The following is a 57671-nucleotide window of genomic DNA, read 5'->3' as shown; positions in this document are numbered from 1 at the left end:
ACGCCGAACCTGCCGGCAGCACCAGGGCACTCGCCGCGAGGCCGACCGCAGCGCCGCGGCGCCAACGAACGCCCCGTCCTGGACCCCCACGCCGGGAGTCGTCTTCAGCGGGTCCGCCGGGGAGGTCGGAATCGTCGTTGCCCGCCATGTCGTCCTCCTCAGTGGGGTTCTCGACCGGACCGACGTATTCCTCGGATTCGGCCAGATCCGCCAGGTCCTCGGTGTCCGCTTCCGGAACATCGGGAAGATCCAGTGGGCGGATCATCGTCTCGTCATCGCCGGCCAGTGGGCGAATCACCGTGTCGTCATCGCTGAGCAGCGTTTCGTCGCTGCTCGCGGCCGTGGTCACCACGGGCAAAGCGCTGGTGGATGCCTCGGTGCCATGTGAGGAACGCTTGGTCCCGCGTTCTGCCTCACGAGAGGCCCTACGAGAACCGGGCGCGGCCGGAGCGGCCGCCCGACGACCGCGTTCGCGAGGCTTACGCCTGAAGAAGATCAGTGCCGCGATCAACAACACCAGGGCACCGACGAACCACCACACTGCGGATCCGAATTTGGCTGCAGGCGTGGCGGCAGGGTTGTCCCACGTCATCGACATCTCGGTAGGAGCGGCATGCTGGCCGTCCGTGGCCAAGAGCATGGTCCATTCGCCGTCCGCTGGAGGCGTCCAGGAGTTCTGGTCATCTGCGTCCCCCGAGGACCAGGACGCGGTCCATTCACCCGACTGTTGGGCATCCGCAACCCACAGATCCGATCCGGCCGGGTTCGGTGCGGTGGATGAACCTGGGACCTGCTGCACCGAGAAGGACCCGTTGTCCTCGTCCACACCGCTGAACACGGTCCGGCTGGCGTCGCCGACCCAGGCGTCCACGTCCTCGGCACGGCCCACCACGGCACGGAACTTGCCATCAGCATGAACGGTGAGAGATGCCCCGTCACCGGCGAACTCCCTCACCGGCTGCGTGATCAGGGTCAGTGGGGCTTCGGTGTCCAGGTTCTTGGACTCGACGCTCAGGGTCGCGGGAGGGGCCCAGAAGGAGAGCCGCCCTACCCCGATGACGGCGGACACCACACCGAGCACGAGCAAGATGATGGGGACGGTACGGCGCACTGGTCTGGTTCCTCGAATTCCTCAATAACGGACACACTTCGGCTTCCAGTGTATCGACCCGACCCTGGGATGAGGCTTGGAACGGGCCACCGAATGTTTCCGAGGTGATCGGACACACCCTCAACCGTCTCCGAGCGGCTAGCCTGGTCCCGTGCCCACGAGCGATTCCCCTGGAAGCACCCCGTCCTCTGAGCCGACGGGGCCCGAGGCGACGCGCCGTGACGAGTCGGCGGCGGCGGGCCCCCCCGTGCCCAACGCCGAAGCACAGTCCGGCCCCGACATCGCCGGGGACGGCGCTGCCGGGGACGGTACCCAGCCGAACGGCGGCGCTGAGGGCGTCACGACGTCGGGCACGGGATCGCACGAACGGCAGCGTTGGTACCAGCGGCTGCTCGGCGGCCCCGAACGGAGCAACCCACGGCTTGGGCCGGCGACGGAGGCCTCTACGGGCCAGGTCCGGCTGAGGCCAGTCGCCTTCGGATTCTCCATGGGGCTCGGGCTCGCCTTCGTGGTCCTGCTGTGGATCCTGCTGGCCTCCTTGGACCAGCTGCTGATGTGGATCGCGCTGGCCCTGTTCATCGCCCTCGGCCTGGACCCGGTGGTGCGTTTCTTCGAACGCCGGGGATGGCCGCGGATCGGTGGCGTGCTTGTGGTGCTCGGGGGGTTCGTTGCCGTGGCCGGGACCGTCTTGGCCCTCCTCATCCCGCAGCTCGTCACGCAGATCACGCAGTTGGTCAATCACGCTCCTGAGATCATCGACTCCGTCGTGGCCAATTCCACCGTCCAGAGCATCGATGAGCACCTGGGGATCCTGGACGAACTCGAGACCCGCGTCGACGACGCCCTGAACAGCCCGGACGTCCTCGGTGGCATCTTCAACGGTGTCGTCACCGCAGGAACGGTGGTGGGGCAGGTCGCTTTCGGCGCCCTCATCGTGTTCGTTCTCGCCATGTACATCCTGGTCTCGCTGCCCGGCCTGAAGACCTTCGCGTACTCCATCGTTCCCGCCTCGCGACGAGCTCGGACCAGTCAGCTGACGGAACAGATCACCGCCGGGGTGGGCAACTACGTCATAGGCCAGGCCACCGTTGCGATCTGCAACGCGGTCTTCGCCTTCATCCTCATGAGCATCGTGGGTGTTCCCTACCGTGCGCTGCTCAGTATCGGCGTGGCGATGCTGGCCTTCGTCCCCCTGGTGGGAGGGGTGTGCGCAGGAATCCTGGTGCTGCTCGTGGCCCTGTTCGATCCGGGGTGGCAGGCAGCCCTGACCTACGCGATCTTCTACTTCAGCTATCTCCAGGTCGAGGCGTACCTGATCTCGCCGAAGATCATGAGCCGAGCAGTCAAGGTGCCCGGCGCGGTGGCCGTGATCGCGGTGGTGGCAGGCGGGAGCCTGCTCGGGATCCTTGGAGCACTCATGGCCATTCCTGTGGCCGCCGCCGTTCTGCTCCTGGTCAAGGAGATCTGGGTCAAGCGACAGGATGCCCGTTGACGCTCACGCCTTCGCGACCAGTCCCGTGACCTCTGCCGGTAGGGTCGGCGCATCGTCACCGAGCACCGCGTCCACGATCTCCTGGTGGACCCGCTGCACGTACTTCTCCCCCACCCACAGGTGTTTCGCGCCCGCCACAGGCACCAACTCCGCGCTGGGGACATGCCGACCGAAGACCTCGTGGGCCTCGGCAGGCCTCAGGTAATCATCGAACTCCGGAACCAGGATCTTCAACGGCAGCCCCGTGCCCTCCCAACGGTCCAAGTCCTCCATGGTGGCACGGTGGAGCGGCGGCGACAACAGGATCGCCCCGTTGATCCGTCCCAGATTGGGCCGCACCGAACCGTACCTCAGGACCAGTTCCGTTCCGAAGCTCCACCCCACCAACCAGACATCGGGCAGCCCCCGTTCTTCCACGAAGTCAAGGGCAGCGGCCACATCGAAGCGCTCGCCCTCGCCCTCGTCGAACTCGCCTTGAGACGTCCCGCGCGGCGACGTCGTTCCTCGGGTGTTGAAACGCAGCACGGCCAGGTCCGCCAAGGCGGGCAAACGGTACGCGGCCTTGCGATACACGTGAGAGTCCATGAAGCCGCCGTGGGTGGGCAAGGGGTGCAGAAGCACCAGGGTCGCCTTGGGCGCGGACTCCGCCGGTAGGGCCAATTCCCCCACCAGCTCCAGACCGTCCTGGGTGTGCAGCACCACATCCTCCCGCTGGGCGGGCAGCACGCTGTCCGGTCGCAGACGGACTGGTTCGCGGTGAAAACGATAAAGAAGACGTTCGGAGGTCACCAGCCCATCGTATGCGGCTTCCTCGGAGTCCTCAGCGTCGGGGGGCGTGGTGATCCCAACACCGTTGGTGCCAATGCCGGCGGTCGGCTTCCGCATCACGATCGGAGCGCGGTCCGTCCGCGCGCCAGGCCACCAGATGGCTCACCCCTGGGGAGATGATCTGGTCGCACCCCGGACAGCGATAGGACTTCAGGGCACCGTAGGAGGCAATGCCTCGCACGTGCCACGCCCCGTCCGAGAAATGCTGCACCGTAGCCAGGCCGTGGTGTCGCCAACCACCGTCACCGCCGAAGTCGAGGCTCCATCCGCCGGGACCTTCGACCTCGTTCGAGGACGAGCGCTGTCCCCGCGAACGCGAGGACTTGCTTGGACGTGAGGAACGACGCGGACGATTGGAACGTGGCACCCCACTATTGTGCGCCGCCGGAACCCTGGATGGACACACCGGCACCACACGATCGGCCGAGTGCCGGCCCGAGGCGCCGAACCCCTTAGAATGATTCGGTGCGTTTGGTGATCGCGAAGTGTTCTGTGGACTACGAGGGCCGTCTGCGCGCCCATCTCCCCCTGGCCAAGCGGCTGTTGATGGTCAAGGCGGACGGCTCCGTTCTGATCCATTCCGACGGCGGCAGTTACAAGCCCTTGAACTGGATGAGCCCACCCGCTCACCTGCACATCGAGGAGCCCGACGAGGACGACCGCGCTGCAGGGGTGTCCGAGGTGTGGCAGGTACAGGCCGCCAAGAACGACGACCACCTCACCATCCGCATCACCGAGCGGATCTCGGACACCGCCCATGAACTCGGTATGGATCCAGGTCTGGTCAAGGACGGCGTCGAGGCCGATTTGCAGCGGCTGCTCGCCGAACAGATCGAACTGCTCGGAATCGGCACCACGCTGGTTCGACGCGAGTACATGACCGCGATCGGACCGGTGGACATCCTGGCCCGGGACGCGGAGGGAATGGGCGTGGCCGTCGAGCTCAAACGCCGCGGCGATATCGACGGTGTGGAGCAGCTGACGCGCTACCTGGATCTGCTGAATCGCGATCCCCTGCTTGCTCCGGTCCGCGGAGTCTTCGCTGCGCAGCAGATCAAGCCGCAGGCTCGCACGCTGGCCTTGGACCGAGGCATCGAGTGCCTGGTTCTGGATTACGATGCCATGCGCGGTGTCGACGACGCCGAGTACAGGCTCTTCTGAGCATTGAACAACTTCAGCGAGGGCCCCGGAACCGTGAACGGTTCCGGGGCCCTCGCCGTACTGAAGTGAAGATGTGAGCGGCTACTGCCTCCAGGTACCGACACCGGCAACCGGTCCGGCCTCGATCCAGGCGGAGAGCCCGGTGTAGGCCGCGTAGCTGAGACCCAACCGAACCCGACCGACATCGGTGTCGAGATCCACGATCATGTCGCGGTCGTCGTCAGCGGAGTCCTCCTCGGATTCCGTGATGTCCCGACCGACGATCTCCAGGCTGGTCCTCGTCATCGTGAGTGCCGGCAGCGGGGACAGCGACCACAGTTTCAGGAACTCCAGGCTGTGGTCGTTGTACTTGCAGATGCCGGAGCGCCAGCTGGTGGACTCCCCCCGCTGCAACTCGCACTCGAACGTGCCGAGCATGGAGCGCAGCTGATGCCTGCGCATCAGGAACGCCCCCGTCAGTCCGGCTGCGATGGCCACCACCGCAGCAACGAGACCGACGAGGACGTACCAATGCACGGGCGTATCGGTTCCGTCAGGCCTGCGCCAGTTCGGCGTCGTCGGCCACGATGGTCACCCGATCGGAATCGACGGAGAGGAAACCCCCGTCTGCCTTGATGTGAACGCGCGGGCCCTCGAGGGGCTCGATCTCCACACGACCGGCCGCCAGCAGCGAGAGCACCGGGGTGTGACCCGGCAGCACGCCGATGTCGCCTCCCACGGTGAACGCGTTGACGCGACGAGCCTGACCGGCCCACACGTGGTGGTCGGCGGCAACGACCTCGACGTCGAGCTGAGACATGATCAGGATTCCTTCTGGATCTTGTCCCAGGCGCGCAGCACGTCGTTGATGTCACCGACGTTGAAGAACGCCTGCTCGGCAACGTGGTCCAAGTCGCCGTTGCAGATGGCGTTGAAGCCCTCCACGGTGTCCTTGATCGGCACGGTGGAACCCTCGACACCAGTGAACTGGATGGCCGTGTAGGTGTTCTGCGACAGGAACTGCTGGATGCGGCGTGCGCGGGAGACGACGATCTTGTCCTCTTCCGAGAGCTCGTCCACACCGAGGATCGCGATGATGTCCTGCAGTTCCTTGTTCTTCTGCAGGATCTGCTTCACGCGCACAGCGGTGTCGTAGTGCTCCTGGCCCACGTACTGCGGGTCGAGGATGCGCGATGTCGAGGTCAGCGGATCCACTGCCGGGTACAGACCACGCGAGGCGATCTCACGGGAGAGCTCCGTCGTTGCGTCCAAGTGGGCGAACGTGGTGGCCGGCGCCGGGTCGGTGTAGTCGTCAGCAGGAACGTAGATGGCCTGCATCGACGTGATGGAGTGCCCCTTGGTGGACGTGATGCGCTCCTGGAGGAGACCCATCTCGTCTGCCAGGTTGGGCTGGTAACCCACGGCGGAGGGCATACGGCCCAGCAGCGTGGACACCTCGGAACCGGCCTGCGTGAAGCGGAAGATGTTGTCGATGAACAACAGCACGTCCTGCTTCTCGACATCGCGGAAGTACTCCGCCATGGTCAGACCGGACAGGGCCACGCGCAGACGCGTTCCCGGCGGCTCATCCATCTGACCGAACACCAAGGCGGTGTCCTTGAGCACGTTGGCCTCGTCCATCTCGACCCAGAGGTCGTTACCCTCACGGGTACGCTCGCCGACACCGGCGAACACGGAGGTACCGCCGAAGTTGCGGGCCACACGCGTGATCATCTCCTGGATGAGCACGGTCTTGCCCACGCCTGCGCCGCCGAACAGGCCGATCTTGCCGCCCTTGATGTAGGGGGTCAACAGGTCGATCACCTTGATGCCGGTCTCCAGCATCTCGGTGGAGCCCTCGAGCTCGGAGAAGTGCGGGGGCTTGCGGTGGATGGGCCAGCGCTCCTGGACGCCGACTTCCTCGATCGGCACGTCGAGGGAATCGCCGAGCACGTTGAAGATGTGCCCCTTGACTTCCTTGCCGACCGGAACGGAGATCGGTGCACCGGAGTCCTGCACCACGGCGCCGCGGACGAGTCCGTCGGTGGTCTGCAGGGAGATAGCGCGCACCAGGTTGTCGCCGAGGTGCTGGCTGGTCTCGAAGGTGATGGTGCGCTTGGCACCGTTGAGCGTGACCTCGGTGGTCAGCGCGTTGTAGATAGCCGGAATCGCGTCCGCCGGGAACTCGACGTCGACGACCGGGCCGATGACGCGGGCGATGCGGCCGGTGGCACCCGGCGTCGCGGTCGTCCCCGCTTCGGTAACTTGAGCAGTCATCTCTCTCACTTCACTTAGGGGTTTGGCTGCGTGTGCTTCTTGGTCCCGAACCTGGTTCGGGCTGCGCCGCTACACGCGAAACGCTTGTTCAGACGAATGACGGTCAGAGCGAATCCGCGCCGGCCACGATCTCCGTCAGTTCCTGCGTGATCTCCGCCTGGCGGGCGTTGTTGCGCAGTCGCGTGTACTTCTCGATCAGGTCGGAGGCGTTGTCTCCGGCGGTCTTCATGGCGCGCTGGCGTGCTGCCAGCTCGGAGGCCGCGGACTGCAGCAGAGCCGCGAAGACGCGCGAGTCGATGTAGCGGGGAAGCAGTGCGTCTAGCACCTCTTCCGCCTCGGGCTCGTACTCGTAGAGCGGCAGCACCTCGCTGGTAGTCTCGGTGACCTTCTCCTCGACGACCTCCAGGGGCAGCAGGCGAACCACGGCGGGTTCCTGCAGCACCATGGACTTGAACTGCGTGTACACGAGGTGGATCTCGTCAACGCCGCCTGCCGCGGTCTCGGTGTTGAAGGCCTCGAGGACCTTGGCACCGATCTCCTTGGCGGTCTCGAACACCGGCTCATCAGTGGAACCGGTCCACACCTGCTTGAAGCTGCGCTCGCGGAACTCGAAGTATGCCTCCGCCTTGCGGCCGTAGAGGTAGACGTCGACCTGCTTGCCCGCCTCGGTGAGCCTGGTGATGAGCTCTTCCGCTTCCTTCAACACGTTGGCGGAGTACGAACCCGCCAAACCACGGTCTGAGGTGCAGATGACCACAGCGGAGCGAGTCACGGACTCCGGCTCACGAGTGAGCGGGTGATCGACCTCGGACTGAGAAGCGACGGCGGAAACGGCGCGAGTGATGGCCTTCGCGTAGGGCAACGACGCGGCCACACGGCCACGCGCCTTACCGATACGCGAGGTAGCGATCAGCTCCATCGCCTTGAAGATCTTCTTCATCGACGACGTCGATGCGATCTTCTGGCGGTAAACCCGGATCTGGGCTCCCATGGATGTCCTTTCCTCCTCGGAGGGGGCGGATCCTGGTGGACCCGCCCCATGTTCCGAGGGTCAGCGCTTCTGCGTGACGATCTGTTCCTGGGCAACGTCCTCGTCGCCGAGGGCGTTGAACTCCTCGTGGCCCGCGGCCACCAGGTGGTCATCGCCCTTGCCGAAGAAGCCGGCCTTGACCTCTTCCACGGTGGACTCGAGGGCTGCCACGGTGTCGTCCTCCAGCTTGCCCGTCTGGGCAATGGTGGTCAGCACCGAGGTGCGGCGACGCAGCGCGTCAATGAACTCGCCCTCGAAGCGCAGCACGTCCTCCACCGGGACCTCGTCCAGGTGGCCCTTGGTACCGGCCCAGATGGAGACAACCTGCTCCTCGACCGCGTAGGGCTTGTACTGGCCCTGCTTCAGCAACTCCATCAGTCGGGAACCACGGGTCAGCTGCTGCTTGGAAGCGGCATCCAGGTCGGAGGCGAACATGGCGAAGGCCTGCATGTCGCGGTACTGCGCCAGGTCGATCTTCAAGGTACCGGCAACCTTCTTCATGGCCTTGACCTGAGCGGCGCCGCCCACGCGGGACACGGAAACACCCACGTCCACAGCGGGACGCTGGTTGGCGTTGAAGAGGTCCGACTGCAGGAAGATCTGGCCGTCGGTGATGGAGATGACGTTCGTGGGAATGAACGCGGAGACGTCATTGGCCTTGGTCTCGATGATCGGCAGACCGGTCATGGAGCCGGCACCGAGCTCGTCGGAGAGCTTTGCACAACGCTCCAGCAGGCGGGAGTGCAGGTAGAAGACGTCACCCGGGTAGGCCTCGCGTCCCGGCGGGCGGCGCAGCAGCAGGGACACGGAGCGGTAGGCCTCGGCCTGCTTCGACAGGTCATCGAAGATGATGAGGACGTGCTTGCCGCCGTACATCCAGTGCTGGCCGATGGCCGAGCCCGCGTAGGGGGCAAGGTACTTGAAGCCGGCAGCATCGGAGGCCGGGGAGGCCACGATGGTGGTGTACTCCATGGCGCCGTGCTCCTCCAGGGTCTCCTTCACGGAGGCGATGGTGGAGGCCTTCTGGCCCACGGCCACGTAGATGCAGCGCACCTGCTTGGTGACGTCACCCGTGGCCCAGTTGTCGCGCTGGTTCAGAATGGCGTCGATCGCGATGGCGGTCTTGCCGGTCTGGCGGTCACCGATGATCAGCTGGCGCTGACCGCGACCGATCGGGATCATGGCGTCGATGGCCTTCAGGCCCGTCTGCAGGGGCTCGCCGACGGACTGGCGCTGCGTCACCGTGGGTGCCTGCAGTTCCAGGTTGCGGCGGCCCTCGGCGACGATCTCGCCCTGGTCGTCGATGGGGTTACCCAGCGGGTCCACGACTCGGCCGAGGAAGTTGTCACCGACCGGCACCGAGAGAACCTCGCCGGTGCGGTGCACCTCCTGTCCCTCTTCGATCCCTTCGAAGTCACCGAGGACGATGACACCGATTTCGCGGCGGTCCAGGTTCTGAGCCAGGCCCAGGGTGCCGTCCTCGAAACGGACCAGTTCGTTCGCCATGACAGAGGGCAGGCCCTCGACGTGAGCGATGCCGTCGGCAGCGGTGACCACGTGGCCGACCTCCACGCGCTGGGCAGAATCCGGGGTGTAGGACTCGGCGAAGGCGTTGAGGGCGCTGCGGACGTCGTCTGCATTGATGGTCAGATCGGCCATCTGCGTCTCCTAAGCTCTAAAGTTCGTAATTCAGTCTGTGTATGTGTCGCTTGTGTGCCCGAGGCTGCGTCAGCCGGCCATGCGGCGGCGCAGTTCGGCAAGGCGGGTGGCTGCCGTGGCATCCACGACCTCGTCCCCGACCTCCACGCGAAGACCGCCCACGAGGGTACGGTCGATGACCACGTTGAGGCGAAGCTCTCGGCCGTAGAGGGCGTTGAGTCCGGCCAGCAGCCGGTCAGCCTGCTCCTGGGTCAGCGGACGGGTTGCGCTGACGGTGGCGATCCACCGGCGCTGGCGACGCGCTGCCACTTGTGCGAATCGCTCCACCAGGTCGGTGGGGCGGAGGCCACGAGGGTCCGTGACGGCCCGCGTGATCAACGAGCGAGCGGCCTCGGTAGCGTTGGGGACCAGCGTGGTCGCCAACTCTGCCTTGGCCTGGGCCGTCGCGGAGCGATCCTCGAAGGCCCACAACAGGTCGTGGTCCGCCTTGACCAGGTCCACGAACCCGAGCAGCTGTGCCTGCAGCGCGTCGAGGCCGTCGGCCCCGTCCCGCTCTGCCACCGCTACGGCCGCGAGGGCCGCGAGGTGCTCCAGCGTGTCGCCGAGATCGCGTTCGTTGCTCCAGCGGGAAGCGACCAGCGCGTTCACCACGTTGAGCGTGGCTGCGCCGACCTTGGATCCGATCAGTTGCGTGACGAGACCCTGCTTGGCCTCGGCATCGCGGGAAGGATCGGTCAGGGCGCGACGCAGGCTGGCGTTCGCGTCCAGGAGGCCGAGCACATCGAACAGTTCCTGGGAGAGGGACAGATCTGCCCCGCTCAGGACCTCTTCGAGGCGTGACTCGGCCGCGGCCTGTGACTCACTCGTCGTTGCTGCCATTACTTCGCTGCACCTGCCTGCTGGGCCTCGAGGTCGACCAAGAAACGGTCGACGACGCGGGCGGAGCGAGCGTCGTCATCGAGGGCCTCGCCCACGATCTTGGACGCCAGGTCCGTGGCCAGGGATCCGACCTCGGAGCGCAGCGAGGCCTGTGCGGCGACGCGTTCTGCTGCGATGGCGGTCTGTGCCTGTTCGGTCATGCGTGCGGCCTCGGAGGAAGCCTTGGCCTTGGCTTCCGCCAGGATCTCGGCTCCTTCGGAGCGAGCCTCCTCACGGATGCGACCGGCCTCGGTGCGCGCGTCGTTGAGTTGCTGCTTGTAGGCGTCGCGTGCTGCGTTGGCCTCGGCCTGTGCGGCCTCTGCCTTTTCGATGCCACCTTCGATGGCGGCGGTGCGCTCGGCGAAGGTCTTCTCGAACATCGGCACGGCGACCTTAGCGACGATGAACAGCAGGATCAGGAAGCCGACGAGGGTGACGAGCACCTCCCACCAGTTCGGCATCAGGGGGTTTGCGCCCTCAGCTGCCAAGATGACTGCGTTGTCCATGTTTCACCCGTCTTTCTGTATCTGCGTTGGGACTGAATCACGTGGGCCGGCTTGTACTACTCGAACCGGCCTGAGTGAGGATCAGGACCAGACGAAGGCGAACACCAGGCCGAGGATGGCGAGGGCTTCGGTGAAGGCCAGACCCAGGAAGGCCAGCGGCTGCAGGACGCGCTGTGCCTCGGGCTGGCGGGCAACACCCTGGATGAAGGCCGCGAAGACGAGACCCACGCCGATGCCGCCGCCGATGGCGGAGAGGCCGTAACCGATGGCGTTGAGGGAGCCGGAGATTTCCATTGTTTTCCTTTCACGATGTCCCCGGGGCTTCTTCCCGGTGGACAGGGCGGGTGAATGACCCCCGTCGTGGTGAACAGGGGAGGTTCTTGGGTGGACCAGTTGGTCCGGGTCAGTGGGCCTCGCCGATGGAGCCCTGGATGTACACGGCCGTCAGCAGCGCGAACACGTAGGCCTGCAGCACCTGGATGAAGATCTCGAACAGGTACATGGCCAGACCGCCGATGAAGATCAGCGAACCGATCGGGTAGCCCCACCATTCACCCAGCTGGGTGAACATGAAGCTCATGGCGGTAGCGGTCAGCGCGACGATCATGTGCCCGGAGAGCATCGTTGCGAAGAGTCGGAGGGAGTGGGTCATGGGACGCACGATCAGGTTCGAGAGGAACTCGATCGGGATCACCACGATATAGAGGACCGGCGGGACGCCGGAGGGCATCAGCAGCACCTTGAAGTACTTGAAGCCGTGGGTCTTGAAGCCCAGGTACAGCCAGTACAGGTAGACGATGCCGGCCAGTGCATAGGCGGTACCGACATGGGAGGTGACGGGAACCTGGAAGAAGGGCAGTGAACCCATCAGGTTGCCGAGCAGAATGAAGAGGAACAGCGAGGTCAGCAGCGGAGTGAACTTACGGAAGTCCTTCTCGCCCAGCATGTCCTTGCTGATGTTGCGGCCGAAGCCGTAAGCCATCTCACCGGCGAACTGGAACTTGCCCGGCACCAATTTGCGCTTACGCGCGGTGGCGACCAGGAACCAGGCCACCACGACGACGATGAGCAGTACCAGGAGCATCTGCTTGCCGAAGCCGGTGCCGTATTCTGCATTCCAGGGGAGGATCTCGGGGAGGTGGAGGTCCTCCAGGGTGGGAGGCGTGAATTCGTCGCCTGAAGCGACGCTCGGTTGCGCAAGCGCGATCAACGCTTTTCCTCTCTGCTGTCAGTTGCTGACACACGCAGGGGGATAACCCGCACCTGCGCGGTGAACTTAGCTTCGGTCATGAATCCTTCACCGTCTTCGCGTGGTCCCGTTCTTGGGCTGCCACGTGCATCCTGGCCAGGAGGGCCCCGACCACGACACCGAGGCCGATCCCGACGTACAGGACCCAGCTCTGGTGCACCATCAGACCCACGACAAAGCCTACCAAACCGAGGAAGATCACTCCGGCAATGATGTAGTTCAGGTACATCTTCCCGGGCGTGAGTTCTTGCGACATCCAGGCCGGTTGATTCTCTGCCATGTTCAGGCCTCCTTGGTTCTGGCGTGGGCTGCACCGGTGGCGCTGCCCTGCTGGGGTGCGTCATCGAAGAGTTGCAGTCTGAGACTGGAGAAGAGGTAGACCTCCACGAGCTGCCAGACCAACACGCAGGTCACTGCGGAGACGGTGATCCAGAGTCGGGAGAACCAGGCGGGGTCACGTGGAATGAGCAGCAGGGCGCCGAACCCGATCACCTTCACGATGTAGGTGACCATGAAGGAACTCATGATGGCCTTGGGTGCCTTGTGGCCAACGTAGGCGGCCACGACCAGGGAGATGCCGAAGAACAGCACCACCACGAGCATGGCGGCCAGGGAGGAGACGAACCCGGAGGTTCCGCTCGTCAGCGCTCCGATCACGCTGACCACCAGGCCGGCACCGAGGGTCACCAGACCCGATCTCATCGCGATTCCGAGCCACGGGTTGTCCTGGGAAGACGTTGCCTCGACCGGCACCTCAGCGCGACGCCGCGCTGTTGCCTGTCGATGACCCATGTGTCCTCCAACCGCACCAGATGGTTGCGGCTCTGTCTAGCTAAGGGGTGATGGTGCGCCAGAAGACGGCGCATCGCAAATCATTCTACCTTGCGTCGAACTCGTGACGAAACCGAGGAAAGTGACGTGCGCGTCACAAACTCGTTTCTGTTCGCATCCGGATCAGAGCCGTCCCCTACGTTGCTCCGCCATCCGACGGGCCTTGGCAGCCGATCGAATCGAGAATCGCTTCCGGATCCAGGGGCTGGCGGTCACCAGCGCCGCCGCCACGAGGGCTACGGCCATGACGGGCAACGAGATCGTGGCAGGGATCCAGTTCAGCGAGACGGTACCGAAGGCCACGATGGCCGACCACACGTAGAGCAACAGCACGGCGCCCCTGTGCGTGTAGCCGCCGTCCACGAGCTTGTGGTGTAGGTGCCCACGGTCGGCGGTGAACGGAGAGGTCCCGCGTGCTGTGCGCCTGATGACGGCCGCGACCATGTCGATCACCGGGATCAGGATGACCGCGAGGGGCAGGAGGATGGGCATGTAGGCGGGGACGTTGCGGAAGCGGAATCCGTCCAGTGCCTGGACGTCGGTGGTGACGCTGATGGCGGCCACGGCCATGACGAGGCCGATCATCTGGGCCCCGGTCTCCCCCATGAAGATCTTGGCCGGGTTGAAGTTGTGGACAAGGAAGCCAAGCGATGCCCCGAGCAGCAGAACCATCAACAAGGCGGCCAGGTTCGAGTGATCGTACTGGTTCACGTCCTTGGCCAGCAGGTAGCAGTAGAGGAAGAAGGCGCTGGCACCGATGGCGGCGATGCCGGCAGCGAGGCCGTCCAGTCCGTCCACGAAGTTGATGGCATTCATCATGGCCACCATGACCAGCACAGCGACGGCGATCTGCCAGAACGGGTTCTGCAACATGAACCAGCCAACGGGAAGGACTTCGATTCGCACACCGGAGAAGGCAAGTAACAGGGCCGTGCCGAACTGGCCGACCATCTTGATGGACCAGTGAAGGTCGAATAGGTCGTCGGCCACGCCGATCACGAGCACCACGAGGAGCGCCAGAACCAGGCCGAGGACGATATCCGGCCGGGTGAAGATCCCGGAGAGAAAGGGTGCTTGGGATGCCATCGCCAGTCCCACGAGCACCGCCGCGATCATGGCCACTCCCCCGAGCTTGGGGATGTGTTCGTGGTGCATGTCCCGGCTGCGCAGCGGGATGTCCGCCATGGTGCGCATTCCCACTGCACGCACCAACGGCGTCACGCAGGCGGAGACCGCGAACGACACCGCAAGCATGAGCAGGTAGACCCTCATGCGGCGGGGTCCCGGTCGATTCCCACGATGTCCGGGTCCAGTTCCTGCAGCGTGTCCAGGGGCAGGGCGCCTTGCCGCACCACCCGCGGGGGCTCGACGGTGTAGTCCACGATGGTGGAGGGGGTAGGGGTCACGCCCTCCAACGGCCGGGCACCGTCCTCGAGGTAGACCTCCACGGAGTCGGCCAGTTGCGCTCTCGCGTCGGCCGCGGTGGGGCCCGTGGGGACGCCGGTACGGTTGGCGCTGGACACGGCCAGCGGCCCCACGGCGGAGAGCAGGTCCAACGCCACCTCGTCGTCCGGCATCCGCAGACCCACCGTTCCGTGGGTTTCGCCGAGGTCCCAGGTCAGGGACGGCTGCGCGGGGAGAATCAGCGTCAACGCACCAGGCCACAATTTCTGCGCCAGGATCCTGGCACCTTCCGGGACGTCGGTTGCGAGACCGTCGAGTGCCGACAGTCGCGGGATCAGGACCGGTGGCGGCATCTGACGGTTCCGGCCCTTGGCGGCCAGCAGTGTGGCGACGGCCTGAGGGGAGAATGCGTCCGCACCGATCCCGTAGACGGTATCGGTGGGGATGACGATGCATCCGCGTGCGGCCAGGGCCTCCTGGGCCGCAGCGATGCCTTCGGCACGGGCTGCCGGATCCGAGCAATCGTAGAGGGCACTCACGAAGGCTATTCTCCCACGTCGGCTGCGGCTGCGGTGCGAACCGCGGTGGTGAAGCGATCTCGCCCGGTGAGGTCCTGATGCACGACGACGTCACTCCACTGCGCGGTCCCCGTCGCCTGCCGCATGGCTTCGCCCTGCGTCTCATCATGTTCCATGACGAGGGTGCCGCCCGGCTTGAGCAGGAGTGCGGCCTGGCGGATCAGCGCGGCCGGGAGGTCCATGCCGTCCGCCCCTCCGCCATAGAGGGCCTCGACCGGATCGTGGTTCCCCACCTCGGGATCCGCATGGTGCCTGGTTCCCGGGATGTAGGGCGGATTGGAGATCAGCACGTCCACGTTTGTCTGCAGCCCCTCCCCCACTTCTCCTGGATTGCCCACCACCCGCGCGTCGCCGTGGAGGAGCTCCACTCCGGTCGCCTCCAGGTTGCGTGCGGCCCAGATCAGGGCGTTGTCCGAGAGTTCCACGGCAACGACCTCGGCCTGAGGCAGCTCAGTTGCCACGGCAGCGGCGATGGCGCCCGACCCCGTACACAGATCCACTACCAGGGGGCGTTCCACTCCCGCACCCAGGACGGCCCGTGCGGCGTCGATCGCTGCGCCGGCCACGAGTTCCGTCTCCGGGCGAGGAACGAACACCCCTGGCCCCACCTGCAGTTCCAGCTGCCGGAAGGGCGCACTCCCGGTCAGATGCTGCAGAGGCACGCGCTGTGCCCTGGCTGCCACGAGTTCCGCGTAGCCCGCGGGGACGTCCTCCCCCATCAACGCCATCACGGCCAGCCTGCCGCGGTCCACGTCCAGAAGGTGGGCTGCAAGGACCTCGGCATCGTTACGAGCGGACTCGATGTGGGCCGCACGCAGTGCGGCGGTGGCGGCACGCAGTGCCGCCCGCAGATCGGCCGCTTCCCCCAACGAGGCGGGGATACCGACGGGAGCGGGCAACGCGTCGTCGAACATCGGCGCGCCTGTGGCGGCGGATCCCGAGGGTTCAGGCAAGCCGACGAAATGGCCGCTCATGCTTGGTCCTCCAGTGTGGCCAGGCGGTGCGCCTCGTCGGCGGCGACGCAGGAGTCGATCACGGGCTGCAGGTCGCCGTCCAGGACGTGGTCCAGGTTGTAGGCCTTGTACCCGGTGCGGTGGTCGGCGATGCGGTTCTCCGGATAGTTGTAGGTGCGGATCCGCTCCGAGCGGTCCATGGTGCGCACCTGGGAGTGCCTGGCATCGGCGTTCTCCGCGTCCAACTGTTCCTGCTGGTGCGCCAACAGCCTGGAGCGCAGCACTCGCATGGCCGCCTCGCGGTTCTGCAGCTGCGATTTCTCGTTCTGCATCGCCACCACGATGCCGGTGGGGAGGTGGGTGATGCGGACCGCGGAATCCGTGGTGTTCACGCTCTGACCACCGGGTCCGGAGGAACGGTAGACGTCGATCTTGAGATCATTGGGGAGGATCTCGATCTCGTCCGGTGCGTCCACTTCGGGGAAGACCAGCACGCCTGCGGCGGAGGTGTGGATGCGCCCCTGGGATTCCGTGACGGGCACGCGCTGCACGCGGTGAACGCCGCCCTCGAACTTCAGCGAGGCGAACACGCCCTCGGCCGGATCCGAACCCTTGCCCTTGATCGCGATCTGTGCGTCCTTGTAACCACCGAGGTCGGACTCGGTGGAGGAGATCATCTCCACCTTCCACCCTCGGGACTCCGCGTAGCGCGTGTACATGCGCAAGAGGTCACCGGCGAACAGTGCGGCTTCCTCACCACCCTCACCGCCCTTGACCTCCAGGATGGCGTCACGGGCGTCGTTGGGGTCGCGCGGGATCAGGAGCCTGCGCAGCCGCTCTGCGACCCCGGGGCGTTCCTTCTCCAGCTCTTCCGCCTCGGCCGCGAACTCGGGGTCGAGACTCGCCATCTCACGAGCCGCCTCGAGATCCTCCCCCATCTGCTTCCACCGATGGTAGGTCTCCACCACGGCGTTGAGTTCGGCACCGCGGCGCCCCAGTCTCCTGGCCAGACCCTGGTCCTGGTACACGGCGGGGTCCGCCAGACGCTGCTGGATCTGAGCGTGTTCCTCGACGAGGGCCTCTACGGCTTCGAACATGATGATGGCTTCCCTGTGTGCTGTGGTGCGGGCGGTGCGTGCGGATGGTGCGGGAACGCGAACGCGCCCGGGCCGTCACCCCTTCCGTTGAGAGGATGGGGCGGCCCGGGCGCGGTCTGCGTTGCTAGCGGTTCTCGCCGAGGGTGGTGCGGTTGACCACCATCAGGAACTCCGCGTTGGAGGAGGTCTCCTTCATCTTCTTCAGCAACAGTTCGAGGGCCTGCTGCTGATCCAGACCGGAGAGCACGCGGCGCAGACGCCACATGATGCGGATCTCCTCCTGCGAGAGCAGCTGCTCCTCGCGACGGGTGGAGGACGCGTTGACGTCCACGGCCGGGAAGATGCGCTTGTCCGCCAGCTGGCGGGAGAGACGCAGCTCCATGTTGCCCGTGCCCTTGAACTCCTCGAAGATGACCTCGTCCATCTTGGACCCGGTCTCCACCAGAGCGGTGGCGAGGATGGTCAGGGATCCGCCGTTCTCGATGTTGCGTGCCGCACCGAAGAACCGCTTGGGCGGGTACAGCGCGGCTGCGTCGACACCACCGGAGAGGATGCGACCGGAGGCCGGTGCCGACTGGTTGTAGGCACGGCCCAGGCGGGTCATGGAGTCCAGCAGGACCACCACGTCCTTGCCCTGCTCCACGAGGCGCTTGGCGCGTTCGATGGCCAATTCCGCCACCGTGGTGTGGTCCTCTGCGGGGCGATCGAAGGTGGAGGCGATGACCTCGCCACGCACCGAACGCTGCATGTCGGTGACCTCTTCAGGGCGCTCGTCGACGAGCACCATCATGAGGTGGACCTCGGGGTTGTTCTCGGTGATGGCGGCAGCGATGGACTGCAGCACCATGGTCTTACCGGCCTTGGGCGGGGAGACGATGAGGCCACGCTGGCCCTTACCGATGGGGGCCACCAGGTCGATCACACGGGGGCCGACCAACTTGCTGTCGGTCTCCAGGCGCAGACGCTCCTGGGGGTAGAGCGGGACGAGCTTGTTGAACTCGACGCGGTTCTTGTTCTCCTCGACCGGGACACCGTTGACGGTGGCCAGCTTCACCAGCGGGGTGTAGCGGTTGCGGGAGGAGTTGTTCTCCCGCTCCTCGCCCTCGCGGGGAGCGCGCACGGCACCAACCACGGCGTCGCCCTTGCGCAGGTGATACTTGCGCACCTGCTGCAGGGAGACGTAGACGTCGTTCTGGCCGGGCAGGTAGCCGGAGGTGCGAACGAAGGCGTAGTCGTTGAGCACGTCGAGGATGCCTGCCACGGGCTGCAGCACATCGTCCTCGGTCAGTTCGACGTCCTCGACCTCGAACTGGTTGCGGCCACGGCCGCGACGGTTGCGCTGGTTGTTGCGCTCGCGCTGACGCTCGCGGCGGTTGTTGCGGTCGTTGTTCTGCTTGTTGCCGCCCTGCTTGCCGCCACGATCATTGTTGTTGCGATCGTTGCTCTGCTTGTTGCCACCCTGGTCGATACCGGACTCACCGTCGCGGTTACGGTTGCGATTGCGGTTGCGCTGATTGCGGGTCTCCCCGCGCTCGTCGTTCTGCTTCTCGCCCTGCCGGCCATCCTGCTTCTGACCCTGGCGCTCGCCCTGCTTCTCGTTCTGGCGCTCGCCCGAGTCCTGCTTGGCGTTCTCGGCGTTCTCGGCCGGCTTGGCCTCGGCCTGGTTGTTCTCCTGTTGCGCGTCCTCGGTGCCGGAGTTGTTGCGGCGGGAACGACGACGGCGAGGGTTGCCTGCATCTGCGGCTGCGGCGATGGCCTGCTCGCGCTCGGCCCGCAACGCGGCCTGTGCCTGCGCACGCTCCTTCACGGACAGCTGGGCCTCGGCCTTGGGAGCCTCTGCCTGTTCCGGCTTCTCCTGCGAGGCGGAGTCGGAGGCGTTCGACGGGGAGCCCGCGTCCGAGGTCGCGGAACGACGGCGCCGCGTGCGCTTCGGAGCGGCCTGTTCGCCCTGGTCCGCGGCGTCGGCCGTGGCGGACTTGGCGGGCTTCTCCGACGGCTCGGCCTTGGCCTGCTCTGCCTTGGACTGCTCAGCCTTGGCCTTCTTTTCTGCCTTGGCCTTCTCGGCTGCATCGCGGTCGGCCACCGAGCCGCCGCGCTGATGGTCGGAGATGGCGGAGACCAGGTCGGCCTTGCGCATGCGCTTGGCGCCGGAGATACCCAGCTGGGCAGCGAGTTCCTGCAGCTGTGCGAGTTTGAGTGCGGAAAGCCCGCCCTGCTTGGGCTTCTGCTTGGTGTCCACGTCTGTGGTGACGGTCACGAAGGTTCCTTTTTTCGTTCGTGTTCGGTGCCGGACGGGCCTGACGAGGCGTCCTCGAAAATGGCGGTCCGGATGATTCCATACCGACTGATGCGAAACATGGAATCGTTGCGGGACGCACGCGGCTGCGTTCTGCGCCCCGACTGACCCGCATGGGGCAAAGTCTCGGGAACGACTACTGACTTCGAGTCGCCTGACGGAGCTTTGGGCGGGATGCACGGACACGGTCAAGAATGGAAGGAAACCTGTGTGGTGCCCCCATTACGCTACCGGCCGGTGCACCTCAACTGTAACACCGGATGTATCGATCCCGGGCGCTGACACGGTCCACGTCACATCCGAGTTCTCCGTGAGCCTGCCCAGCAGAGTCAGGGCCTCCTCGCGTTGGGAGGCTTCGACCAGGATCAGGGCGGTGGGTCCTGCGCCGGAAACGGTGGCCGCGAACCCCTCTGAACGCGCCTGCTCGATGAGTCGCGCGGTGTGCGGCATGGCCGGGGCGCGGTATCCCTCGTGCAGACGATCGCGAGCCGCCGACGGCAACAGGGCCGGTTCATGGGTCAGTGCGTGCACCATCAGGGCCGCGGCTGCAGCGTTGGCCGCCGCATCCGCATGAGGCACCTCGGCCGGCAGCAGTCCCCTGGCCACCTCGGTGGACAGGATCACGTCCGGAACCGCGACGATCGGCACCACGCCGGAGTGCGGGGTGGGCAGCGCCACCCTGAAACGACGGTGTTCGTCGGATTGTTCCCAGGCGATGGTGAGCCCGCCGTACACCGTCGGTGCAACGTTGTCCGGGTGCCCCTCCAGGCGAGCGGCGAGTTCGAACACGTCGTCTCGTCCGGGACGAAGAACCAGTTCCTGCGGCAGGGTGGCCGCAGCGGTGGCGACCGCCGCGACGATGACTGCGGAGGAGGAACCCTGTCCACGGCCGTGTGGGATCCTGTTGACCGCGGTGAGCTCCAGGTCCACCTGAGAGTGGTCCACTCCCCAGGCGTCCCATGCCAGCCTGATGGTGCGGGCTGCCAGGTGCGTACCGTCCGTGGGCAGGCAGTCTGAGCCCTGCCCGGTGATCCGGACCGTGGCAAGGCCGGTACCCGCCACGATCCGGGTGGTGAGATCGTCGCCGTACCCGAGCGCCAGGCCCAAGGTGTCATACCCCGGCCCCAGGTTGGCGCTGGTGGCCGGCACGTGAACGGACACGCCCGCCCCGAGAAGCGGAGTGGTCCCTCCGGGAACCTTCACCAGCCCGGTGAGCTCGGGTACGACGGCGGTCACTTCAGGCCCAGCGCATCCGCAACGGCCACCACGTCGAAGTCGACCTTGGTGGGGCGCACGTCGTCGCCGTCGGCTTCCTTGATGGCCCAGTCGGGGTCCTTGAGACCGTGGCCGGTGACCGTGATGACGATGGTCTTGTCCTTGGGGGCGGTTCCCGCACGATGGTGCTTGAGCAGACCGGCTGCACCGGCGGCGGAGGCGGGTTCCACGAAGACGCCCTCCTTGGAGGAGAGCCAGCGGTGGGCCTCGAGGATCTCGTCGTCGGTCACGGCGTCGATCAGACCACCGGACTCGTCACGGGCGGCCTCGGCGTTCTCCCAGGAGGCGGGGTTGCCGATCCTGATGGCGGTGGCGATGGTCTCCGGCTCCAGGATGGGGTGCCCTGCAACGATCGGTGCGGACCCTGCGGCCTGGAAGCCCCACATCACGGGGGTCTTGCTGGAGACGGCGGGCAGCACGGTTCCGTCCTCGCGGGTGTAGTCGGAGGCGTACTCCTTGTAGCCCTTCCAGTAGGCCGTGATGTTGCCGGCATTGCCGACGGGAAGCAGATGGTAATCGGGGGCGTCTCCGAGCAGGTCGACGACCTCGAAGGCACCGGTCTTCTGCCCCTCGATGCGGTTCGGGTTCACCGAGTTGACCAGGAACACCGGATAGGACTCGGAGAGCTTGCGGGCCACCTCGAGGCAGTTGTCGAAGTTGCCGTCCACCTGCAGGATCTTGGCGCCGTGGGCCACGGCCTGGGAGAGCTTGCCCATGGCGATCTTGCCGTCCGGCACCAGCACGGCGCAGGTCAGACCTGCCTGCAGCGCGAAGGCAGCGGCGGAGGCGGAGGTGTTGCCGGTGGAGGCACACACCACGGCCTTGGCCCCTGACTTCACGGCGGCCGTGATGGCCATGGTCATGCCGCGGTCCTTGAAGGAGCCGGTAGGGTTCATCCCCTCCACCTTCAGGTAGACCCGGTTCCCGGTCTCCGCGGACAGTGCGGGGGCGTACACCAGGGGTGTGCCTCCCTCGCCGAGGGTGACGATGGTGTCCCCCTCCTCCACGGGCAGACGATCGGCGTATTCGCGGATGACCCCGCGCCAGACGTGCGCCATATCGGGTTCAGTTCCCTTCCACTCGCATGACGGACGTGATGGCTTCCACCACGTCCAGGTGATTCACGGCGGCGACGGTCGCGTCCAACGCTGACTGCCGTCCCTCGTGGGTGATGATGCGCAGGCGCACGTTCGAGTCCTCGTCGAGGCCCGAGCGACCGTACTGCTGCATGGATTCGATGGAGACGCCATGCTCGGCGAACACCGTGGAGATACGTGCAAGGACACCCGGTGCGTCCACCACGTCGATCCCGAGCGCGTAGCGCGTCAGGGATGCGGAGACCGGCAGCGCCGCGACCTCGGCCCCGGTGGAGCCGGCGGCTGGTGCCGCACCGGTGACCAGCGCGCGGGCGGCCATCACGACGTCGCCCATGACGGCCGACGCTGTGGGGGCGCCCCCGGCGCCCTGCCCGTAGAACATCAGCTCGCCGGCATTCTCCGCCTGGACGAACACGGCGTTGAACGCGCCGTGGACGGCGGCGAGGGGGTGCTCACGGGAGATCAGCGCGGGGTGGACGCGCATCAGCACACCGGCTTCTGCCTTCTCCACGATGGCCAGCAATTTCACGACCTGCCCGGACTCGCGGGCGGCGGTGACGTCGGCCGCGGTGACCTGGGTGATGCCCTCGGTGTGCACCTGATCGAGTGTGAAGGTTCCACCGAAGGAGAGGGAAGCGAGCAAAGCTGCCTTGGCCGCGGCGTCGTATCCCTCCACGTCCGCGCTCGGGTCGGCTTCGAGGTAGCCCAGCTCCGAGGCCTCCTGCATGACGTCCTCGAGGTCTGCGCCCTCGCGGTCCATCTTGTCCAGGATGTAGTTCGTGGAACCGTTGACGATGCCCATCACCTTGGTGACGGTGTCGCCTGCCAGCGACTCTGCCAGGGGCCGCAGGATCGGGATGGCACCCGCCACAGCGGCCTCGTAGCTGAGCAGCGTGGAGTTGGCCGCGGCCAGCGCGAAGAGGGAATCACCGTGGGTGGCCAGCAGGGCCTTGTTCCCGGTGACCACGGGGACGCTGCGGTTCAGTGCACGTTCGATGAGGCCGCGAGCCGGGTCGATGCCGCCCATCAATTCGATGACCAGGTCGGCACGGTCCACGGCCGCCTCGGCGTCGGCCGTGATGAGGTCACGCGGGATGTACGGGCCACGGTCGGCCTGGGTATTGCGAACCACCACGGAATCGAGGGCGAGGCGCGCGCCGGCGCGGGAGGTGAGGATCGCCTCGTCCTCGGCAAGGATCCGTGCCACTTCCGCGCCAACGGTTCCTGCTCCGAGCAATGCGACCTTCACGGTCCTGGTCTCCTGGCTCATGTTCTCCTCATCGTGTCTCATGTGCGTACGTGCCGCTCAGATGCCCGCATCGCGGGAGAGCAGATCGGATTCGTTCTCGCCGCGCACGATCACGCGGTCTGTGCCGCCGGACACAGCGACGATGCCGGGGCGCGGAAGGTAGTTGTAATTGCTCGCCAGGGACCAGCAGTAGGCGCCCGTGGCAGGTACCGCGAGCAGGTCACCGCGATCCAGGTCGGACGGGAGGTAGGCGTCCTTGACGACGATGTCGCCGGACTCGCAGTGCTTGCCGACCACACGGGAGAGCACCGGTTCCGCGTCGGACACGCGTGAGGCCAGAACCACGGAGTAGTCGGCGTCGTAGAGAACCGGACGGGCGTTGTCGCTCATCCCACCGTCCACGGAGACGTAGCGACGCGTGGCCGGCCCGTCCTGTGACTCCACCTCCACGTCCTTGCGAGTTCCCGCGGAGTACAGCGTGACTCCTGCGGGGCCGGCGATGGCGCGGCCGGGCTCGATACTCACGCGCGGCACCGCGATGTCTGCACCGGCGCAGGCGTCCGCAACGGCCTCCGCGATGCCGGCGGCCAGGGCCTCGGGCGTCATGGGCTGGTCCGCCTCGGTGTAGGCGATGCCGTAGCCACCGCCCAGGTCGATCTCGGGCAGTTCCACGCCGTGGGTCTCACGGATCCGCCCGAGGAAGCCGATCACTCTGCGCGCCGCCTCGGCGAATCCGTCGGTCCCGAAGATCTGGGAGCCGATGTGGCTGTGCAGCCCGAGCAGCTCGATGTTGCTCGCGGAGAGCGCCAGGGCCACGGCCTCCTCCGCGTCCGAGACGTCCCGGCCGGTGCGGGGGATCAGGGAGAGACCGAACTTCTGGTCCTCGTGGGCGGTGGCGATGTAGTCGTGAGCTCCGGCGTGCACGCCGGGGGTCACGCGCAGCATGACGGGGGCGGTGACCCCGAGTTCGGCGGCTGCGGCCTGGAGGCGGTGAACCTCCTCGACCGAGTCCGCGATGATCCGTCCTACGCCGAGGCTGAGCGCGCGGGTGATCTCGTCGTCGGACTTGTTGTTTCCGTGCAGGCCGATGTTGGCGGGGTCCACGCCCGCCGCGAGCCCCACCGCGAGTTCGCCGGCGGAGGCGGTGTCCAGGCGCAGGCCTTCCTCGGTGATCCAGCGAGCAACGGAGGTGTTCAACAGGACCTTGCCCGCGTAATAGACGTCCGCGCCGTCGCACAGCGGGGCGAAGGCCTCGTTGAAGGCCTCACGAAAACGACGCGCACGTGTTCGCAGCTCGTCCTCGTCCACGATGTAGAGCGGGGTGCCGTAGCGCCGCGCCAAGTCGTTGACGCTGACGCCGCCCATTTCAAGAACGCCCTGGCCGTCTCGATGCGCCGAGGCAGGGAACAAGGCGACCCCGTTCTCCGGGGTCAGATCCGACCCGGGGCCGGGGAAGCTGAGCCAGGTGGGTGCGAGGGGTGATGCGGGCACGGCGTCCTTCACTGATTCTTGATACACATGGATCTTGTGCAAGTGCCGCTCGAGCGGCCTGCCGACAAGTGCGGCACATACGAGCCTACCGGGGCAACGGACGTCCGCGGGCCTCCATGACGCAAGCCGGATCCCTCTCCGGATTCTCGACGCATGTTCGGGATCACGGCCACGTAGGCTGGGGCCACCGAATCCGCAAGGGTTGCCCGTCACGAGGAGTTCAGATCATGAGCACCAGCGATACCGCATCAGGCAACAACACGCCGTCGGACAGCGGCCCACAGCAGGCCCGTCCCACGCCGGGAGCCCCATGGGGCGAGACGATTCCCGGTGAGCCCGCCGGCTCGCTCCCGCCGGTGGTGACTGGGCCGCCAGTGTTGGCAGCGCCACCGGGGCCGCCGGATGCGCCTGGTCCCCAGGGGGCGGGCCCGACGCCGCCGAAACGGCGGGTCCCGCTGTGGGTGTACTGGGTGGTCGGTGCCGTGGTGCTCGCCTTGGTGGCCGGGACCGTGGTGTATTTCCTGGTTCGGAACAAGGATGACGGTGGAGCATCCTCCCCCGCCAAGGCGGCGGCCGCGCTGGAGCGCAACGTTGCGGACAAGGACGTGATGGCGCTGGCCGCGCAAGTAGCCCCGTCCGAGTACGCGCCCTACGCCCAGAACGTCGCCGCGCTACTGAAGGACTCAGGCCTGCACCAGGCCATCACGGGCAAGGAAGACCAGGATCCGGTCTCCGCGCTGAGCTCCGCGGACGAGATCCTGGACGCAGTGGACGTGAAGCGCTCCAAGCTCACCAGCAAGGTTTCACACCAGGGCAAGCACCTGGCCGCCGTGGACGTCACATCGTGGGACCTCGACGTTGCCGTGGACCGTGAGGCCATGGAGAAGGCTCTGAAGAAGGTCGGTAAGCAACAGGGGGCGGACTCCGTCGAGTCCATGCTGCAGGACCTACGAGACGCGAGCGACGAGGACCTGAAGCACAGCGGCGACATCATCGACGAGGACCAACCGCTGCGCTTGGTGATGGTCAAGGAGGAGTCCGGTTGGTACCTCTCCCCCGTGTTGACGGGCATCGAGTCCTCACGTCTGGCCGATGTGGCCGACGACGCCGACGGCCCCTCCGAGCCCGAGCCGGACTGGGACGCCGATCCCACGACCTCCAAGGGCGCATCATCACCGGACAAGGCGTTCAGCGACTTGATCGACAACCTACTGGATGCCAAGAGCGTCAAGGACCTCTACGCAGACCCGGTGGTGTCCCGATTGGCACTGCCGGAGCGTCGATCCCTGATGCTGTATCGCCCCTTCCTCGACCAGGCGGCCGCCGGGGCGGACTCCTCCGATATGGGCGGTATGGGCCGGATCGGTTCCATGGTGAGTCTCGATTGGGGGCTGAAGTCCCACCAGGTCAAGGACGACCTCGCCATCGTCTCCATGGGTTCCACGAAGTTGTCCATCCCGATGCTCGGCTCGTTGGAGTTCGACGGAGCAAAGCTGTCGCTACCGCAGTCGGCGGGCGGACCGAGCGGTCCCATCGACTTCGGGGTCGGGTTGGAGAATCCTGACCGCTTCGGCGTCGCCGCGGTCAAGGACCAGGGAGGGTGGAGGGTCTCCTTCATGGACACCGTGCTGAATTACACGACGCTGAAGGCCAACGAACAGGCGCTGGCCTGGGGCAAGGAAATGTACACGGACGAGTCGGCCACGTCCGATGACTCCCCCGGCTGGGACGACTTACCCCCTCTTGCCCAGAACATGCTCGGCGTCATGGCCTCGTTCCAGAAGGCCGTCGACGCAGCGGAGCCGACCCCGGAGGCATACATCCCGTGACCGTCTTAGGCTGGCTCATCGCGCTCCTGGTCAACCTGGCGCTGGCAGGGCTCATGGCCGCAGTGGTACGCCAGTTGCTTGGAGCCCAGGTCGGTTGGCCCCGCAGCGTCTTTGTCTCCTACGTTGCCCTGGTGGCCTTCATACCGGTCACGGTCTGGATGGCCAGAGAGGTCGGATTCCTGGACGGAGGCGACCAGCTCAAGATCCCCGTCCTCTTGCTGATCGGCCTGCTCGTCCTTGCCTTCGCCTGGGCACTGGTGCTGTGCACGGCTGTGGTCGTCATCCTCGAGGCCCTGCTTCCCACCGGCTCCATCCCTTCCGTCCTGTCATGGCCTGCCCTGATCGCCAAGGCCTGGAGACGCATGGTGCGATACCGGAAACTCGCCTGGATCGTCACCAGATCCGGCTTCTCCGGAGCCCTGCAACAGGGCCCGCGCTCGGAGCGCTTCGACGCCGCACTGGTGCGGACACTGGATGAGGCCGGCCCCAGTTTCGTGAAGTTGGGTCAGCTGCTCTCCACCCGTCCCGACGTCATTCCTCCGAGTACGGCGACGGCGCTGTCCAAACTGCAGTCCTCGGCGCTTCCCGTTCCCACCTCCGAGATCGTCACAGTGTTGGAACGGGCCTGGGGCCGCGACCCGCACCAGGTGTTGGGGCGGCTTGATCCGACACCGCTCGGCGCGGCCTCGATCGCCCAAGTTCATGCCGCGCGCACCACCGATGGCCGCGACGTGGTGGTCAAGGTCCGCCGCCCTACGGCGGCACACTTGGTGACCGTGGACTCCGACATCATGTTGCGATTTGCCCGCACGGCCAACCGGCGCTTCGGGTGGGCAAGTGAGATCGGATTCGAGGAGCTGACCGTGGGCCTCGTCAAGGTCATGAACGAGGAACTGGATTACGGGATCGAGGCCTTCAACACCAAGGTGGGGCGCCGTCTCACGGCGAACGTGCCGGAACTGGTGGTCCCTGAAGTTGACCAGGAATTGTCCACGGACGAGGTCCTCGTCATGGATCTCATCGAGGGCGTTCCGGTCCCCCAGGCCGTGGATGACATGACTCCTGAACGCCGCGAGGAACTGGCTCACGCGTTGTTGGAGTGGGTCATCCGTGGCGTGCTCGTGGAGGGGTTCTTCCATGCCGACCTGCACCCCGGCAACATTCTGGTCACGCCGGAACACCAGTTGGGCATCCTCGATTTCGGTGCGGTGGGCTTGATCGATCAGGAGACCAGGAAACTGCTGGCCGGGCTGATCGGCGCCATCCTGGAGGACGATGCGGTGGTCGCCACCACCGCATTGCAGATGATCTTCGATCTTCCTGCGGATGTCGACTCTCGCGCCCTGAAACGCGACCTCGGCCGGTTGCTGGCCCGCGTCCATGCCTCTGGGGAGACCGATTCCACCCTCTTCTCCGATCTGGTCCAGCTGCTGCGCGGGCACCGGATCGGGGTACCCGGTGACATCGCCGGGGCCTTCCGCACGCTCGGTGCGGTGGAGGACACCCTCAAGGCCCTGGTCCCAGGGAACTCACTGGTGGAGGGCGCACGTTCAGCCATGCCCGGTGTCCTCGCTGCACTCGCCTCCCCCACTCGTGCGGTCAAACGCGCTGGGGTGGAGGCCCTCGTGGTGGGATCGGTGGCCAAGCGCATCCCGGACCGGGTGGAACGCATCACCGATGCACTCGCCGCCGGTGAGTTCAATGTGAACACCCGCCCCTTGGCTGACGTCGGTGAGCGCCGTTGGCTGCGTCGCATGTTGGACGACGCCCTGTCCGTGATCTTTGCCGCCGTGTTGGCCGTGGTCGCGGTCAACCTGGCCACCAGTCACGGTGGAGCCATGCTCACCGAGCAGTTGTCTCTGGCACAGTTGGGCGCCGCGGTGCTCGGCCTGATCGCCATGGTCCTGGCGCTGCGCGTCCTGGTGCGCGTCTTCAGCAGACGGGCTGCCGTCGATACGGACTAGCTCAGCGCGGTTTGCGCGCCTGCCAGATCACGTTGGTGCGGAGGAAGTGCGGCGTGTAGACGACATCCGTGAAACCGGCTCGCTCGAAGCGATCCTTGAGTTGCTTGGGCGGCAGGAACCCCAGGGTGGAATCCGTGAGGTAGTGATAGGCCTCCGGATCCTTCGCCACAACCTTGCCGAGGGTGGGGATCACAGCCTGCATCCCGATCCTGACGAACGGCGCCAGCGGCCCGGTTGGAGGTGAGGATTCCAGCGCGACGACCAGCCCGCCGGGTTTCAGGACGCGATACTGCTCCCCCAAGACCTTGTCCAGGTCGGAGACGTTACGCATCAGGTAGCCGTGCGTGATGGCATCGAAGGACTCGTCGCCATAGGGCAGCTCGTGGGCGTCCGCGAACTCCCACGTGATGGGAGACTCCGGGTCCTGCCTGCGCGCCACGTCCAGCATGCCCTCGGAGAAGTCGGCGCCCACCACGTGGGAACCGGGGCGACGGGCCTGGACGGACCGTGCGATGACGCCGGTGCCGGTGGCCAGGTCGAGATAGTCGCTGCCCTGCACGGTGGTGGCCCGGCGCGCAACGTCGGCGCACCAAGCGGCATGACGGTTCAAGGTCATGAGCCGATTCATGGTGTCGTACCCGGCCGCGATGCGGTCGAAGGTGCCCTGCACCTCGGCGTCGTGCCCAACCGGTGTGGAATGCTGCGGCTGCGACATGGTCACATCTTCTCCGGTGCGGAAACGCCAAGCAGGTCCAGTCCGTTGGCGATCACCGTGGTTGCGGCATCGTTGAGCCACAGGCGCGTGCGGTGCACGGGTTCCACGGCAGCCTCACCCACTGGAGTGATGCGGCAGGCGCCGTACCAGGAGTGGTAGGCGGAGGCCACGGCCTCGATGTGTCGGGCCACGCGGTGAGGCTCACGGGCCTTGGCCGCGCCTGCCACCACCGAAGGGAACTGGCCGAGCGCGGCGAGCAGCTCGTTCTCGGTGGGATCGGTCAACAGCGAGGCGTCGAACTCGGAGCGGTCCACGCCACGTGCCTCGGCCTGACGGGCGGCCTGGCGGGAACGAGCGTGGGCGTACTGGATGTAGAACACCGGGTTGTCGTTGGAGGCCTTCTTGAGGACCTCCGGGTCCACTGTGATCGGGGAATCGGCGGGCACGCGTTCCAGCGAATAGCGCAGGGCGTCCGAGCCGAGCCAGTCGATCAGGTCGCGCAGCTCGATGATGTTGCCTGCACGCTTGGAGAGCTTGGCGCCGTTGACACTCATCAGCTGGCCGATGAGGATCTCGATGTTCTTCTCCGGGTCGTCGCCTGCGGCGGCGGCAATGGCCTTGAGGCGACCCACGTAGCCGTGGTGATCGGCACCCAGCAGGTACATCTTCTCCGGGAAGCCACGGTTCTTCTTGTCCAGGTAGTACGCGGAGTCCGCCGCGAAGTACGTGGGTTCACCGTTGGCACGGATCAGCACGCGGTCCTTGTCGTCACCGAAGACCGTGGTGCGCAGCCAGACGGCGCCGTCCTGGTCGAAGACGTGGCCCTGCTCCCGCAGGTGATCAACGGCGGAGGCGATGGCGCCCGACTCGTGCAGGGTGGTCTCGGAGAAGTACTTGTCGAAGCTGACGCCGAAATCGGCGAGGGTCTTCTTGATGTCCGCCATCTGCAGCTCGTAGCCGAACTGGCGCAGCACGGGGATGGCGGCTTCCTCGGTGAGGGCCTTGACCTCGGGGTGCTCGGTGGCGATGGCCTGAGCCAGGTCCGCGATGTACTGGCCCGGGTAGCCGCCCTCCTGGACAGGCAGGCCGTGGAGGCGGTTGTAGATGGACAGCGCGAAGGTGTTCATCTGGTTACCGGCGTCGTTGATGTAGTACTCGGCCTGGACGTCTGCGCCGGAGGCACGCAGGACACGAACGATGGCGTCGCCCAAGGCGGCCCAGCGGGTGTGGCCGATGTGCAGCGGACCGGTGGGGTTGGCGGAGACGAACTCCATGTTGATGGTGTGGCCAACCAGGGTCTCGTTGCGGCCGTACGCCGAACCGGCCTCGACGATGGCCTTGGCCAGTTCCCCTGCGGCGGCGGCATCGAGGCGGATGTTGATGAAGCCGGGGCCGGCGATGTCCACCGAGGCCACACCGGGAACCTCGACCAAGGCGTCGGCGATCAGCTGCGCCAGATCGCGCGGATTCATCCCGGCGCGTTTACCCAGCTGCAGGGCCACGTTGGTGGCCCAGTCGCCGTGATCGCGCTGCTTGGGTCGCTCCACCTTGACCGTTCCGGGGAGTTCCACCTGCACGCGCCCGGAGGCAACGAGGTCGGAAAGGATACGGGACAGGCTGGCGGAGAGTTCTTCGGGAGTCACGAGGCACGATTCTACCGGGGATTCCGGCGCCGCCCACGTCTGCTTGCCCACGTGTGAGGCACCTGTCACTCCACCCGCATCGAAGAGACCGGGCTGCACCCCGTGTTCACAATTCTTCTCGATATTGTTCGACACATTCTCTGGCATACCGAAAACAGATGTTCAACGGAAAGGACGACACTTACTTCTATACCACTTTCTCTACCATCTAACGTGGCCCTGGAGTAGGATTGCAGAAACAGATCGGAGACTGAGATCCGGGGGATTTCGGCATCGGGATCAGGCGTCGAGGGGGCGTCGGCACAGGGGGTGACAACGATGACCATCACGGCAGAAACGCACGCACCATTCGTCGCCGAGATGCCGGAAATCCTCGGCATGTTGGACATCGCGGCATCGTCCAACGCCTCCGCCACCACCATGATCCAGGGCTTCTTCGGCCGCGACGGATCCGAGTTGCAGCGGCAGGCCACAGGGGCGCTGGTCCCCGAAGCGGAGCAGAACCTCTCCCCGACCACCCGCCGACCCACCATCCAGGATTTCCGTGACGTCCTGTCCGCAGTGAACACCCTCAGCGCGGAAATCGATCATTTACGAACTATCTGCGCAGAAATCATCATGACGGGCTCCGACCCCTTCATCGAGAAGCCGCAAAGGATCAGCGACCGTCTCGGGGAACGCTCCCCGGAAGCCACCATCAAGAAGTACTTATTGCACTCCCCAAAACAATTACGGGACACCAAGACCGTGCGCACCGCCATCACCGGAGGTGAGGGGTGTTCCTTCTCCCCCATGCCACCGTTGCTCCCCGTCCTCGCGACCGCCGTCCAGGACGCGGCGCTCACCTTGGAGCAGGCCGAGGCCATCGCCTCCGCGCTCACACCTGTGGCACGCAGGAAGTCCGGCGTGGATCCCGAAGTCCTCGCCACCGTGGAATCGATCCTGGTGGGCCACGCCACCGGCGGACGCATCGGAACCCCGCCGGACACCCTTGACCCCAGCGACCTGGCGACGGGTCGATACGGGGTCGGCATGCACCCCGAGGAGCTGAAGCGGCTCGGGAAGCAGCTGGCCGAGCTCATAGACCAGGATGGTCCCGAACCCGCCGACAACGAGGTCCAGGCCAAACGCAGCCTCACCCTGAAACCCGGCCGCAAACCAGGCGACCCGGCACGGCTCACCGCGACCCTGACCCCGGAGGCCTACGAACAGCTCACCGTCCTGCTCTCCGCGATCCTTGACCCCAAGACCGCTGCCGGCGCCGAGCCGACTGCTGCCGGCGCCGAGCCGACCGAGGGCGGGACCCACCCGGTCCTACCGTTCCACGTCACGGACGTCGATCAGGTCGGACACACTTTCCGCTTCCCAGACGAGGATCCCGTCACCTTCCCCCAGGCCCAGCACGACGCGTTCGTGACCCTGCTCGGACTCGCTGCCAAGACCGCTCCGGACCAAGGCGGGGCTCCCCCGCGGGTGATCCTGTTGGCCCGCGCAGAGCAGGTGCTCAAGATCCTGAACTCTCAGGCGATCGAGGAGCTCGGCCTGGCCGACTCGATCACCCTCGACCGCGCCGGCCAGGTGGGCCGCCCCGGCCGGGTGGGCCATTCCGGGGGCCGCACCGCCGACGGCGACGCGACAACGGTCGTGGACCGGACCGTCGGGCGGGCCATCCGCACGCTGCTCCGCACCGGCGAGGCGGGATTCCTCACGGACGAGGCAGTCGCTGGGGTCAACGGGCTCATCGAACTGCTCAATCGAGAACACTTCCTCCGCAACGACGATCCGACCCAGTACTTGAGGAAGAACAGCTCGGGCCTGAGGACGAACGGCCCGGGTCCCGATCAAGGAGAGGACTCTCCTGATCGTTGCACCCCGGCCCCGCCCTTCTTCGGTTCGTCGCTGCTCCAGGATCCCCGCCTCCTCGATTCCGCACTTCTCCCGGCCACTGGGGAAACCATTCCCCTGTCCAGGCTCGGAACCCTCCTGTGCTCCGCCATCACGGAGATCGTGGCCACCCGACGTGGCGATTTCCTCTCCTACTCCGTGACCGAGCGGAGGACCTTCACGCCGGCGCAACGCAGGGTCCTGCTCACAACCTTCACCAGTTGCGCCGTCCCCGACTGTCATGTTCCCGGCCTGCGCTGCGACGCCCACCACGTGCAGCCTGCCGCACTCGACGGACCGACCACGGTTTCCAACGGAGTCCTACTCTGCCGACATCACCACACGAAGCTCCACCAGGGTCGGCTGCGCCTCGTACCGAGGCAGCCCGGTATTCCGGGACTGGATGCCACCGGATGACCGCACCCCGGCGGCAGGCACTTGGCGAAGTCTGTCCCCCGGGTCCACCATGGCCCAGTGACCACCACGCGTGAACCGGCTCCCCTTCACACCCGCACAGCGGACGACGTCCTACGTTGCCTCGGTTCCTCGACCACGGGACTGAGCTCGGAGGCGGCCGCGGCGGCTCTCCCTGCCACGCGGGCCAGGGCTGTCACCAACCGGAGCTCACACAACGGCTGGGCGCTGTTGGCCCATCAATTCACGTCCCCGATCATGCTCGTTCTGATCGCGGCCACGGTCCTCTCGGGTGTCCTCGGCGACTGGTTGGATGCCACCATCATCCTGGTCATCGTGCTGCTCTCCGGTGTCCTGGACTTCGCCCAGGAGCGCGGCGCGGCCAACTCCATGAGCGCACTTCTGGCCGGCACCAAGCTGCAGGCCACCACGTTCAGGGACGGCAAGCCCCTCGAGGTCGACTTCGACGCCGTGGTGCCAGGCGACGTCATCCGGGTCTCCGGCGGCGACCTCCTCCCGGCTGACGCGATGGTCCTCTCGTCGCACGACCTGGAGCTTGACCAGGCCGAACTCACCGGTGAGACCTACCCCGTCACCAAGACGCCCGGCCCCGTCCCGGAGAACACGGCCATGGCCGAACGCTCAAACCTGCTCTACTCCGGCACCCACGTGGCCTCCGGTCACGGCACTGCGGTCGTGGTGGCCACCGGTCGGGACACGCAATTCGGGCAGGTGAGCGCATCGCTGACCGCCAAACGCAAGCCCACCGGCTTCGAGCGAGGCATGACCAGGTTCGGTCTGCTCCTGACCCGCATCATGGTGGTTCTCGTCGTGGTCATCTTCGTGGTCAACCTGGTGCTGCGGCGCCCTCTCGTGGACTCTGCCCTCTTCTCGCTCTCGCTGGCCGTTGGTCTGACCCCGCAACTGTTGCCTGCCATCGTCGGCCTGTCCTTGGCCCGGGGCGCACGCACCATCGCCGCCCACCACGTCATCGTGAAGCGCCTCAACGCCATCGAGGACTTCGGGGCCATGACCGTGCTCTGCACCGACAAGACGGGCACCATGACGGAGGGACTGATCAGGCTCTCGGCTCCGATCAATGTGCTGGGCGAACCCGAACCTCGGCTGTTGGCCACCGCCGCGTTGAACGCCACGCTGCAGCGCGGCCTGATCAATCCCATGGACCGAGCCATCGCCCAGGCGGCGTCCGCCGCGGGCCTGGACACGAACGGCGCCCGCGCCGTGGGCGAGGTTCCCTACGATTTCCAGCGCAAACTCCTCTCCGTCGCGGTCGCCTCCGCAGAGCCCATCTGGCCGCTGCCACACGCAACAGCCATGCCCGACGCCGTGGGCTCGGCCTCCGCCGTCATGGTCACCAAGGGCGCCTTCGATGCCGTGGTGCTCCGATGCGCCCACGCGGTGGGCGAGGACGGGGCCGTCGTGGACCTGGACACGATGCTGCCCGAGGCGAACCGAACCGTCGAGCATCTTGGGGCCCAGGGTGTGCGGGTGCTGGCGGTGGCCGTCAAGGAGGTCCAGGATCCGGACATCGCGGTGGAGGACGAGGCCGGGATGACGCTGATCGGCCTGCTGACCTTCGCCGATCCCATCAAGGAGGACGCCGCCGGGACCATCGAGGCCTTCAACGACGCCGGCGTGGCCGTGAAGATGATCACCGGTGACGCCCACCCCGTGGCCAGGCACGCCGCCGGGGCGCTGGGCCTCGACCCGGAGGCCATCCTCACCGGCACCGAACTGGACGGGATCGGCGAGGAGGAGCTCCCGAGCCGGGCCGCGTCCACGGACGTGTTCTGCGAGACCAGCCCAGCGCACAAGCACCGCATCATCGAGGCGCTGGGCAGAGCCGGGCACACCGTCGGCTACATGGGCGACGGCATCAACGACGCTCCGGCGCTCAAGGCGGCGGACGTGGGGATCTCCGTCCAGGGTGCGGCGGACGTGGCCGCGGAATCCGCGTCGCTGGTCATGACGGAGAAGGACCTTGGCGTGCTGCGGCAGGCCATGCTGGCGGGAAGGGCCACGTTCGCCAACACCATGAAGTACATCCAGATGACCACCTCGGCCAATGTGGGCAACATGATCTCCATGGCCGTGGCCTCGGTGGTGTTGCCGTTCCTGCCGCTGCTGGCCGCACAGATCCTGGTGATCAATCTGCTCACCGATCTTCCGGCTACGGCGATTGCCACCGACAGGGTGGACGCCAAGCAGCTGGCCCACCCGCAACGGTGGGACCTGCGGCTCATCCGCAATTACATGCTCGTCTTCGGTGTGCTCTCCTCCTGCTTCGACCTCTTCACCTTCTGGATCCTGCGAGCGGGGTTCCACTCAGGGGAGCAGGAGTTCCAGGCCGCCTGGTTCCTCGGATCCGTCCTCACGGAGGTGCTGGTCCTCTTCAGCCTGCGCACGCGCGGACCACTGTGGCGCTCCAAGCCGTCCCGGATCCTGGTCCTGCTCGGTGCGCTGGTGGCGGCGCTGGCCTTCCTGCTGACGCTGACACCGGTCGGCGCGCTGTTACGCCTGAGTATTCCCCCTCTGAACTTGGTGGGCCTGATCGTCGCCGTGGCCGTGGCGTACGTGGCCGCCAACGAGGCCATTAAGGCGCTCTTCTGGCGCGTCCCGTCCCATCGTCATCCCGGGGCACGGGGGAAAACGTCGATTGGGTGACTTGCCCCGCCCGGTGCTAGGCTCGTGTGCGCTGCCCTTGTAGCTCAGTGGATAGAGCGTCCGCCTCCGGAGCGGAAGGTCGAAGGTTCGAATCCTTTCGGGGGCACTCCGATCAAGAGACCCGCCCCTCGGCACCGCAGGATGTGTGCCGAGGGGCGAGTCTCATTTCATGTCCTCTCACACCTCCGGGCCGACACCCAGCTGCGGATATATGGACTCCAGCGGCTGTGACAGCCCGGCCTTGAGCCGCACGGAGACCTCGTCCGCGAGGACTTCGTAGCCGCCGGCTTCCACGGTGTCGAAAACCTGGGCCACCAAGTCGGCCGGGTCGACCTTCGGTTCCGTGATGTGGGCCGCCATGGCGGTATCCACCCACCCGACGTGGACACCCACCACCTGTACACCGGCGGGCTGCAGCTCCAGGCGCAGGGCATTCGTCATGGACCAGAGTGCTGCCTTGGTCACCGAGTAGATTCCCGCCACGGCGTACCAGGCCAAGACGGAATGCATGTCGATGATCGCCGTATCACCTTCGTTGGCGGTGAGGACAGGAGCAAAGGTGCGGATCAGATTCAGCGGCCCGAGAAGGTTGGTCTCGACCGAGCTGCGGATCTCCTCATCGCTGTGCGCCAGCAAGCCGGGGGTTCCGGGTGAGATGCCGGCATTGTTGATCAGGATGGTCACGTCCGAGGCCTGCGCTGCGGCGTCGTGGATGGAGGCCGGATCAGTGACGTCGAGCCTGAGTGGGACTATGCGCTCGTCGTCCCATTCCTTGGGGTTACGAGCACTGGCGTATACCTTGGACGCACCGCGGGCCAGCGCCTCGCGAACGTAGTGCTCGCCGATACCACGGTTGGCCCCTGTGACCAGGACCACCGCTTGCTTGAGGGATGTCATGGGGTTCCTCTCGTTGTGGTTCAGGCCTGGGCCAGGACGGGGTAGTCGACGTAGCCGTGTGCCCCTCCGCCGTAGATGGTGCTCGGATCCACCTCGTTCAGTGGGGCGCCGGCGCGCAATCGCTCGACGACGTCGGGATTGGCCAGCGCAAAGCGGCCCAGGGGTGCGATGTCCGCCAGCCCGCGGTCGATGTCAGCCGCGATGCCGCCGCGTTCGCGCCCGTAGCGAACCACGAGCATGGCGGTGGGCCATGCCTCACGCAACGACGAGAGCAGCTCGTCGTCGCCCAGATGGTGCACATGCAGGTAGACCAGGTTCAGCTTCGCGAGTTCGCCGACCAGATAGCGGTACTGCGCCCGGACTGCATCGACGTCACCCTCATGCAGCCCTCCGAGTGGGAAGGCCGGGGAGATCCGGATGCCGGTACGCTCCGCACCGATCTCCTCGGCGACAGCCCGCGCCACCTCGACGACGATCCTGGCGCGATTCTCGATGGATCCGCCGTACTCATCGGTGCGCTGGTTCGCGTTGGGCGCCAAGAACTGGTGAAGCAGGTAGCCGTTGGCCGCATGGATCTCCACCCCGTCGGCACCCGCTTCCACGGCCGAGGCCGCGGCGTGGCGGAATTCGCCCACCACGTCCTGGATCTGAGCCACGGTCAGTTCGCGCGGGATCGGGGTGATCTTCTTTCCTGTGCTCGTGTGCATCTCCTGCTCGGCGGAGATGGCGGACGGCGCCACCGGCTGACGGTGGTGTGGGGTGTTGTCCGGGTGAGACATGCGTCCGGCGTGCATCAACTGGATGAAGAGGTGCCCGCCCTGCTCATGTACCGCATCGGTGACCTTGCGCCAGCCGGCCACGTGTTCCGGCGTGTAGATGCCAGGGGTCAACATGAAGCCCTGCCCGTCCTCCGAAGGCTGAGTGCCCTCCGTGATCAGCAATCCGAGAGAGGCTCGCTGAGCGTAGTACTCGGCGGCGAGGACACCAGGTGTGCCGTCCGGATTGGCCCGGCTCCGGGTCATGGGTGACAGCGCGAGCCTGTGTTCCAGGTCGATGTTTCCCAGGGTGAAGGGCGTCCAGATGGAGTTCAGAGAGGTCATGAGTTCGGTTCCTTGAGTAATCGCTGGTGGCGTGGAGTCGACGACCTGGGGTGGTCGTCGCGGCCAATGGGAGAATGAACCCGAGATCACCCAGGACCATTCAACAATGACTCTACTCAAAACCGACTGCAGTCAGTTTTTATTCCAGGAGACGATTCATGCCCATGCCGGACGCCCCTCTCGGACGACGCGAACGGAACAAGCAGGCCAAGTTGGAACGCATCACCGCGGCCGCCGGCGAACTCTTCGCTCGACACGGCATCGACGAGGTCACCACCCACCAGATCGCGGAGGCGGCCGACATCGGCACCGGCACCCTGTTCCTCTATGCACGGAACAAGGCCGAACTGCTCTTGTTGGTCCAGAACAGCCACTACGCCACGGCCCTGGAGCGGGGGCGGGCCGCCGCTGCACACCAGGACGAGGCACTCCAGGCGTTGCTGGCGCTACTGACCCCGATCATCGAATGCAACAGGGTGCACGTCGGCAACGGGCGCACGTACCTGCGCGAGATGGTTTTCGGCGATCCCGCCGAACCCCATCACGCGCAGGCACTGGCCATCTCCGGACGCACAGGGGAGGCGATCGCAGGCATCCTGATAGAGCACCTAGGCGTGACCACCGAGGACGCAGCGAAGTACGCCAGGGTCGCCTCCGCGATCATGTTCCTGACGATGGCCTCAAGCGAGTACGCGGACAGTAGCGTCGAGGACATCGTGGGTGCCATTCGTTCCCAGGTGCAGGCGGTACTCCCCCACTGAGGTTCCCTGCGTCGGCCTCGGACCGATCAGTCCTTCTTCTCCGGCTTCGGCATCCCTGCCGGGTTGACCTCCACCTTCTCCACGACCTCCGATTCGAGGCCCCAACGCTGCTGGGACTTCTTGAGGTCACCGGATTTCAGATCGTGCTCCAGCACGGTGGCCAAGGACTCGACGAGTCCGTTGTCCTTGGCCGTGGCTACTCCGACATCGGAATTGTCGGGCCAGCCGGCGTTGACGAGGCCCACGGCCGTCATTTCCTTGTCCACCCTGGCCTGGTAGATCTGCGACGGGTTGGGGCCGAAGTACGCGTCGGCACGCTCGGCTTTCACGGCCAGGATGCCTGCGGAGGTGTCGTCGTAGTAGACCAGTTCTGCCTCGTCGAGGCCCTTCTTCTTGTTGGACTCGTTCCAGGCCTGCAGGATCTTCTCCTGATTGGTCCCGGACCCCACCACGATCTTCTTACCAGCAATGTCGGCGGCGGAATCCATCTGCTTGATGCCGGCGTCCTTGCGCACCAAGAAGGAGTGCAGTCCGTGGCGGTAGGTGGCGAAGTCGAAGAGATCCTTGCGTTCCTCGGTGACGCCGACGTTGGAGACCACGACGTCGTACTTGCCGGACTGCACGCCGAGCGGCCAGTCGGCCCAGCTGGTGGTCTTCACCTCAAGGTCCAGGTCAAGGCCGTCGGCCAGGAGTTGGGCCACGTCCACCTCGGAGCCCACCACGGTGGAACCGTCCGAGGCGTGAAAGGTCAGCGGAGCGTTACCGGAGGTCGTCGCGATGGTCAGTTTCCCGGACTTCACCGGCTTGAAGCCGGAGTCCTTGAGCTCGTGTACGGCTTCCTCCACCGGATCCGTGCGCACGCGATCCACCTGCTGGGGTGAGGTATCGACAGCGGAACCATCCACAGCGGGTTCCGACGCAGCGGCGTCCGCCGAGCCGGCGGCCGAGTTCTTCGCCGCGGAGGCGGTGCCGTCCTGCTTCCACAGCAGCGCTCCCCCGCCCAAGCCGACGCCGATCCCCACCACGAGCGCTGCAGCGACACCCACCACGAGTGGCTGCAGTCCCGTCAGGCGGCGCCGCTTACGGACCGGCTGCTCGGTCGCGTCGGCTCCAGCGGAAGCCTCAGAAGCCTGGGGGTCGGGCGTTTGACTCGGTTTGGACATCGATCTCCTCCAGAGGGCTGATGCACACATCGGGGACATCGTGCGTGCGGGTTCGAACGCTCACGCTAGGAGCGAGGCGGCACGTGCGCCGATTCGTGACGACGCGGAACGCAACATTTGTGCTGCGAAGAAGGACAAAAAAATCTTCGTGACGTCATCGGGCGTCACACGAAGACAGATTCCGCCACACGAATCAGCTCCATGTGCGGAGGCGTAGAACCATGGCGGACATGCCCTCCACGAATTGCAGCCGCATCGTCATGGTCGGGGCAGGCCCACGGTCCATCATGTTGTTGGAACGCCTGTCCGCCCATGCCCGCCAGCGGCAAACGCCTCTCGCCATCACGGTGGTGGATCCATACGCCGCCGGCCCCGGGCGGATCTGGCGCGATGGCCAGTCCACGCACCTGTCGCTGAACTCCACCGCTGCAGACGTGAGCATCTTCAACGATCACTCGTGCACCCTCACCGCCCCGAGCCAGGGAGGACCAGCGCTGGACCAGTGGGTCGAGGGAGTCCGCAACGGCAGCATCACGCCGCCGTGGACACCGGACGCGCACACGCAGGCCGAGATCGAGCGGCTGCGCACGTGGGACTTCCCCAGCCGCAGGCTGAACAGCCTCTACCTCACGTGGGCACTGCGGAAGATCCTGGCGGAGGCACCGAGCAGCGTGGACGTCAGCTTCGTGACCGACTCCGTGACCCGCGTGGAGCAGGGGGACGGGACGCATGTGGTGCACACCGCCTCCGGCCGTGAGATCGAGGCGGACATCGTGGTGAATCTGGTGGGCCACACCGACGGCGCCTCCTCCGCCCAGTCGGAGCATCTGGCCGCTACCGCAGCCCGTGAGGGCCTGACCTACCACGGCCCCGCCTACACTGCCGACGATGACCATGCCGATCTGTCCCCCGGCCAGGATGTCCTGGTCCGAGGAATCGGACTGGCAGCCATCGACCTGATCCTGATGCTCACACTGGGGCGAGGCGGCCGCTTCGAGGCCATCGACCAGGACGCCCATCTGCCGCTTGATCGTCAGCGACTCACCTACGTGCCCTCCGGCGCCGAGCCGCACCTGTTGCTCGGTTCCCGCCGCGGCGTCCCCTACCGTTCCAAGTCGTTGCAATCGTTGTCGCACGCGCCAGCCCCGCTGGAGGTCATCACCGCCGAAATGCTGGCCACGGCCGCGCAGCAGGGCCGGGTGCTGGACCTGGACGAGGATCTCTTCGCCTTGATCCGCACCGAGTTGTCGCTGGCCCACCACCGCGAGCTCTTTGAGCAGCACCCGGAACGGACCCTGGGCGATTGGGACACGGCCCGATCCGCGATCCTGACGCTGCCGGAGTCCTCGGATGAACTGGACCAGCAGTTGGCCGCTTTGATCCCGGACGCGGCGGACCGCTTCAGCGTGTCCCAATGGGACCGTCCCTTGAAAAACCTTGCCGTGGCCTCACGCGCTGACCTTGACCAGGTGGTCACGGACCATATTCGCGACGACCTCGAAGTGCACCTGAACCCGGAGCGCACTTCCACGCTTGCCGTGTTCCACGCCTTGCTGCAGATCCACGTGGTCCTGGCCGACGCCCCGGAAGGGGTCTTGAGCGAACGGACCCGTACCCACGGGCTGCCACAGCTGTGGCAGGGCTTCTTCTCCTACCTGGCCTCCGGACCGCCGCCGCAACGCCTGCACCAACTGCTGGCGCTCGTGGAGGCGGGCGTGGTCGGTTTCCTCGGCCCGGACATCCAGGTGGACGTCGTGGGTTCCGGCGATCGGGCCCGTTTCCGTGCCCACTCCCCCGCCGTGGCGCAGGAGAGCTTCGCGACCGCCCTCGTGGACGCCTGGCTGCCGGCCAACGACGTGACCCGGACGGCCAACCCGGCCCTTGCGGATCTGGCCTCCCGCGCTGGGATCAGCGGCGGTCGCATCGCGGTGGACTCCGTCGGCGGCGTGCTCGACGAATCCGGAACCAGGCTCGACGGCGTGTGGGCGCTTGGCGCCCCCACGTCCTCTCCCGATGCCGGGGCCTTCGCCCGACCCAACACCAATGCCCTGCCCTTCCGCACCACGGACGCGACCGCGCTGGACATCCTCGAGTATCTCACCGACCGTCCCGAGTTCGCATTGCGGGCACCGGCCGCTTCCACCCACGCCGCTTCGACCCAGAAGGAGCAAGCATGACCACGCTGAACCTCAGCCTCGACACCTCCAAGCTGACCTCCGCCACACTGAACTCCCTGTTGAACCTGGTCACCGCTGCGGAGGCGGCCGGCGTCACCAGCGTCACGCTGACCGATCGCCTCACCGGCGGCCCCACCCGCCTCGACCCGCTGATCGCGGCGAGCGCGCTGGGCCCGGTGACCCACCGGATCGGCCTGATCCCCGAGGTGGTTTCGGCGGTGTCCGAGCCGTTCCACACCGCAACGGCGGTGCAGACCATCGACCATGCCTCCCTCGGCCGCGCTGGCCTGGCCCTGCGCCCGGGACTCGACCCGCAGGAGCACGCTGCCTTCGGCCGCTGGACGCCCGAGGAGATCACCGCAGAGAACGTGTACCAGGACGCCGAGGACACCCTCGAGGCCGTCTCCCGGTTGTGGGACTCATGGCAGGACGACGCGGTCATCCGCGACACCGCCACCGACCGCTTCCTGGACCGCACCCGCATCCACGACGCCGCCTTCGAGGGCTCCCGCTTCACGGTGGAGGGCGCCTCCATCACCCCCCGCTCCCCGCAGGGGCGCCCGCCCATCGTGATCTCGGTGACTGACGCCGCGAGCGCGGCCCTGGCCGCGGCGCGAGGCGACGTCGCGGTGCTGACCGGCATCGAGCCGTCGGGCATTGCTGCCCTGCGCGACGCCGAACGCTCCCACTGGCAGACGGACCAGCTCCTGGTGTGGGGCGAGGCCCCGCTCACCGACGCCACGGACGTGGCCGACGTCCTCACCCGGGCGCAGGCCGCCGGCCTGGACGGCGTACGCCTGGTCCCGCAGGACTCCCTCTACACCCCGGTTGCCCTCGCTGCGGCCCTGGACGGCGCGGTGCCGCCCGCGGACAACGTGCCCCAAGAAGCCCTTCCGCACTTGCGCTCCACGCTCGGCCTCGCGGCCGCACCGAACACCTACACCACCCGGGAGGCTTCCCTTGTCTGAGAGCTTCAACCGCCGCGTCCACCTCGTGGCCCACTTCCCCGGAGTCAACTCGCAGACCGTCTGGTCCGACCCCCGCTCCGGGTCCCAGATCGACTTCGATTCCTTCCGCCACTTTGCCCAGACCGCGGAACGCGGACTGTTCGACTACGTCTTCCTCGCAGAAGGACTGCGCCTGCGCGAGCAGAAGGGCCAGCTCCTCGAACTCGACGTCGCCGGCCGCCCCAACACCCTCTCGATCCTGGCCGCGCTCGCCGCGGTCACCGAGCGCGTTGGCCTGGTCGGCACGCTGAGCGCCACCTTCAACGAGCCCGTGGAGTTAGCCAGGCAGCTGGCCTCGATCGACGCGCTCTCCGGCGGGCGTTCGGGCTGGAACGTGGTCACGAGCCCCGATGCGTTCCACGGCGGCAACTTCCGCCGCGGGGGTTTCCTCCCCTATGAGGAGCGCTACGAGCGGGCCGCGGAGATCGTGGACACCGCCAAGCGGATCTGGGCGGCTCCGGGTGAACACGTCGACGTGAACGGGAAGCACTTCTCCGTGTCGCTGGACGCGAACCAGCCTGCATCGCCGCAGGGCCACCCGGTGATCGTGCAGGCCGGCGATTCCCCGGCGGGCCGGGACTTCGCGGCCTCCCACGCCGAGGTGATCTTCACTCGTCATGGGGCCGACGACGCGGCCCGCGCCTTCTATTCCGACGTCCACCAACGGCTGGCCGCCGCCGGGCGCAGCCCGGAATCGCTGCTGATCCTTCCCGGCGCCAGCTTCGTGCTGGGAGACTCAGAAAAGGATGCAGCGGAGAAGGCGGCTCACATCGCCTCCCAGCAGGTCTCCGGCGGCACGGCGATCTCGGTGCTCGAACAGGTCTGGGGGCGCGACCTCTCCGACCTGGATCCCGATGGCCCGCTGCCCAGCTTCGACCCCGTCGAGTCCACCATCCGCAACGGTCAGGTGCGGCACTACCCGAATCCGCAGGCCACGGCCGATGAGTGGCGCGCCAAGGCGGCTGAGGAGGGGCTCTCCGCCCGCGAGGTGGTCATCTCCACCACCCAGAAGCCGGCCTTCCTCGGCACCGCGTCGCAGGTGGCTCGGCAGATCGCCCACTCGGTGAACACTCGGGCCTCGGACGGATTCGTCCTGGTCCCTCACCTGATCCCCACCGGGCTGGACGAGTTCGTGGACACCGTGATCCCGGAGTTGCAGGACCTGGGCGTGTATCCGGATTCCTACGGGGGCACCACGCTGCGCGATCACCTCGGACTGCCCCAGCCTGCAGGCTTCCCCGGTTCGCAGGCGGTGCCGGCATGACCACCGTCACGACCTCACGGTCGGCGGCCCTCACCGGACGCTTCCGCGTGGCGGACCCGACAGACCCGGCGGTGGCAGTCCTGCTGAGGGACCTGGTGCGTGAGTACGACACCCGGTACCCACCGCCACCGGGAGAAGTTCGTTCCGCCCAGGAAGAGATCGACCGTTACCCGGAGAAGGCGTTCCGCGCGCCCGACGGGGCGTTCGTTCTCTACGAGGAGGACGGAGCGCTCCTGGCCGGAGGGGCCTTCAAACGTCTGAGCCCTGACACCGCGGAGATCAAGCGGGTCTGGACCCACCCGGAGGCCCGCGGTCGTGGACTCGCCAAGGCCATCATGGCGCGGCTCGAGGACACGGCGCGGGAGTTGGGCTATCAGGCCCTCTTCCTCACCACCGGTCCCAATCAGGCCGAGGCCGTGGCCCTCTACGTTTCCACCGGCTATCACCCCGGCTTCGATCCGGACGCCTACCCCGTCCAACCCGGACCACATCCCTTCAGCAAGGTCATCACCACCGTTGCTGACCCGACCACCAGCGAGGAGCGAGCATGAGCCTCTCACTCGACACCACCGGCACGGAACGTACCGGTCACGAGAGCCAGCAGGGCGCGCCGGGGCACGGACCCGGGTCCGCGCCACAGCTCACCGTCGTCAAACGCAAGCATTGGGGCCGCTGGATCGTGGCAGCCGTGTTGGCCTTCATCCTGCTCCAATTCGTGGTCTCCCTGTTCCGCAACCCGCGCTGGGAGTGGGATGTCTTCGCGGAGAACTTCTTCTCCCCCGCCATCATGAGTGGCCTGGGTCTGGCCTTGTGGCTCACGGTGCTCGGCACCGTGCTGGCCTTCGTCTTCGGCACGGTCATCGCCCTGTTGCGGCTCTCACCGTCCCCGCTGTTGCGCGGACCGGCCTGGCTCTACGTCTGGTTCTTCCGCTCCGTGCCGCTCGTGGTGCTGATCCTGGTCTTCTACAACCTGGGCTATCTCTACCCCACCTTGGGGCTGGGGACACCCTTCACCCACGACTACTGGCTGGTGGAGTTCCAGACCACCACCACCATCACCGCCTTCGCTGCGGCACTGATCGGCATCACGCTTCACGAAGCCGCTTACGCTTCGGAGATCATCCGTGCAGGCATCCTCTCCGTGGACGCCGGCCAGCTCGAGGCCTCCGCAGCTCTCGGCCTGCCTGCGCACACCCGCTTCTTCCGGATCGTGCTCCCGCAGGCGGCCCGCGCCATCCTGCCCAACGCGTTCAACCTGATCATCGGGCTGGTGAAGGGCACCTCCGTGGTCTTCATCGTCGCCTTGCCGGAGATCTTCTACACCGTTCAGGTCATCTACAACCGCAACGGCAAGGTCATCCCGATGCTGCTGGTGGCCTGCATCTGGTACGCCGTCATCACCACGCTCCTCTCCGTGGTCCAGTACTACGTGGAACGCCGCTTCTCCCGCGGAACCTCCCGCGTGCTGCCTCCCACCCCGCTGTCGAAGGCTCGCGCCGCCATCAAGCGCACCTGGAACTGGCTCGGTGAGGAAGAGCCAAGGACCAAGCCGACACCGCCCGCCCCCGCAGCGAGCGTAGAGACCTCCAAGGAGGCCACCCGATGACCGCCACCCTGACCAGAGACACCCCCACCAGCCGAGGCGGGGCCGAGGTCCGTATCAACCACGTCAACAAGTTCTTCGGCGACCTGCAGGTGCTTCAGGACATCAATCTGACGGTGGCACAGGGTGAGGTCGTCACGCTGATCGGCCCCTCCGGCTCAGGCAAGTCCACGCTGCTGCGCACCATCAACCACCTGGAATCGGTCGAGGCCGGACAGGTCACCGTGGATGGCGAACACATCGGCTACACCCGTAAGGGCGACCGCCTGGTGGAACTCCCCGAGCGCGACGTCCTCCGCCAACGCGGCAGCGTCGGGCTGGTCTTCCAGCACTTCAACCTCTTCCCTCACCTGAGTGCGTTGGACAACGTGGCGATTGCCCCGACCTCCCTGAAATTGCTGAAGCGATCGGAGGCACTGGAACGAGCCCGGACCTTGCTTGCCAGGGTTGGCCTGGCCGACCATGCCGAGAAGTACCCCCGCCAGCTCTCCGGCGGCCAGCAGCAGCGCGTGGCCATCGCCCGCGCTCTGGCCCTGCAGCCCAAGGTGCTGCTCTTCGACGAGCCCACCTCCGCCCTTGATCCCGAATTGGTGGGCGAGGTGCTGGACGTCATCCGCACCGTGGCCTCCACCGGCACCACCTTGGTGATCGTCACCCACGAGATCGGCTTTGCCCGCGAGGTCTCCGACCGCATCGTCTTCATGGACGCAGGCCGCATCGTGGAATCCGGCACACCCGAGCAGATTCTGAACTCCCCACAGAACCCCCGAACCCAGGACTTCGTCTCCCGCGTTCTCTGAGCGCTTCCGACGTCCTTCCCCCGTCCCCTCAGTCTCAAGACCTGACCTGACCGCAGCCGCGAAAGAGGCCACCATGACCAATACCCCTGTCTCCCCAGAATCGACCGCTCAGAAGAAGCGACTCTCCCGAAAACAGAAGATCGTGGCCGGTGTCGGCGTCCTGGCCGGCGTGGCCGTCGCCGCCTCGGTCACCGTGGGGGTGGTCTCCTCCCGAGACTCGTCGGAGCAGCAAAAGGCGGCTGACACGGCCCAGGAGTTCGACCTGAGCAGCGCCAACGTGGACGACAGGGTCCGGTTGGAGGAGGTCCCGGAGGCAGTGAAGCAGCTGAAGGAATCCGGCTTCGAGCCGGTGAAGCCCGGGACGCTGACCGTCGCCACGGCGGCCACCGCTCCCCCGCTGGGGCAGCTGGCCGAGGACGACAACAAGACCGTGGTCGGTGAGGAGGCCGACCTGGCCCAACTCGTCGCCGACGGTCTCGGCCTGAAACTGAAGCTCGTCAACGTCTCTTGGTCGGACTGGCCGCTGGGTGTGCAGTCGGGCAAGTACGACATCGTGGCATCCAACGTCACGGTGACGGACGAGCGCAAGAAGCTCTTCGACTTCGCATCCACCCGGCAAGACCTGTTGGGCTTCCTGGTCTCCTCCGACTCCGACGTCGACAGCATCACCGAGGCCGAGGACATCTCCGGGCTGAAACTCTCCGTCAGCTCCGGGACCAACCAGGAGAAGGTGCTGCTCGAATGGAACAAGACCCTCAAGAAGGCGGGTAAGAAGCCCGCCGAGCTGGTCTACTACGACGACATGGCCGCCTCCACCCTGGCCATCGCATCCGGGCGCATCGACGGCTTCCTCGGACCCAACCCCACCTCCCAGTTCCAGGTCAAGACCGGTGACGGCAAGTTCAAGGTGGTCGGCACCGTGGAGGGCGGCTGGCCCGAGACTGCACCCATCGCCATCGGGACGGACAAGGGCAACGGGCTGATCGAACCGATCCACACCGTGGTCCAGTCCGCGCTGGATGACGGCTCGTACTCCAAGGTGCTGAAGCGCTGGGGGCTTCAGGACGAGGCGGTCGAGAAGTCCGAGATCAACCCGGCGGGCATCCCTGAGAACGTCGGGAAGTGATTCGGGTCGCCTCCAACGAGGCAGCGGTATGCAACCATGAGGTCATCCTCAACAATCGTCCTTCAGGAGGCAAGCAGTGTCCGTCGTCAAGATCAACGCCATCGAGATTCCCGAGGGTGCGGGCCCGGAACTGGAGAAGCGCTTCGCAGCCCGCAAGCACGCCGTGGATTCCTCCCCGGGCTTCGAGGGCTTCCAGTTGCTGCGCCCCACCGCCGGTGAGACCCGCTACTTCGTGGTGACCCAGTGGGCCACCGAGGAGGACTTCAAGGACTGGGCCGAGAACCGTGCCGCCGCGGCCCATGGCGGGCACGAGGGGAAGAAGCCGGTCGCCACCGGAGCCAGCCTGCTCGAGTTCGAGGTCGTCGACCTCTGAGCACCCCCGCGTCTCAGCGCCGCTCACCACCGCAGTACTAGGCGGCGGTGGGCGGCGTTTTGAGCAGGCGCCTCAGCAGTACGTCTTCACAACGATCCATGTTGATACGACGCATCGACGCGTATCATCGCTGCATGAGCGTGCAACCGCATTCGAACTTGGACGACGTGGACAGCGCCATCGCTGCCGCGGGCGTGAACATCAGTTCACGCGACTTCCTTCGGATCGTGGACGCCTTGGCCCCGAGCAGCACCATCAGCCAAGCGGAGACGGACTTCCTCATCGAGGGCTCGAGCCTGGACGCCGCGGATCTCCAGCCTCGGAACGTGGCTCTCGCAGGCCTCGAGATCGGCGCCCTACAAGCCCGCGCATTCTCCGAGGCCGTGTCAGCCTCCTGGACCACGGCGGAGGTGGCTCAACGACTGGGACGCGCGGCGTCCAATGTTCGCCGCTCGGTCAACGAGGGTCGCCTCTATTCACCGTTCTCGGCGGAGTCGCCCCGCAAGACGCGGCTGTTTCCTGTTTGGCAGTTCGTTCGAACTGATCATGCTGGTCGATACGCCTCACTACCGCATCTGGCCGAGATCCTCCGGGCAGTACCGAAGCACCTATCGCCGCCGGCTCTACAGCACTTCATGGCCCAACCCGAGGAAGAGCTGAGCGGTCAGAGCCCGTGCGAGTGGCTGGCCAACGGACACGAGCCGGCGCCGGTACTCGACTTGCTGGACGGATTGAGTCGTCTGTGAGCAGGTTGCCCAAGAATCCTGCGGTACCGAGGGTTCCACTCACCATCTTGCCCAATGACATCGTCGAGTACGCCGGCCCGCTCTGGAGAATCCACACAGTATCCGGCGAGCATCCGTCGCGGTTCGACGAGTTTCGCAGATACGGGCCGGTGCCACAATGCCGGTGGGATCCCCACCCTCTGCCAGCAGGGTTCCACAGCGGGCACGCGGTCCTCTACTGTGCCGGCGACGCGGAGACGGCTTTCTCGGAGGATTTCCAGTCCACTCGAGTCATCGAGCTCTCTGCGCTCCGGTACCTCTCCGGTTGGGAGCCCCAGCACCCGTTGAAGCTCCTGGACCTGGTTGGCACGGACTGGGCCTTACGTCACGGAGCCTCAGCCTCCCTCACGAGCGCACCGAAAAGCACCTGCAGGGCATGGGCGCGTGCCATCCACAATGAATTGGGCGCCCACATCGACGGAATCAGGGTCCCTTCTACCATGACCGGTGCAGCGATGGCCGTTCTTTTCGAAAGCCACGCGACTGTGGCATCGTTCCCGGCCGCACCCACGTTCGCCCGTCCCTTGGACGACCCGCGGGTCGGCATCCTCGCCCTGAAAGCAGCCGCAAGATGGAATTGGAGCCTGAGTTGACCGTCCCGATCACCCAACCGTTAACCGTCGCCGTCCTGGGCGGCGGGACCATGGCCACCGCCGTCGCCACGGTCGTGGCGCGCGGCGGCGGCCGCGTACGTGTCTGGGCCAGGAACCCGACCCAGGCGGGCTGGGTGGTGGAGGATGTGGTCGACGGCGCGCCACAGTCCGTCGGGCAGGTCACCGCAGCGGCCTCACTCCGCGAGGCCGTGAAGGCCGCCCAGGTGGTGGTGCCCGCCGTCCCGTGGGGTCCGGCGCTGGCTCAGGTGGTGAACCCCGTCCTGGATCTGTTGGACGGCAAGGTCGTGGTGGACGTCGGCAACCCGTATGAGATGACCGCGTTGGGGCCCAAACTCGCGATGGTGGTTCCTGGCGGGTCCGCGGCCGCGCTACTGGCGGAGGCCCTCCCGGCCGGAGCGGCGCAGCTGCACTGCTTCACTCAGGTGCGTGCCGACAAGCTGAATCGGCCGGTCCCGGGAGACGAGATCGTGCTTCCCTACGTCATTGACGGTGAGGACGCCGCGCCGAAGGTGTTGAAGCCCTTCCTCGACCTGGTGGAGGCCACCGGCTGGCTCCCCACCCGGATCGGTGGGCTGGACCAGTCCGCGCTGATCGAGGAGGGCGGGCCCTGGGCCGCGGCCCGCGGCGAGGCCGGACAGGGATTGCTGACGCGTCCCGAGGCCATGGAGCGGGGGCTGCTGTCGTGAAGGACGTCAGACTCCCCCTGCGCCGGGTCGAGGCAGAACCAGACCGTGAGATCGGGCCAGAGGACGCCTGGTTCCTTGGCCTCTCCCCGGTGCGACAGGTCCTGGATCACGGGCTGGACCTCGGCCAGGCGACGGTGATCACCGGCGAGAACGGCGTCGGCAAGTCCACCCTTGTGGAGGGCATCGCCGTGGCCTACGGCTTGAATCCCGAGGGCGGCTCCATAGGAGCCCAGGTCCGCTCACGTCGCAGCGAATCCGCGCTCCCCGCCCACCTGCGGCTGGTGCGCGGCATCGGCTCCTCCAAACGCGGTTTCTTCCTGCGCGCCGAAACGATGCACGGCTTCTACACCTACCTCGAGGACAACCCCGGCACCGATCCCGAGCCGGTCTTCCACGAGCGCAGTCACGGCGAGTCATTCCTGGACCTGGTGGAGTCCCGCGCGCTCGTCCGCGGGCTATGGGTCCTGGACGAGCCGGAATCGGCGCTGTCCTTGAACGGCTGCCTGTGCCTGATGCGCTCACTCATGGACCTGATCGATCGGGGCTCCCAGGTCATCCTCTCGACGCATTCACCAGTGCTGGCGGGACTGCCAGGCGCCACGCTCCTGGAGGCAGGCGACTGGGGGCTGCGGGAGAGCGACTACGACTCCTTGGACCTCGTCCGGGCCTACCGGTCCTTCCTGCGGAAGCCGGAGCGCTACTTGGAGGTGCTGCGCGAGGAGAACTGAGCCCCGGCGGCTGAGTTGGGTCTTTGAGACTGCCCAAGGTGTTCCAGGAGCGACGCCACCAGTGCTTCGGGGGCGTCTTCCATGATGGGGTGCCCGGCACCCGGTACCGCTGTGAAGCTCAAGGCACCGACCTTCCTCGCCTTCGTCAATACCGCGGATGACGCCGACAAGTCGCGCACCCTCGACGGTGTTCCAGATGTCGGGATGATGGTGGCCTGGGCCCGGACGATCGGATTGGCGAAGGCCACTGAACCACAAGCGGCCCTTCTGGGGCGGACCGCGCTGGAGCACCTTCAGCGGTTGCGTGAGGCCGGGTGGGGTCTGTTGAAGAACCTGATTGCGAAGCAGGCAGCCGACGGCGACCACGAATCCGTAGTGCGCGAAGCCGTCAGTACGGCCAAGTATCGAGGCAAGCTCGAGCTGTCCGACGGCCGTTACGCGTGGCGCGCCAACGAATCCGGGTATGTCCTGCTGGACAGGATCGCCTTCGCTGCAGATGCACTGCTGACCGCCGAGGATCTGGCATCGCTGAAGGAGTGCGAGCGCTGTACCGCCCTGTTCCTGGACAACGGACGAGGCCCTGGGCGACGGTACTGCAGACCCGAGACATGCGGTAACCGCGCCAAGGTGGCACGTTTCCGAGAGAACAAGCGATCCTCAGGAACCGCGTCGCGCTCTCCGGCGTAGCCCGGGAACGGCCTCATCCGGAGCGAGGGCCGACGCCGAGTGGATCAGGACAGCTGGGCGTAGAGCTCCGCGGCGCGCTGCGTGGCCATCGCAAGTGCGGCATCGAGTAGCGTCTCGGCCTTGGCCGGGTCCAGCTCGGGCAGCAGGTTCGCGAGCGTGCGGTCCACGGTGATGGCCTCGACGCTCATGCCGAGGGCGTCACCCAGCAGCGCGGTCAGTGCCGGCACCGCATGGTCGAGCCGGGTCTCCGCACCCGGTTCGTCGTAGGCGGCACCGCGCGGGGAGACGATCACCACAGGCTTGCCGGCCAGCGGTCCCTCCTCCGGAACGGGTGCTGCAGTTACGCCGGGCACGTGGAGGTAATCCATCCAGGCCTTGAGCGTGGAGGGGACCGAGTAATTGATCAGCGGAGCGGCGATCACGAGAGCGTCCGCCGCCTTGACCTGCTCGATCACCTCGTTCTGCAGCGCACGCGCCACATCCCACTGAGCCGGGTCGTTCTCCGAGGCGGGGAAGTGCAACCCGAAGTAGGGCAGGTGCGGCAGCGGAGCCGACTGCAGGTCACGAGCAACGACGTCTCCGCCTGCCGCCTCCCAGGCATCGGCGAAGGCGCCGGTCAGGGCTCGGGTCACGGAGCCGTCGGTGCGGAGGGAGGAATCGATGCGCAGCAGAGAAGTCATGACTCGACCTTACGCCGTCGCGTAGGGTCGAACGATCCGCGCACTACCGAGCACCCCAACCCATGGAGGAGGACGACCTTGGTGAACCATGCAGCGATCCCGGCCCTGAACGCGGCCCGCCGTAGACGCCGCTCCATGCTTGTTGCGGCCTTCGGCACCATCGTGGAGTGGTACGACTTCTCCATCTTCTTCTACGTCTCGGCATCCATCACCAACACCTTCTTCGGAGGAGACAGCAGCTCGTTGCTCATGACCTTGGGCGTGGGTGCGGCAGGGTTCGTGTTCAGGCCCATCGGCGCCATGGTGTTCGGCCACCTCGGAGACAGGATGGGCCGCAAGGCCTCCCTCATCATCTCCGCAGGGCTGATGGCCGTGGCTCTGCTCGGTATCGCCGTGATGCCGGGGTCCGACGTACTCGGTATCTGGGGTGGGGTCGGTGTGCTCGTGCTGCGTTGCCTGGCCGGTTTCGCCGTGGGCGCCGAATACACCGGCATCATGGTCTTCCTCATGGAGTCGGCCAAGGACGGCCGTCGCGGGCTGGCCGCGAGTTGGGCAGCCGCGAACTCAGAGGTCGGTTCCCTGCTCGCCGTCGGCGGCGGTTTCCTGCTCTCGACCTGGCTGACTCAGGACCAATTGGATTCGTGGGGCTGGCGAGTCATGTTCCTCTTCGGGGCAGCCCTTGCCGCTGTGATGATCCCCTTGCGTCGGTTCATGGATGAGACCGAGACATTCAAAGAGGTCAAGGACACCAAGGCCAATAGGCGGCGTTCCCCGCTCATCTCGGTCCTGGTATCGCATCCACGGGCCGTGCTCGTGGCCTTCCTGATCTCCGCGATCGGTTCTGTGACCTATTTCCTCAACATCACCTTCGTCCCCACCTACCTGGAGGAGGCAGCGAACGTCACCAGCTCAGTGTCGCTGTGGCTGGGTACGGTCGCCGCCGTCGTGGCCATCGTGGTCACCCCACTGATCGGGTTGGCCTCGGACCGGTTCGGTCGCAAACCGTTGTTCCTCGTGATCGGCCTGGTGGTGTTGGCCACCACGCTGCCCGCCTACCTCCTGCTCGGTGGCGGCTCCAACGCAACGGCACTCATGGGGGTCGCCTTCCTGGCCATTCCGGCAGCCGGTTGGAGCGCAGTGGCCGCCTCCGCCGTCCCCGAACAATTCACCTCGATCGGTCGGTTCTCGGGTATGGCGATCGGCTACAACGTCGCCACGGTCCTGTTCGGTGGTTTGTCCCCGTTCGTCGCGACCTGGCTGATTCAGCTCACCGGGTCGGTGTACGCGCCAGCCTGGTACGCGGTGAGCATCATCGTGGTGGCGGGCGTTCCCATGCTGTTCCTCGCCAGGGACATGGCCAAACGTTCGCTGAAGGCCGTCAACGCAGAGGGCAGGACCGAACCCCACTAGACTTGGGTGCATCATGGCCATGAGCATCACGTACCCCGAGGCCCTGCCCGTTTCCGCCCGGCGGGACGACATCATGGAGGCCATCCGCGAGAACCAGGTTGTCATCGTGGCCGGTGAGACCGGTTCAGGTAAGACCACCCAGCTGCCCAAGATGCTGCTGGAACTGGGCCTCGCCGATCCGATCACCGACAAACAGGGTCGCACCCGTCAGCCCGTCATCGGTCATACCCAGCCTCGCCGGCTGGCCGCCCGCACGGTGGCCGAACGCATCGCCGAGGAGCTGCAGGTCAAGATCGGTGAGGAGGTGGGTTTCCAGGTCCGGTTCACCGGCGAGGTCTCCGACCGGACCCGGGTGAAGCTGATGACGGATGGCATCCTGCTGGCCGAGATCCAGCATGACCAGCTGCTCTCGAAGTACTCCGCGATCATCATCGACGAGGCCCACGAGCGTAGCCTCAACATCGACGTGCTGATGGGTCACCTGAAGCGGGTGCTGCCTCAGCGCCCAGACCTGAAGCTCATCATCACCTCCGCCACCATCGACCCCGAGCGCTTCGCCGCGCACTTCGGTGCGGACACGGAGCACCCTGCACCCATCATCGAGGTGTCCGGTCGCACCTACCCGGTGGAGGTCCGCTACCGTCCGCTCTCCCCGGACGACGACGACGCCGGCGACGAGCTCGAGTCCAAGAAGCCCTCCGAGTCCACCGACCGGGACATGACGGAGGCCGTCTGCGACGCCGTCGTGGAGCTGGCGCACGAACCCGACGGCGACATCCTCATCTTCTTCTCCGGCGAGCGCGAGATCCGTGACGCGGCGGAGGCGCTGCGCCCACTCACCCAGAAGCACGTCAGGCTCCGCGGCGCAGAGGTGCTCCCCCTCTTCGCGCGCCTGTCCTTGGCTGAACAGCACAAGGTCTTCACACCCGGCGCACACCGGCGCATCGTCCTGGCCACCAACGTCGCCGAGACCTCCCTGACGGTGCCGGGCATCAAATACGTGATCGACACCGGCGTGGCTCGCATCTCCCGCTATTCGCACCGCACCAAGGTCCAGCGGCTGCCGATCGAGCGGATCTCTCAGGCCAGCGCCAATCAGCGCTCCGGCCGTTGCGGCCGTGTGTCGGACGGCATCGCGATCCGCTTGTACTCGCAGGAGGACTTCGAATCCCGCCCGGAGTTCACGGATCCCGAGATCCTGCGCACCAACCTGGCTTCCGTCATCCTGCAGATGTCCTCCATGGGCGTGGTGGATCATCCCAGCGAGGTCGTGGACTTCCCGTTCGTGCAGCCACCCGAGGCTCGTGCCGTGAACGACGGAGTGACGCTGCTGCGTGAACTCGGCGCCGTGGGTGAGGGCAAGCGCGGCACCATCACCAGGACGGGCCGCGACCTGTCCCGGCTCCCCGTGGACGTGCGCTTGGGCCGCATGATCCTGGAATCCGCCAAACGCGACTGCCCCACCGAGGTGCTGGTGCTCGCTGCGGCACTGTCGCTGCAGGACCCGCGGGAGCGCCCCACCGAGGAGTCGGGGAAGCGGCAGCGCGCGCAGGAGCTGCACAAGCGCTTCGTAGATGAGAAGAGCGACTTCACCGGCTTCCTGAACCTCTGGCGCTATCTCCAGGAAAAACAGCAGGAGCTCTCCTCCTCCGCCTTCCGACGCCTGTGCAAGTCCGAGTTCATCAACTACCTACGCGTGCGTGAGTGGCAGGACCTCTTCAACCAGCTTCGTCAGCTCATCAAGCCCATGCGGATCAAGGTCCCCAACCGGGACGTGGATCCGGTGGGCAAGCACGACGACGTCCACCGCAGCCTGCTCTCCGGGCTCGTCTCCCACATCGGGCTCTGGGACGAGCGCAAGCGCGACTACGCGGGCGCCCGCGGCACCCGATTCAACATCTTCCCCGGTTCCGCGCTGTTCAAGAAGAAGCCGACCTGGGCCATGGCCGCGGAACTCGTGGAGACCTCCAGGCTCTGGGCCCGGACCGTGGCGACCTTCGACCCGGACTGGGTGGAACAGGTGGCGCCTCACCTGACCAAGAAGTCCTTCTCAGAACCACACTGGTCGCGCAAGCAGGGCGCGTGCCTTGCGTACGAGAAGATCACCGTCTTCGGCGTGGCCATCGTGGAGCGCCGGGCCGTCCAGCTCTCCCGCGTGAACCCCCGCCTGGCCCGGGAACTCTTCATCCGCCACGCCATGGTGGAGGGCGACTGGTCCACACGTCATGCGTTCTTCCAGCGCAATCAGGCCCGCCTGCGTGACGTCGAGGAACTGGAAGCACGCCTGCGCCGCCGGGACCTGATGATCTCGGACGAAGACCTCTTCGAGTTCTACGACGCACGCATTCCCCAAGACGTCACGGACGAGCGCAGCTTCGATGCCTGGTGGAAGAAGACTAAGACCACACAGGGCCGCATGCTGGACTTCGACCCGGACAACCTGGTCCAGGCCGATGCCGACGATCTTGACCAGGACGCCTATCCGCGCACCTGGCCGCTGGGTTCCACCCTGTTGGACCTGCGCTATGAGTTCGACCCGAGCGGCGCCGGGGCCGACGGCGTCTTCGTCCGTGTCCCCGTACTCTTCCTCAATCAGCTGGAGTCCGAGCGCTTCCAGTGGGGCGTCCCCGGCTTGCGGGTGGACCTCGTCACGGCCCTGATCAAGTCCCTTCCCAAGGCCGTGCGCAAGAACTTCGTACCGGCACCGGACGTGGCCCGGGCCGCAGTGGACGAGCTGAACCGGGACTTCGACCCGGCCACCGACGACCTGCTGCCCTCACTGGAGCTCGTGTTGCGGCGGCTCAAAGGGACCGTCATTCCACCCGATTCCTGGGACGTCTCCCGGCTGCCAGACCACCTCAAGCCGTGCTTCGAGGTGCTCGGCGAGCGCAACAAGGTCCTCGGTTCCGACCGCGACCTGGCGGCACTCCAGAGCCGTTTCGCGAGTGAGAACCGCAGGGCCATCGCCGCGAGCCTTGGCACCAGCCCGGACAAACTCGCCGCCGCCGGCGGCAGGGGCATGCCCGACGGCGGCGGTGGCCGACGATCGAAGGCCGCCAAAGGCGCCGGTCGGGCGGGTGCCGGGAACGCGTCGTCGGGCACTGGGAGCCCCAACGCGGCCAAGCCGAAGGCGGGCAAACAGGCCACGAGCCCATGGCAGCGCACCGGGTTGAAGGAATGGCCCGACGACTTGGGTGAGCACGGCGCGCTGCCTGACCAGGTGACCACCACGGTCAAGGGTGCCCAGATCACGGCCCATCCCGGGCTCGTGGATCGTGGTGATCACGTGGATCTGACCGTGTACCGCAACAAGGCCGAGCGCGAGGCCGGGCACCGTCGCGGCGTCATCCGGCTGCTGTGGCTCATGGTGCCCTCACCCCAGCGCTACGTACTCGACCACCTGAACAACAAGGAGAAACTGGCGTTCTCGCAGTCCCCGCACGGGACCGTGGACTCGCTCATCAAGGACTGCACCTGGGCGGGGATCGACAAGCTCGTGCCGCCGAAACTGCCCATGACCAAGGGAGAGTACACCAAGCTCTTCCAACACGTGCGAGCGGAGCTGATCGACACGGTCTTCCAGGTCTCTTCCACCGTGGAAAAGATCCTGGCCGGCTGGACGCGGATCACGGCACGGCTGGACCGAATGCGCTCAGGAGCGTTGAAGGACACCGTGGAGGACGTGCGCTCTCAATTGCGCGGGCTGGTCTACAAGGGATTCGTGGCCGGGACCGGGTATCAGCACCTGGCCCATGTGCCCCGCTACCTGACCGCGGTGGAGCGACGGCTGGACAAGGCCGAGGCCGGTGCGGTCACGCGTGACCTGCAGGGAACAGACACCATCCAGGAGCTCGAGGACGCCTACGACGATGCCCTGGACCGGGCACCCGGCGGGGTCGTTCCTGCCGCCCTGAGGGAGGTGAAGTGGATGCTGGAGGAGGAGCGGGTCTCGCTCTTCGCCCAGGAGCTGGGCACTTCGGTGTCGGTCTCCCCCAAGCGCATCCGCGCGGCCATCAAGCAGGCCGCCGGGTAGGGCACTCGCAACCCAACTTCAGCGCGCTTCCCGGGGCGGTCTCAACCGGTGGTTGCAACACGGTTGTCGATCAGGCCTGCAAGGCCTCCCGCAAGCACTCCGCGGGCGTAAACCATTCTAGCCGCTTCCGCGGCCGACCATTCAATTCATTCGCGACATATT

Annotated in this window: 50 protein-coding genes and 1 tRNA gene (1 of these 51 running past the window's edge); 23 read left to right on the top strand and 28 right to left on the bottom strand. The window is 66.4% G+C overall.

Going from position 1 to position 57671, the window contains the following annotated elements; genetic code table 11:
* Window positions 1-1111 carry the 5' portion of a hypothetical protein gene (locus Q0A15_RS10005; protein WP_291279387.1) on the bottom strand. It extends 956 nt beyond the left edge of the window, so 1111 of the gene's 2067 nt are visible here — the first part of the coding sequence; its start codon is at window positions 1109-1111; its stop codon lies beyond the left edge, outside the window.
* A 247-nt stretch (window positions 1112-1358) separates the two neighbouring features.
* On the opposite strand from Q0A15_RS10005, the gene Q0A15_RS10000 reads away from it, so the two are divergent.
* On the top strand, window positions 1359-2603 hold the full coding sequence (locus Q0A15_RS10000; protein WP_291279386.1) for an AI-2E family transporter: 1245 nt from the start codon (window positions 1359-1361) through the stop codon (window positions 2601-2603).
* Between the two features lie 3 nt (window positions 2604-2606).
* On the opposite strand, the gene Q0A15_RS09995 is transcribed toward Q0A15_RS10000, so the two are convergent.
* Window positions 2607-3392, bottom strand: coding sequence for an alpha/beta fold hydrolase (locus Q0A15_RS09995; RefSeq protein WP_291279385.1), 786 nt, complete (start codon window positions 3390-3392; stop codon window positions 2607-2609).
* 504 nt (window positions 3393-3896) lie between these two features.
* Between Q0A15_RS09995 and nucS the strand changes: the two genes are divergently transcribed.
* Window positions 3897-4592 carry an endonuclease NucS gene (gene nucS, locus Q0A15_RS09990; protein WP_291279384.1) on the top strand — a complete coding sequence of 232 codons (696 nt, stop codon included), beginning with the start codon at window positions 3897-3899 and terminating at the stop codon, window positions 4590-4592.
* A gap of 81 nt (window positions 4593-4673) precedes the next feature.
* On the opposite strand, the gene Q0A15_RS09985 is transcribed toward nucS, so the two are convergent.
* The 20 genes from Q0A15_RS09985 to lysA all read right to left on the bottom strand — a co-directional run bounded on the left by Q0A15_RS09985 (window position 4674) and on the right by lysA (window position 24481).
* Window positions 4674-5108, bottom strand: coding sequence for a DUF2550 domain-containing protein (locus Q0A15_RS09985; RefSeq protein WP_291279383.1), 435 nt, complete (start codon window positions 5106-5108; stop codon window positions 4674-4676).
* A gap of 16 nt (window positions 5109-5124) precedes the next feature.
* The gene (locus Q0A15_RS09980) at window positions 5125-5391 is read right to left on the bottom strand and encodes a F0F1 ATP synthase subunit epsilon (RefSeq protein WP_291279382.1); all 267 of its coding nucleotides are present in this window, start codon (window positions 5389-5391) and stop codon (window positions 5125-5127) included.
* Between the two features lie 2 nt (window positions 5392-5393).
* Complete coding sequence (atpD, locus tag Q0A15_RS09975; protein ID WP_291279381.1) at window positions 5394-6848, bottom strand: F0F1 ATP synthase subunit beta; 1455 nt, start codon at window positions 6846-6848, stop codon at window positions 5394-5396.
* Between the two features lie 103 nt (window positions 6849-6951).
* Window positions 6952-7839, bottom strand: a complete 888-nt coding sequence (locus Q0A15_RS09970; RefSeq protein ID WP_291279380.1) for a F0F1 ATP synthase subunit gamma — start codon at window positions 7837-7839, stop codon at window positions 6952-6954.
* 60 nt (window positions 7840-7899) lie between these two features.
* Window positions 7900-9537 carry a F0F1 ATP synthase subunit alpha gene (gene atpA, locus Q0A15_RS09965; protein WP_291279379.1) on the bottom strand — a complete coding sequence of 546 codons (1638 nt, stop codon included), beginning with the start codon at window positions 9535-9537 and terminating at the stop codon, window positions 7900-7902.
* A 69-nt stretch (window positions 9538-9606) separates the two neighbouring features.
* A complete protein-coding gene (locus Q0A15_RS09960) occupies window positions 9607-10416 on the bottom strand; it encodes a F0F1 ATP synthase subunit delta (RefSeq protein WP_291279378.1) in 810 nt (269 codons plus the stop codon).
* Window positions 10416-10961, bottom strand: a complete 546-nt coding sequence (locus Q0A15_RS09955) for a F0F1 ATP synthase subunit B (RefSeq protein ID WP_291279377.1) — start codon at window positions 10959-10961, stop codon at window positions 10416-10418. Before Q0A15_RS09955 ends, Q0A15_RS09960 begins: the two co-directional genes overlap by 1 nt.
* Window positions 10962-11042: 81 nt before the next feature.
* The gene (gene atpE / locus Q0A15_RS09950; protein ID WP_291279376.1) at window positions 11043-11255 is read right to left on the bottom strand and encodes an ATP synthase F0 subunit C; all 213 of its coding nucleotides are present in this window, start codon (window positions 11253-11255) and stop codon (window positions 11043-11045) included.
* Between the two features lie 109 nt (window positions 11256-11364).
* Complete coding sequence (gene atpB, locus Q0A15_RS09945; protein ID WP_291279375.1) at window positions 11365-12171, bottom strand: F0F1 ATP synthase subunit A; 807 nt, start codon at window positions 12169-12171, stop codon at window positions 11365-11367.
* A gap of 76 nt (window positions 12172-12247) precedes the next feature.
* A complete protein-coding gene (locus Q0A15_RS09940) occupies window positions 12248-12490 on the bottom strand; it encodes a hypothetical protein (protein ID WP_291279374.1) in 243 nt (80 codons plus the stop codon).
* Between the two features lie 2 nt (window positions 12491-12492).
* Complete coding sequence (locus Q0A15_RS09935) at window positions 12493-13002, bottom strand: hypothetical protein (protein ID WP_291279373.1); 510 nt, start codon at window positions 13000-13002, stop codon at window positions 12493-12495.
* A 162-nt stretch (window positions 13003-13164) separates the two neighbouring features.
* On the bottom strand, window positions 13165-14313 hold the full coding sequence (locus Q0A15_RS09930) for an MraY family glycosyltransferase (protein ID WP_291279372.1): 1149 nt from the start codon (window positions 14311-14313) through the stop codon (window positions 13165-13167).
* Window positions 14310-14984 (bottom strand): L-threonylcarbamoyladenylate synthase, encoded by a 675-nt coding sequence (locus tag Q0A15_RS09925; RefSeq protein WP_291279371.1) that lies wholly within the window; start codon window positions 14982-14984, stop codon window positions 14310-14312. The genes Q0A15_RS09930 and Q0A15_RS09925 overlap by 4 nt, the downstream gene beginning before the upstream one ends.
* Window positions 14985-14989: 5 nt before the next feature.
* Window positions 14990-15997, bottom strand: coding sequence for a peptide chain release factor N(5)-glutamine methyltransferase (gene prmC, locus Q0A15_RS09920; RefSeq protein WP_291279370.1), 1008 nt, complete (start codon window positions 15995-15997; stop codon window positions 14990-14992).
* Window positions 15994-17073: a peptide chain release factor 1 gene (gene prfA / locus Q0A15_RS09915; RefSeq protein WP_291279369.1), complete on the bottom strand. Its 1080-nt coding sequence runs from the start codon at window positions 17071-17073 to the stop codon at window positions 15994-15996. The genes prmC and prfA overlap by 4 nt, the downstream gene beginning before the upstream one ends.
* A 124-nt stretch (window positions 17074-17197) precedes the next feature.
* Window positions 17198-19330, bottom strand: a complete 2133-nt coding sequence (rho, locus tag Q0A15_RS09910) for a transcription termination factor Rho (protein WP_291279368.1) — start codon at window positions 19328-19330, stop codon at window positions 17198-17200.
* 261 nt (window positions 19331-19591) lie between these two features.
* On the bottom strand, window positions 19592-20605 hold the full coding sequence (gene thrB, locus Q0A15_RS09905) for a homoserine kinase (RefSeq protein WP_291279367.1): 1014 nt from the start codon (window positions 20603-20605) through the stop codon (window positions 19592-19594).
* Window positions 20602-21702: a threonine synthase gene (gene thrC / locus Q0A15_RS09900; protein ID WP_291279366.1), complete on the bottom strand. Its 1101-nt coding sequence runs from the start codon at window positions 21700-21702 to the stop codon at window positions 20602-20604. The genes thrB and thrC overlap by 4 nt, the downstream gene beginning before the upstream one ends.
* A 7-nt stretch (window positions 21703-21709) precedes the next feature.
* Window positions 21710-23011, bottom strand: a complete 1302-nt coding sequence (locus Q0A15_RS09895; RefSeq protein ID WP_291279365.1) for a homoserine dehydrogenase — start codon at window positions 23009-23011, stop codon at window positions 21710-21712.
* Between the two features lie 36 nt (window positions 23012-23047).
* The gene (lysA, locus tag Q0A15_RS09890; RefSeq protein ID WP_291279364.1) at window positions 23048-24481 is read right to left on the bottom strand and encodes a diaminopimelate decarboxylase; all 1434 of its coding nucleotides are present in this window, start codon (window positions 24479-24481) and stop codon (window positions 23048-23050) included.
* 227 nt (window positions 24482-24708) lie between these two features.
* On the opposite strand from lysA, the gene Q0A15_RS09885 reads away from it, so the two are divergent.
* Window positions 24709-26310, top strand: coding sequence for a hypothetical protein (locus Q0A15_RS09885; protein ID WP_291279363.1), 1602 nt, complete (start codon window positions 24709-24711; stop codon window positions 26308-26310).
* The gene (locus tag Q0A15_RS09880) at window positions 26307-28274 is read left to right on the top strand and encodes an AarF/UbiB family protein (RefSeq protein ID WP_291279362.1); all 1968 of its coding nucleotides are present in this window, start codon (window positions 26307-26309) and stop codon (window positions 28272-28274) included. The genes Q0A15_RS09885 and Q0A15_RS09880 overlap by 4 nt, the downstream gene beginning before the upstream one ends.
* Before the next feature lies 1 nt (window position 28275).
* On the opposite strand, the gene Q0A15_RS09875 is transcribed toward Q0A15_RS09880, so the two are convergent.
* Window positions 28276-28989: a ubiquinone/menaquinone biosynthesis methyltransferase gene (locus Q0A15_RS09875; protein WP_291279361.1), complete on the bottom strand. Its 714-nt coding sequence runs from the start codon at window positions 28987-28989 to the stop codon at window positions 28276-28278.
* Between the two features lie 2 nt (window positions 28990-28991).
* A complete protein-coding gene (gene argS / locus Q0A15_RS09870; RefSeq protein WP_291279360.1) occupies window positions 28992-30632 on the bottom strand; it encodes an arginine--tRNA ligase in 1641 nt (546 codons plus the stop codon).
* A gap of 318 nt (window positions 30633-30950) precedes the next feature.
* Between argS and Q0A15_RS09865 the strand changes: the two genes are divergently transcribed.
* The 3 genes from Q0A15_RS09865 (at window position 30951) to Q0A15_RS09855 (ending at window position 35721) form a co-directional block, all read left to right on the top strand.
* Window positions 30951-32933, top strand: a complete 1983-nt coding sequence (locus Q0A15_RS09865; RefSeq protein WP_291279359.1) for an HNH endonuclease signature motif containing protein — start codon at window positions 30951-30953, stop codon at window positions 32931-32933.
* A gap of 57 nt (window positions 32934-32990) precedes the next feature.
* Window positions 32991-35615, top strand: a complete 2625-nt coding sequence (mgtA, locus tag Q0A15_RS09860) for a magnesium-translocating P-type ATPase (protein WP_291279358.1) — start codon at window positions 32991-32993, stop codon at window positions 35613-35615.
* Window positions 35616-35648: 33 nt separating this feature from the next.
* A tRNA-Arg gene (locus tag Q0A15_RS09855) sits at window positions 35649-35721 on the top strand.
* A gap of 71 nt (window positions 35722-35792) precedes the next feature.
* Here Q0A15_RS09855 and Q0A15_RS09850 read toward each other — a convergent pair.
* Window positions 35793-36512: an SDR family oxidoreductase gene (locus tag Q0A15_RS09850; protein ID WP_291279357.1), complete on the bottom strand. Its 720-nt coding sequence runs from the start codon at window positions 36510-36512 to the stop codon at window positions 35793-35795.
* Window positions 36513-36532: 20 nt separating this feature from the next.
* Window positions 36533-37612 carry an alkene reductase gene (locus tag Q0A15_RS09845; protein ID WP_291279356.1) on the bottom strand — a complete coding sequence of 360 codons (1080 nt, stop codon included), beginning with the start codon at window positions 37610-37612 and terminating at the stop codon, window positions 36533-36535.
* Window positions 37613-37776: 164 nt separating this feature from the next.
* Here Q0A15_RS09845 and Q0A15_RS09840 point away from each other — a divergent pair, with 164 nt between their 5' ends.
* The gene (locus tag Q0A15_RS09840) at window positions 37777-38373 is read left to right on the top strand and encodes a TetR/AcrR family transcriptional regulator (RefSeq protein ID WP_291279355.1); all 597 of its coding nucleotides are present in this window, start codon (window positions 37777-37779) and stop codon (window positions 38371-38373) included.
* A 26-nt stretch (window positions 38374-38399) separates the two neighbouring features.
* Here the strand turns inward: Q0A15_RS09840 and Q0A15_RS09835 are convergent, their stop codons facing one another.
* On the bottom strand, window positions 38400-39536 hold the full coding sequence (locus Q0A15_RS09835; RefSeq protein WP_291279354.1) for a transporter substrate-binding domain-containing protein: 1137 nt from the start codon (window positions 39534-39536) through the stop codon (window positions 38400-38402).
* Between the two features lie 230 nt (window positions 39537-39766).
* Between Q0A15_RS09835 and Q0A15_RS09830 the strand changes: the two genes are divergently transcribed.
* The 13 genes from Q0A15_RS09830 (at window position 39767) to Q0A15_RS09775 (ending at window position 51386) form a co-directional block, all read left to right on the top strand.
* On the top strand, window positions 39767-41713 hold the full coding sequence (locus tag Q0A15_RS09830; protein ID WP_291279353.1) for an FAD/NAD(P)-binding protein: 1947 nt from the start codon (window positions 39767-39769) through the stop codon (window positions 41711-41713).
* Window positions 41710-42681, top strand: coding sequence for an LLM class flavin-dependent oxidoreductase (locus Q0A15_RS09825; protein ID WP_291279352.1), 972 nt, complete (start codon window positions 41710-41712; stop codon window positions 42679-42681). The genes Q0A15_RS09830 and Q0A15_RS09825 overlap by 4 nt, the downstream gene beginning before the upstream one ends.
* Entirely contained in the window at window positions 42674-43984 is a 1311-nt protein-coding gene (locus Q0A15_RS09820; RefSeq protein WP_291279351.1) for an LLM class flavin-dependent oxidoreductase, read from the top strand. The genes Q0A15_RS09825 and Q0A15_RS09820 overlap by 8 nt, the downstream gene beginning before the upstream one ends.
* Entirely contained in the window at window positions 43981-44535 is a 555-nt protein-coding gene (locus tag Q0A15_RS09815) for a GNAT family N-acetyltransferase (RefSeq protein ID WP_291279350.1), read from the top strand. Before Q0A15_RS09820 ends, Q0A15_RS09815 begins: the two co-directional genes overlap by 4 nt.
* Window positions 44532-45590 carry an amino acid ABC transporter permease gene (locus Q0A15_RS09810; protein WP_291279349.1) on the top strand — a complete coding sequence of 353 codons (1059 nt, stop codon included), beginning with the start codon at window positions 44532-44534 and terminating at the stop codon, window positions 45588-45590. The genes Q0A15_RS09815 and Q0A15_RS09810 overlap by 4 nt, the downstream gene beginning before the upstream one ends.
* Window positions 45587-46387: an amino acid ABC transporter ATP-binding protein gene (locus tag Q0A15_RS09805; protein WP_291279348.1), complete on the top strand. Its 801-nt coding sequence runs from the start codon at window positions 45587-45589 to the stop codon at window positions 46385-46387. Before Q0A15_RS09810 ends, Q0A15_RS09805 begins: the two co-directional genes overlap by 4 nt.
* Window positions 46388-46460: 73 nt before the next feature.
* Complete coding sequence (locus tag Q0A15_RS09800) at window positions 46461-47513, top strand: ABC transporter substrate-binding protein (RefSeq protein ID WP_291279347.1); 1053 nt, start codon at window positions 46461-46463, stop codon at window positions 47511-47513.
* Window positions 47514-47589: 76 nt separating this feature from the next.
* On the top strand, window positions 47590-47886 hold the full coding sequence (locus Q0A15_RS09795; protein WP_291279346.1) for an antibiotic biosynthesis monooxygenase: 297 nt from the start codon (window positions 47590-47592) through the stop codon (window positions 47884-47886).
* Between the two features lie 134 nt (window positions 47887-48020).
* Window positions 48021-48632, top strand: a complete 612-nt coding sequence (locus Q0A15_RS09790; RefSeq protein WP_291279345.1) for a hypothetical protein — start codon at window positions 48021-48023, stop codon at window positions 48630-48632.
* A complete protein-coding gene (locus Q0A15_RS15045; RefSeq protein WP_367273383.1) occupies window positions 48560-49264 on the top strand; it encodes an RES family NAD+ phosphorylase in 705 nt (234 codons plus the stop codon). The genes Q0A15_RS09790 and Q0A15_RS15045 overlap by 73 nt, the downstream gene beginning before the upstream one ends.
* Entirely contained in the window at window positions 49261-49971 is a 711-nt protein-coding gene (locus tag Q0A15_RS09785) for an NAD(P)-binding domain-containing protein (protein ID WP_291279344.1), read from the top strand. The genes Q0A15_RS15045 and Q0A15_RS09785 overlap by 4 nt, the downstream gene beginning before the upstream one ends.
* The gene (locus tag Q0A15_RS09780) at window positions 49968-50699 is read left to right on the top strand and encodes an AAA family ATPase (protein ID WP_291279343.1); all 732 of its coding nucleotides are present in this window, start codon (window positions 49968-49970) and stop codon (window positions 50697-50699) included. The genes Q0A15_RS09785 and Q0A15_RS09780 overlap by 4 nt, the downstream gene beginning before the upstream one ends.
* 81 nt (window positions 50700-50780) lie before the next feature.
* Window positions 50781-51386 carry a CGNR zinc finger domain-containing protein gene (locus Q0A15_RS09775; protein ID WP_291279342.1) on the top strand — a complete coding sequence of 202 codons (606 nt, stop codon included), beginning with the start codon at window positions 50781-50783 and terminating at the stop codon, window positions 51384-51386.
* Between the two features lie 44 nt (window positions 51387-51430).
* Here the strand turns inward: Q0A15_RS09775 and Q0A15_RS09770 are convergent, their stop codons facing one another.
* Window positions 51431-52066: an NAD(P)H-dependent oxidoreductase gene (locus Q0A15_RS09770; RefSeq protein ID WP_291279341.1), complete on the bottom strand. Its 636-nt coding sequence runs from the start codon at window positions 52064-52066 to the stop codon at window positions 51431-51433.
* An 81-nt stretch (window positions 52067-52147) separates the two neighbouring features.
* Between Q0A15_RS09770 and Q0A15_RS09765 the strand changes: the two genes are divergently transcribed.
* Window positions 52148-53476: an MFS transporter gene (locus Q0A15_RS09765; protein ID WP_291279388.1), complete on the top strand. Its 1329-nt coding sequence runs from the start codon at window positions 52148-52150 to the stop codon at window positions 53474-53476.
* 13 nt (window positions 53477-53489) lie between these two features.
* Window positions 53490-57509, top strand: coding sequence for an ATP-dependent RNA helicase HrpA (hrpA, locus tag Q0A15_RS09760; RefSeq protein ID WP_291279340.1), 4020 nt, complete (start codon window positions 53490-53492; stop codon window positions 57507-57509).
* Window positions 57510-57671 lie beyond the last annotated feature (162 nt).

Origin of the sequence: Galactobacter sp., from assembly GCF_022712295.1 — a bacterium.
In the GTDB taxonomy this organism is placed as follows: Bacteria; Actinomycetota; Actinomycetes; order Actinomycetales; family Micrococcaceae; genus Galactobacter.
This window is presented reverse-complemented; position numbering and strand designations above follow the sequence as displayed.

Bases quoted from the DNA above. Each gene is read 5' to 3' on its own strand.
- Q0A15_RS09980 (WP_291279382.1), bottom strand. From the start codon at position 5,391: ATGTCTCAGCTCGACGTCGAGGTCGTTGCCGCCGACCACCACGTGTGG.
- atpD (WP_291279381.1), bottom strand. From the start codon at position 6,848: ATGACTGCTCAAGTTACCGAAGCGGGGACGACCGCGACGCCGGGTGCC.
- Q0A15_RS09970 (WP_291279380.1), bottom strand. From the start codon at position 7,839: ATGGGAGCCCAGATCCGGGTTTACCGCCAGAAGATCGCATCGACGTCG.
- atpA (WP_291279379.1), bottom strand. From the start codon at position 9,537: ATGGCCGATCTGACCATCAATGCAGACGACGTCCGCAGCGCCCTCAAC.
- Q0A15_RS09960 (WP_291279378.1), bottom strand. From the start codon at position 10,416: ATGGCAGCAACGACGAGTGAGTCACAGGCCGCGGCCGAGTCACGCCTC.
- Q0A15_RS09955 (WP_291279377.1), bottom strand. From the start codon at position 10,961: ATGGACAACGCAGTCATCTTGGCAGCTGAGGGCGCAAACCCCCTGATG.
- atpE (WP_291279376.1), bottom strand. From the start codon at position 11,255: ATGGAAATCTCCGGCTCCCTCAACGCCATCGGTTACGGCCTCTCCGCC.
- Q0A15_RS09940 (WP_291279374.1), bottom strand. From the start codon at position 12,490: ATGGCAGAGAATCAACCGGCCTGGATGTCGCAAGAACTCACGCCCGGG.
- Q0A15_RS09935 (WP_291279373.1), bottom strand. From the start codon at position 13,002: ATGGGTCATCGACAGGCAACAGCGCGGCGTCGCGCTGAGGTGCCGGTC.
- Q0A15_RS09930 (WP_291279372.1), bottom strand. From the start codon at position 14,313: ATGAGGGTCTACCTGCTCATGCTTGCGGTGTCGTTCGCGGTCTCCGCC.
- prmC (WP_291279370.1), bottom strand. From the start codon at position 15,997: ATGAGCGGCCATTTCGTCGGCTTGCCTGAACCCTCGGGATCCGCCGCC.
- prfA (WP_291279369.1), bottom strand. From the start codon at position 17,073: ATGTTCGAAGCCGTAGAGGCCCTCGTCGAGGAACACGCTCAGATCCAG.
- thrC (WP_291279366.1), bottom strand. From the start codon at position 21,702: ATGGCGCACGTCTGGCGCGGGGTCATCCGCGAATACGCCGATCGTCTG.
- Q0A15_RS09895 (WP_291279365.1), bottom strand. From the start codon at position 23,011: ATGAGCCAGGAGACCAGGACCGTGAAGGTCGCATTGCTCGGAGCAGGA.
- Q0A15_RS09885 (WP_291279363.1), top strand. From the start codon at position 24,709: ATGAGCACCAGCGATACCGCATCAGGCAACAACACGCCGTCGGACAGC.
- Q0A15_RS09875 (WP_291279361.1), bottom strand. From the start codon at position 28,989: ATGTCGCAGCCGCAGCATTCCACACCGGTTGGGCACGACGCCGAGGTG.
- Q0A15_RS09865 (WP_291279359.1), top strand. From the start codon at position 30,951: ATGACCATCACGGCAGAAACGCACGCACCATTCGTCGCCGAGATGCCG.
- Q0A15_RS09850 (WP_291279357.1), bottom strand. From the start codon at position 36,512: ATGACATCCCTCAAGCAAGCGGTGGTCCTGGTCACAGGGGCCAACCGT.
- Q0A15_RS09845 (WP_291279356.1), bottom strand. From the start codon at position 37,612: ATGACCTCTCTGAACTCCATCTGGACGCCCTTCACCCTGGGAAACATC.
- Q0A15_RS09840 (WP_291279355.1), top strand. From the start codon at position 37,777: ATGCCGGACGCCCCTCTCGGACGACGCGAACGGAACAAGCAGGCCAAG.
- Q0A15_RS09835 (WP_291279354.1), bottom strand. From the start codon at position 39,536: ATGTCCAAACCGAGTCAAACGCCCGACCCCCAGGCTTCTGAGGCTTCC.
- Q0A15_RS09830 (WP_291279353.1), top strand. From the start codon at position 39,767: ATGCCCTCCACGAATTGCAGCCGCATCGTCATGGTCGGGGCAGGCCCA.
- Q0A15_RS09825 (WP_291279352.1), top strand. From the start codon at position 41,710: ATGACCACGCTGAACCTCAGCCTCGACACCTCCAAGCTGACCTCCGCC.
- Q0A15_RS09815 (WP_291279350.1), top strand. From the start codon at position 43,981: ATGACCACCGTCACGACCTCACGGTCGGCGGCCCTCACCGGACGCTTC.
- Q0A15_RS09810 (WP_291279349.1), top strand. From the start codon at position 44,532: ATGAGCCTCTCACTCGACACCACCGGCACGGAACGTACCGGTCACGAG.
- Q0A15_RS09805 (WP_291279348.1), top strand. From the start codon at position 45,587: ATGACCGCCACCCTGACCAGAGACACCCCCACCAGCCGAGGCGGGGCC.
- Q0A15_RS09800 (WP_291279347.1), top strand. From the start codon at position 46,461: ATGACCAATACCCCTGTCTCCCCAGAATCGACCGCTCAGAAGAAGCGA.
- Q0A15_RS09790 (WP_291279345.1), top strand. From the start codon at position 48,021: ATGAGCGTGCAACCGCATTCGAACTTGGACGACGTGGACAGCGCCATC.
- Q0A15_RS09775 (WP_291279342.1), top strand. From the start codon at position 50,781: ATGATGGGGTGCCCGGCACCCGGTACCGCTGTGAAGCTCAAGGCACCG.
- Q0A15_RS09770 (WP_291279341.1), bottom strand. From the start codon at position 52,066: ATGACTTCTCTGCTGCGCATCGATTCCTCCCTCCGCACCGACGGCTCC.
- hrpA (WP_291279340.1), top strand. From the start codon at position 53,490: ATGGCCATGAGCATCACGTACCCCGAGGCCCTGCCCGTTTCCGCCCGG.